This is a genomic window from Azospirillum sp. UENF 312511, assembly GCF_058780635.1.
Map to the genome: position 1 here is coordinate 2,637,651 of NZ_JBSNCG010000003.1, position 57,039 is coordinate 2,694,689.

The following is a 57,039-nucleotide window of genomic DNA, read 5'->3' on the forward strand; positions in this document are numbered from 1 at the left end:
ACCCGCTCGATGGCCGCCATCACCGCGTCCGGGCGGGCGTGCTGCGGCATGTGCCCGGTTTCCGCCAGCAGATGCAGCGTCGATCCGGCCACCGCGTTGTGAAGCTGCACCGCGTGGGCGTGGGGATCGACGATGCGGTCCTCCCGTCCCGCGACGACCGCCATCGGGCAGCGGATCTCGGAATAGCGCGGCGCCATCGCCGCCACGCCGGGGATCAGCGCAGCGAGTTGATCGGCGGCGGCTTCCAACTGCGTCGGGCGCAGCAGAAGGTCGGGAGACAGTTCGTTGTAGCTGGGCGGCACGGGGTTCGGCTCGAAGATGCGGCGCATCAGCGGCGGCAGGATCAGCCGGTCCAGCGGCGGCAGGACGGTGTGGCTGAGCAGCGGACCGGCCGCCGGAATGGCCGGTCCCATGAAGGGAAGGAAGTCGGGGCGCGGGGTCGGATGGGTGAAGGCGGACAGGATGACCAGACCGCCGATCTCCTCCGGGAAATCCAGCGCCCAGGCAAGCGCCACCGCCCCGGCCAGCGAATGGCCGACGACGATGGGACGCTCCAGCCCCAGCTTGCGGGTGGCGGCGCGCAGCAGCGCGGCCTGGGCGGCGGGACCGGCGTCGCGCCGCGGCGTCGCCTCGCTGTAGCCATGGCCGGGCCGGTCGAAGCAGATACAGCGCCGGTGCCGGGCCGCCTCGTCCAGAAGGCTCAGCGCCCAGTCGCCGGCGGTGGTGCCGTTGCCGTGCAGGAACACCACGGGGGGCGCCGTGCCGTCCTTCGACCCGCGCTTCGGCCCATGGTCGAGATAGTGCAGGCGGGTGCCGCCGACGCTCATGAAATGGCCGGTCGGCGGGTGCTCCTGCTCCGCCCGGTTGGTGCGGCGGCGAGTGTCCAGCCACAAGCCGGCCAGCAAACCGGCCGCGAGAGTCAAGCCGCCGCGCATCAGCGGACCCTCCGGCGGCGCGCTTGCGACGTGTCGGGATGACGTGTGGACTGCGGCATGGCCGGTCTCCTCCGGGTTGCAGGGGCGGGTTGCAGGGTCAGGGGAGCAACAGGAGGTGGATGGGGCGGTTCCGGTGCGCAGGGCCGCTATGTCTCAACATTGTTTCTACAAATTAAACTAAAATCTTATCATTCTTGCGACAGAAGGACGGGTAAACCGTCCACCGTTCGGAATTGGATCGACGCCATACCATGATGGTTTTTTCCAAAGCGGGAGTATCGCGATGAGCGCCGCCGCCAAGCAGCAGCCGACCCCAGCCGTGCCGGAGAGAGCCACGCCGGACAGCGCCGCCCCGGTGGGCGCGTCCCTGCCCGCCGTCTACACCGACCTCGGCCGCATCATCGAGAGCATGACCCGGCGTTTCCTGGACGTGCTGCGCATGGAGCTGGCGCGGATCGGGATCGACGACCTCAGCCCCGGCCAAGCCCTGATGCTGATCAACATCGGCGGCGAGGAGCTGTCGGTGCGCGACCTGCTGGAGCGCGGCTACTATCTCGGCTCCAACGCCTCCTACAACCTGAAGCATCTGGTGGAGGCGGGCTATGTCGACCGCTCCGCCTCGCAGCGCGACCGACGCACGGCGCGGCTCCGCCTGTCGGAGCGCGGCCTGAAGCTGTGCGAGGCGCTGCGCGGGCTGGAGGCCGTGCGGGGTGAGGCGCTGATCCGTACCGACGAGGAAGCCGCCGATCTGGAGACGACTTACCGCACGTTGCGCCGATTGGAGCGGGCGTGGAGCGATCTGATCCGCTACGATACGCCGGAGTACTGATCCCGAGCGTCCGTTCCGGAAGACCCAGCGCATGTCACAGCGGTCCCTGAGCCAGAAGGATGTCGAACGCCTGCTGGCCGCACCCGACGCCCAGGCGCGCATCGACACCATGACCCATCTGGTGCGCGACCTGGAGGCGGGGGACCTCGCCGAGGCGGAACGGGCGTTGGCCATGGACATCCTGCAACGCTTCGCCGCCGATGCGGTGACCGCCGTGCGCGAGGCGGTGGCGTGGCAGATCCACAACTCCTCCCTGCTGACGGAGGGGCTGGCGGAGAAGCTGGCCCGCGACGTGGACCGGGTGGCCTTTCCCATCCTGCGCCACGCGGAAAAGCTGAGCGAAGGCTTGCTCCTGGACATCCTGCGCGAACGGCGCCCGGCGAAGGAGCTTGCCATCGCCGGGCGCCGCTCCGTCTCGCCCGCGGTGTCCGACGCGCTGGTGCGCAACGGCAACGTCATCGTCATCACCGAGCTTCTGCGCAACCGGGGCGCCGTCATCCCGGAACCGTCCCTGCACAGCGTGCTCGACCGCTGGGGCGGCGTCGCCACGGTGAACGAGGCCATGGCGGCGCGGCCCGACCTGTCGGCGGCGGTGGTGGAGAAACTGATCCTCTTCGTGTCGGAGGAGATCCGCAACCGACTGATCCGCACCCACCGGCTGAACCCCCGCCTGATCGGCATCCTGGTCGAGCGGGCGCGGGAGGCGGTGACCCTGCTCCTGCTGAAGCCGCTGACCCCGCGCGAGGCGGACGTGGAGCTTCTCGCCCGGCATCTGCTGATCCGCGGGCGGCTGTCGGCGCCGCTGCTCTTCCGCGCGCTGTGCGCCGGGGAGATCGCGCTGTTCGACGCCGGTATGGCGGTGCGCGCCAACCTGCCGCCGGAGAACGCCCGTCAGCTCGCCTGGGACGGCGGGCCGCACGCGCTGAAGGGGCTGTTCGCCAAGGCGGGCCTGTCCTTCACCCTGCTGAAGCCCTTCCGCGTCGCCATCGCGGTGGCGAAGGCGCTGGACTACCGGGGCGGCGACGAGGGGCGCGAGCGTTTCCAGACGGAGGCCATCGCCACCCTGTTCAACGCCTGCGGCAACAGCCAGGACCGCGAGATCGACGACCTGCTGCTGCAACTGTTCGACCAGACCTCGGCGGAGGTGATCGAGAAGGCGCTGGAGCAGGCGGGGATGCCCTTCTCTCCGTTGAGCACCTGAATCACAGGCTGAAAAAGGTCTTCAGGCGGGCCAGCAGGTCATGCTCGGTCGTCGTCTGGGGCACGGCGGCGGTGGCGGTGGCCCGGCGGTGGGCATCGTTGCGGCGCTGGCGCAGGCCCATCAGGTCGGCCAGCCGGGCGGCCAGCTCCGGACGGCGGCGCAGGACGGGGTCGAGCGCCTCCTTGTCCAGCTCGTAGACCACGGCGTCGGTGTTGGCGATCACCGACGCGCTGCGCGGCTGGCCGGTCAGCAGCGACATTTCCCCGAACACATCGCCCGGCCCCATGTGGTCGAGCAGGAGCGTCCGCCCTCCGAAGGCCCCGCGCACGTCCAGCGCGCCCTCGGCCACCAGGAAGAGGGAGGTCCCGGTCTCGTCCTGGCGCACCACCGCCTCCCCGGCGGCGACGTGGCGCAGATGCATGCCGGAGGCCAGCTCGTCGATCTCCTCAGGGCGGAAGGCGGCGAACAGGTCCACATGGGACAGCAGGTCCCGCCCCAGCCCCAGCGCCGAACAGGGCGGCGGGCGGTTGCTGCGGCGGCGCATCTCCTGCTTGGGGCTGGCCGGCTCCAGTCCGGCGCGGGCCAGATGCTCCAGGATGGTGGTCGCCACGGCGTCGCGGGTCGCGGCCAGCCGGGAATAGTCCGCCACCCAGAATCTTGCCTGATAGGTGACGCCGTTCAGCGTGATCAAGTCCACCACCACGTCGGGCCGCGGCTCGGTGGGAACGGCGTCGCAGCAGACGATGGCCGACAGGATGATCCGCTTGGCGCGGGCCACCGGCACCTCGGCGTCGAGGGTCACCGGAACCCCGGCACGGAAGCCGCTGCCGGGCTGGCTGTAGTTGGTGATGCGGTTGCCCGCTGCCAGCCCGTTCGGCACCACCAGCGCCGTGCCGTCCAGCGTGACCAGCCGGGTGGCCCGCCAGTTGATCTCGTCCACCCGCCCGGTGACGCCGGGGGTCAGCTCCACCCAGTCGCCGATGCGGTAGGGATGCTCGACGTTCAGAGCGATGCCGGAGAAGATGTCGGCGATCATGTTGCGCAGCGCGAAGCCCAGCACCGCGATCACCACGCCGGAGGTGGCGATCAGCCCGGTCACCGGCTGCCCCAGCACAAAGGCCAGGATGCCGAGAACTGCCAAGCCGTAGAGCAGGGCGCGCAGCAGATCGGTCAGCAGGCGCGGCATCGGCGTGGCGCGGGCGTTGCGCGCCACCACGAGGTCGATGACCCGCGATCCCAGCCATGCCGCTCCCAGCCACGCCACCGCGGCGAGCAGCGAGACCAGCGCGTCCGCCACCATGACGCCAGCGACCGGGGCGATGTGACCGGACAGCCAGGGGCGCTGGCCCGCCAGGCCGGCCGCCCCGAGGGTCAGCAGCGCCGGGGCCAGAAGGTGGCGGAAACCGAGGCGTGGCGGCGCGCCGGTGGGACCGACGGGAAGCGGGGCGAGGCGGGATGAATCGGGCATGCGGGACCGGCAACCTCCTGCCCCGTGACCTTCGCACCGCGGGCGGAACCGTCAAGCCCAAAATAGGAATAGGCGAAGCGGCCCCGGTCTTCGCGCAAAGTGGGGTGGTCGGGGATCACTTTCGTTCCTTAATATTCGGAGGGTGGGGAGAGAAAGGATGAGGTCCGAAAAACCGCGAACATTGTCCGCCCACCAAGCATAAGATTGAAACTTCCAAAGAGAAGAGCCAGAAGAGCGAGGTGTCCATGCCTCATGCCGCCATGATCGTGGCGGCCGCGCTGCTCCTGTTGCCGGGCGTGGCGTCGGCCCAAAGTGCGAACGCTCAAAGCGCGAATGGACGGGTGAAGGCGCCGGAAGGGGCGCGCGCCTACATCATGTGGCCGTCCAACGGCACCACCATCTCCGGCGGAAAGCTGTGGGTCCGCATGGGCTTGCAGAACATGGGCATCGCCCCGGCCGGCATCCGCAAGGAGGACACCGGGCACCACCACCTGCTGGTGGACTCCGATCTCGCCACCTACGACGAGCCGATCCCGAACACCAAGCAGTCGCTGCATTTCGGCGGCGGCCAGACGGAGGTGCGGCTGGAGCTGCCGCCGGGCCGGCACACGCTCCAGATGATCCTTGGCGACGCGGATCATATCCCGCACGACCCGCCGATCATGTCGCAGAAGGTCACCATCATCGTCCCTTAAGGGCATCGTCCCTCAACGGGAGCGCGACAGGGAGGAAGTCATGATGCGCACCGCCGCCGTCCCGGTCCTTCTGGCCGTCCTGCTCGCCGCCGGGCCGCTGGCCGCGCAATCATCGCCGGAGGCCGACCCGCTCGACAAGCCGCTGTCCGACACCACCAACACGCCGCAGCCGGCCAGCCCGCGGCACGAGCATGAAAGCACGCCCTCCACCCCCGACGCCGCGAAGTCCGGACGGACGGCGGCGCCGAAGGACGCCTATATCTACATCGGCTGGCCCAACGACGGCGAGGCGGTGAGGGGCCGCTTCAAGGTGTGGTTCGGCCTGCGCAACTTCGGCGTGGCGCCGGCGGGCGTGCGAAAGGACAACACCGGCCACCATCACCTGCTGGTGGACACCGACCTGCCGCCGATGGACGAGCCGATCCCCAACAACCGCAACTACATCCATTTCGGCAAGGGCCAGACGGAAACCTACCTGGAGCTGCCGCCGGGGCGGCACACGCTCCAGCTTCTGATGGGCGACGCCGAGCACATCCCGCACGACCCGCCGATCCTGTCCAAGAAGATCACCATCACCGTGCGTCCGGGCGGCGACAGCACGCGCGTGTCAGTGCGTTGATCTGGCCCGCTGATCCAGCCGGGTAAACGTCCAGGGAGTGAGGCTATGGGAATTGTCCGGCGCACCGGTTTCGCGAGGGTGGCGGCTGTCGCGGCGCTCCTGCTTCTCGGAGCCTGCGTGACCTCGGGCGAACAGGCAACCGTGGTCCAGAAGCCGAAGACCCCGCCCGTGCGCACGGTGTCCAACTTCAGCGAGGCGCTGCGCTGCATGGACACGCTGATGTGGAACCATGGCAAGCGCGACATCTTCATCACCTCCAACGGCATTCCCGACGCCACGGGCCGGGTGGCCGGCGGCACCAAGGAGATGCTGATCACCGCCGTGTCGCGCATGTCGGAGCGGTCGAACGCCTTCCGCTTCGTCGATTTCGAACCGACGCTGGACGACGTGAACGCGCTCTACTGGATGATCGGGGTGCAGCCCAACTTCCGTGCGCCGTCCTACTACGTGCGCGGCGCCATCACCCAACTCGACGACAATGTGGTGAGCGAGGCGGCCAGCGCCGGCATCTCGCTGCCGACCTTCGACCTGGGCATCTCCGCCGATCAGGTGATGTCGGTGATCTCGGTCGACCTGAACATCGGGGAACTGGCGACGCGCCAGATCATCCCCGGGCTGTCGGCCAGCAACTCGCTCGCCATCATCTCGTCGGGCAAGGGGGCGGACGCCGGGGCGGTGATCGGCAAGGCCGGCCTGTCCTTCAACGTCTCGCTCAACAAGTCCGAGGGGCTGCATCAGGCGGTGCGCACGTTGATCGAACTCAGCACGATCGAGGTGCTGGGCAAGATGACCCGCACCCCCTACTGGCAGTGTCTCGGCATCGACCAGACCAACCCGGCCTTCGCCGGGCAGGCGCGCGACTGGTTCGACAGCATGGCACCGTCACAGCGCGTCGCCTACGTCCAGCGCGTCCTGCTGGCCGAGGGCTATTACGACGGATCGGACAGCGGCCAGCTCGACGAGCGCACCCGCGACGCGATTTCCCGCTATCAGGCGGACAACGACCTGATCGCCACGGGGCGCATCGACTTCGACCTCTACCAGCGCATGCTCGCCCAGCCCAGCGGCCAGAAGGGGCCTGGGGCGCCGCGCCTGCAATCGGTGTCGAACGCGGGCGGGGAGGGGTTGCCGCGCGCCACCCCGGCGCCCGCCGGGGCGCCGCCCGATCTGGTCCTCAGTTCCGACCGCGGGCCGCAGCCGCGCTACCGCGCCGGGGAGGCGCTGGTGGTCAAGGTGCAGCCGACGGCCAACGGCTTCGTCTACTGCTACTACCAGGACGCCGCAGGGTCGGTGGCCCGCATCTTCCCCAACCGCTTCCAGCCCGACAGCTTCGTCCAGGCCAACCAGCAGGTGGAAGTCCCGCCGGGAGCGCAGAAGCCCTTCAACCTGCGCATGGACCGCCCCGGCGCCTCCGAGACCATCGCCTGCATCGTCTCCCCCGACGAACTCGGGACGCGCATCGCCGACCGCTACAAGACCGAGGACCTTCAACCCATCCCCGGCGCAACGCTGGCCGACGTGGTGGGCGCTTATGGCAGCATCCAGGGGACCAACGTGCGCAGCCGGCAGATGGCCGTGCAGGTTCTGCCCGCCGTGTCGGCTCAACGATAGGGTCGGGGCAGCGGTAAGAGCGGGCAGTTGTGGGCCGGCTCACAGCGCGGGGGCGGGGGATGAGGGTAGAGAAGGGGGCAGCAGAACACCACGCCAGATCATGGCGCCGAATCATGGGAGACCAGCGATGCCGCGACCGACCTCCAAGACCATCGCCCGACGGCTGAACGGCGTGGCGCTTCCCGCTCTGGCCCTGCCGATGATCGCCCTGGCCTGCATGGCCGTCCCGGCGCGGGCACAGACCGTCGAGGGCTCCGGCGGCAATCGGGTCATGATGTTCGAGCGCCCGCCGACCGTGGACGAGCTGCGCGAGGCGGTTAAGCCCGGCCCGGCGCCGACGGACGGCAGCGAGCAGCCGAAGATCCGCACCCGCAGCATCGAGATCATCGGCGGCGGCATGAACAGCGCCAACCGCCCGCGTCCGACCGACAGCGTGAACTACGGCGCGCCCGCTCAACAGCAGGCGACCCCGCAGCCGGGCTACAGCCAGCCGAGCTACAGTCAACCGACCGCGCCCGTGGCGCAGCCGGAGCCGGCGCCTCAGCCCAAGCCCAAGCGCGCGCCCGTGCAGGAGGCCGCGGCCCCGCCCGTCGCCCCGCCGCCGGCCGCGCCGCGCCGCTCCAACGGCGTGCAGCCGGCCACCCTCTCCGCGCCGGAAACCCCGGCGGAGACCCGCCCGACCAACGGCTTCGGCTTCCGCATCAACTTCGCCTTCAACTCCGCCGATGTCCCGAAGGAGTTCTATTCCTACGTCGATGCGGTCGGTGGGCTGATGTCGCAGGACCCGCAGCTCCGCCTCGTCATCGAAGGGCACACCGACGCCGTGGGAAGCGAGCAATACAACCTCGCCCTCTCCGAGCGCCGGGCCGTGTCGGTGGGCGAGTATCTGGTCCGCGTCCACCACATCGAGCCGCAGCGCATCGCCATCGCCGGCCTGGGCAAGAGCCAGCCGCTGACCCCCGACCCGACCGACAGCCGCAACCGGCGCGTCGAGTTCCGGCCCATCCAGTGATCGAGAGGGAAGGGGGACGCGCGCCATGGTCCGAAAACTCCTTCTCCTGGTGGCGATCGCGGCGCTCCCCCTCGTCGGGGGCGCCGCCGACGCGACGGTGGTCCGCAAGAAGAGCAGCGACCCGGGCGTGCAGCCCGGTGGTATCGACGTCGGAGTTCCCAAGGGCCGCGTGCGCATCCAGTGCTGGCAGGACGGCGAGAAGATCATCGACGAGACGGATTTGAACGTGTTGTCGCTCAGCGTCGCCAGCCAGTTGAATTCGTTGCGTTTCCGCCGGGCGGGCGAGCCGGAGAACAGCCTCGCCATCGTGACGCGGAACCGGACGTCGTGTCTGTTGAGCCCGAAGGAATGAGTTGAGTGCCTTGCCCCCTCCCTGACCCTCCCCCGCCTTCGGCGAGGGAGGGAATCGTTGTTGCTGACACGAAAAATCCCTCCCCTGCGAAGCGGGGGAGGGAGGGGACCCACGAAGTGGGGAGGGTGGGGGCAATGCCCCCATCACCTCCGCTCTCAATGCACGCTGACCAGCTCCATCCCATGCTCCTGAAGCGTCGCCCCCGCCGACGCGCGGTCGGTGTCCAGCCACAGGCAGGTGCCGTTCGCGGCGTACACGGCGTAGGCGTGCAGTCCGTCGATCTCCACCGACCGCAGATAGGCGACCTCCAGGATTCCATGACGGGCGAAGCGGTCGTCGAAGCCCTCGGTGGCGTCGGCTTTGGTGCGGCGGTCGGTCATGGTTGGTCTCCTCGGGCGCTGGAGCGGACCAACGGGGCGCCGGTCCTGCCCGGCACTCTAGGGGGCTGGACCGGGCCGCGCTGTGGAGCCCGCCACACTCAGTACGTCGGAGGGGGGCCAACTCCTGCGCAACTTTGTGCCGCGCCTCACAGCGGCCGCCGTCTTCCGCCGTCTAGCCTCGACGGGCCGGCAAATTGGCCGGCGCGCATCATTTCGGAGGTCCGACCATGCCCGTCCGTTCACGGCGTCCGCCCTTCTTTGGGCCGGGTCCGCAGCCCCGTCCTTCCCCCTTCGCCGCCTGGACAGGCGTCCGGGAAACGCCAATGATTCCGCGATCCCCGCCGGTGGAGGCCAGCATGGCGCACAGGACCCTGAGTGGACTCGTGGCGGCGGCCCTGACACTGGCCGCCGTCGGAGCGGTCGGCGTCACCGCCGGCCGCGCGGCGGCGGAGCAGGCGGTGGTCGTCGCCTCCACCGCCCCCGGCTACGCCCAGGGGCAACTGGTCCCCGACGGCGCGGCGGTCACCGTGCCGGACGGCGCCAACGCCATGTTCCTGTTCGCCAACGGACGCATGCTGCGGATCAAGGGGCCGTTTGACGGGTCGCTCGACCGCATGCCCGATGCTTCGGGTTGGGGCGGAGTCGGCAGCCTCGTCGGTGGGGAGCGCTTCTTCCAGACCGACCTGGGTGCTGCCCGCGCGGTCGGAACCCCGATGCAGAAGGGGGAGGAGCAGGTCTTCACCCTCGACCCCGGCCGCCCCGGAACCCAATGCGTGAAGTCCGGCGGCACGGTGCTGCTGCGCAAGCCCGCCGACCCGGCGCTGATCCCGGCCACCCTGCGCGCGGAAAACCGCGGCGCCACCGCCACGCTGCGCTGGGACAAGGGAGCGACGATGCCCTGGCCGCGCGAGCTTCCAATGACGGACGGAACCGCCGTCTCCGTTGCCGGGCCAGATGGGCGGGTGCGCCACAGCGTGACGCTGCGCGTGGTCAGTGCCGAGGTGCAGGGTGCTGAGCTGGCTGTCCGGCTGGCTGGTGCCGGCTGCGCCACCCAGGCAGCGGCTCTGCTCGACCCGGTGCGGGACAGCGTGGCGCCGCTGAATCTCTATCTCGCCACCGACCGCGGCCTCTACCCGACCTACCGGTCCGGGGAGGCGGTGACGCTGGTGCTCCAGACGAACCGGGACGCGCATCTCTACTGCTATCTGCGCAACACGCGCGGCCAGCTGACGCCGATCTACCCGCCGGGGCCGTCGGCCAGTTCGCTGGTGGAGGGGCACCACACATTGACGCTGGCCGGTGACCGCATGCCGGTGCCGCTGCGCGCGGCGGAGCGGTCGGGGAGCCTGTCCGCCGACCAGGAGGTGCGCTGCTTCGCCGCCGGGCGCGATCTCGGCGCCGACCTGCCGGGGCGGCAGGACGCCTTCCGGCCGCTGTCCGACGAGGCGGCGGCCCGGCTGGAGCGGACGCTCGCCTCGCTGAAGCAGACCGAACTGGTGATGGCGCAGGTGATCCTGCGCGTGGAGTGAGGGCGCCGCCGTTGGGGACATCGGGGGGCAGGCCAAGCTGGGCAAAAGCCCCGTGGCTCGCCAAAGGACTGGCCAGAGGGCTGGTGGGCTTGGCCGCAGTGGTCGGCGTGTCGGCGGCGGCGCTGGGGCTGACCCGGCTGGTGCCTCCCCTGCGCTCCGCCGATGAGAGCTTCCGCGACCTTGCCATCGCCTACTTCACGCCGCCCGCACCGCAGCATCCCGGCATCGTGCTGGTCACGCTGGGGGAGGACCTGTTCGCCACGCTGGCCTGCCGGTCACCGGTGGACCGCGGCTTCCTCGCCGATCTGGTGGGGACGCTGGAGGCGGCGGGGGTGCGGGCGATCGGGCTGGACATCCTGTTCGACCAGCCAACCCTGCCGGCGCTCGACGAGCGGCTGCGCCAGCGCATCCAGCGCGCCACGGTGCCGGTGGTCGCCATCACCGCGCTCGGCGACACGCCGCTGACCGAGGAGCAGCGGCGCTACCTCGGGCGGTTCCTCGACGGCATCCCGCACGGCCACGCCAACCTCGCCAAGGACCGGCTCGACGGCACGGTGCGCTGGCACGTGCCGCGCGGGCCGGACGGGCTGCCCAGCTTCCCGGCGCGGATGGCCCAGCTTGCCGGAGGGGCGGCCGGGGGGGAGGTCCCGGCGGAGCCCTTCCGCATCGACTGGCACGCCCGACCGTCGCCGGACGCGCCGCCCTTCCCGACCTATCCGGCGGACATGGTGGGAATGCTGCCGCGCGGCTGGCTGGCCGGGCGGATCGCCGTGGTCGGCACCGTCCTGGTCGGGGTGGACCAGCACCGCACGCCGCTGTCGGTCGCCGGCCTGTCCACGCCGGGGGTGGAGATCCAGGCCCACGCGCTGGCCCAGATCCTCGACGGGCGGACCAGCCGCGACCTGTCCGATGGCTGGATGGTCGCGCTGGTGCTGGCGTTGAGCGCCGCGGGGGTGGCGCTGGCGGCGGCGGGCTGGCCGGTGTGGCTGCTGGTGCCGGCCAGCCTGCTCGGGCTGCTGGCCCTATGGGCGGCGGCGCTGGCGCTGTTCGCCCAGGGCGGGCCGCTGGTGGCGATGATGGCGCCCTCGGCGGCGTGGCTGGGCGGCATCGCCGCGATGACGGCGCATCTGTCGCTGAAGGAGCGCGCCGACCGCCGCAGCCTGATGCAGCTGTTCGCCAACCACGTCTCCCAGCCCGTCGCCGAGGAGATCTGGCGGGAGCGCGCGACCTTCCTGGCCGGCGGGCGCCCCCGCCCGCAGGAGCTGACCGCCACCGTCTTCTTCTCCGACATCGAGGGCTTCACCACCGTCTGCGAGGCGCTGGAGCCGGAACCGCTGATCCTCTGGCTGGAGGGCTATCTCGACGCCATGGTGCGGGTGGTGGCGGCGCATGACGGGATCGTTCTGCGCTTCATCGGCGACGCCATCCTGGCGGTCTTCGGCGCCCCCGTCGCCCGCACCACCCAGGCCGAGATCGACGCCGACGCCGAACGTGCCGTGCGCTGCGCCGTCCAGATGGGGCGGGAGCTTCGGGAGTTGAACAAGCGCTGGCAGGCGGAGGGGTTGCCGGCCATCGGCATCCGCGTCGGCATCCACACCGGTCCGCTGGTGGCGGGCAGCCTGGGCGGCTTGCGGCACATGGAGTATTCGCTGCTCGGCGACACCGCCAACACGGCGGCCCGGCTGGAGGCGCTGGGCAAGACGGTGGACATGCGCTCCTCCCCCCATTGCCGGATCGTAATCGGGGAGCCGACCTGGACGGCGCTGCGGGGCACGGTGGCCGGACTGCCGGTGGGCGAGATGGCACTGAAGGGCAAGCGCAAGGCGGTCCGCGCCTGGCTGGTCCTCGACCGGGAGGGGGAGGAGGCGCGGCCCGCGGCGGAGGCCGGGGAGTGAGCGGGCCTTCTCCGTATTCGGGATTAGGCTGAATGAACGCTTGGTGCGCAGGAATCGAAATATTAACATCGGCTAATTGGCAATTTTATGCCGACAGGTGCCGGGTATGGGGTGCGCAACCGCCTTCCCACCATGGAGCCGGCCGATGTTCGACGGACCCTCGACGCAGCATCGTTTGGGCAGGGACCTCTGGTCGCTCGGCCTCGTCCTGCTGTTGCTTGGCCTCTTTGGGTGGGCGCCGGGCGCGGCCGCCCAATCCGCTCCCCCTCAATCTGCAGCCCAGGCCTCCCAGTCCCCGGAGAAGCGCATCGCGCTGGTCGTCGGCATCGGCAAGTACGAGTTCGCCCCCGAACTCCAGAACCCGGTGAACGACGCCAAGGCCATCGCCGAGGCCCTGCGCAAGCTGCAGTTCGACGTGGACGAGAAGTTCGACATGGACAACCGCGGCTTCGAGCGGGCTCTGCGCGATTTCGGCATCCGCGCCTCGCAGGCCGACGTGGCGGTGATCTTCTACGCCGGGCACGGCATCCAGGTGGGCGGCAACAACTACATCGTCCCGGCGGACGCCAAGCTGGAGCGTGAGCGCGACCTCGTCTACGAGGCGATGCCGCTGAACCTGATGCTGGGCGAGCTGTCGCAGGCGCGCAAGCTGGGCATCCTGATGCTCAACTCCTGCCGCAACAACCCCTTCGTCGACCGGCTGAAGCAGGCCGGGCAGAACCGCATCCAGGTCAATTACGGCTTCGCCCGCGTCGACGACACGCCCAGCGACACGCTGGTCGCCATGGCGACCCGCGCCGACCAACTGGCCGAGGACGGGCAGAGCGACCACAGCCCCTACACAGACGCGCTGCTCCAGCACCTCCAGACGCCGGGGCTGGAGCTGAGCCTGTTCTTCCGCAACGTGCGCGACACCGTGCGGCAGGCGACCAACGGGCGGCAGGAGCCCTACATTTTCGGCTCGCTGGGGGCGGCGCCCTTCTACTTCAACCCGCGCCCGCCGAACCGCCCGCCGGTGCTCGGCGAAATCCGCCCGCTGGAGCTGTCCGACCGCGCCGACGCCGAGCCGCTGCGCATCGGGCGCCCGACCGATCCCGACGACGACCAGCTCTTCGCCCAGATCTCCGGCCTGCCGCGCGGCGGCAGCGTGCGCATCGGCGACCGCACCGTGCTGATCGGCGACTATCTGACCGTGGAGCAACTCGCCGCCACCAGCTTCAAGCCGGACGCGACGGTGGTGGGGGACGCCGGGCGGTTTGACTTCGCGATCATGGACGGGCGGGGCGGCGTGGTGCGGGGCGGGGTGGCGATCGCCATCAAGCCCAGCAACCGCCCGCCGATCGTCGCCGGGGCGCGCACTGTCCGTGCCCTGCCGAATCTCCTGACCATCGAGGCGCCGGTGGACCCCGACGGCGACCCGCTGACCGTCACCGTTACCGCCGTGCCCGACCGCGGCAAGGTGCGGGACGGCGCCACCCTGATCCGCCCCGGCGACCGCCTGCCGGCCGAGGGGTTGACGCGGCTGACCTTCGACCCGGAGCAGGAGCGGGCAGGGGCCGCCGGCGCCTTCACCTATCAGGTGGAGGACGGCAAGGGCGGCAAGGCCATCGGCACGGTGACGCTGGAGATCGCTCCGCCGGGTACCGCTCCGGCCGCGCCGGCGCTTGAGGAATCGCTGTGGCAGATGGTCAAGGGCAGCCGCGAGCCCGCCGACTTCGAAGCCTTCCTGCGCCTGTTCGGCAGTGGCGCCTACGCCAAGCCGGCGCGTGAGAAGCTGGGCGCGCTCACCCCCGCCGCCAAGCCGCCGGAGGTCGCGTCGGCGCCTCAAGCGCCGCCGCCGAAGTCGGTGCCTTCTCCGGTCCCGGCCCCAACCCCGGCCCCAGTCGTCGAGGCGGCGGCACCGCCCCCGCCGGCACCACCGCAGCCGGCGCCAGTGTCAGCGCCAGCGCCCGAGCAGGTGGCGGCAGCACCCCTGGCCACCAACGGCAACAGCGCGGTGCGCAACCACAGCAAGTCGGCCAGCTTCCAGGATTGCCCGGACTGTCCGGTGATGGTGCGCATCGCGCCCGGCAGCTTCTCCATGGGCAGCGACCAGAGCGACCGCTCCGAACGTCCGGTGCACAGGGTGACCATCGCCAAACCCTTCGCGCTCGGTGCCTACGAGGTGACGGTGGCCGAGTGGCGCGCCTGCGTCGAGGGTGGCGGCTGCACCGGCGGCATGCCGCGCATGACCAAGCCCACCGACAGCACCCCGATCCACAACATCTCCTGGCTGGAAGCCCAAGCCTACGCGAAGTGGCTGAGTCAGAAGACCGGCCAGCGCTACCGCCTGCCGTCTGAAGCGGAATGGGAGTACGCGGCGCGCGGCGGTACGACGGGCCGCTATTGGTGGGACGGGCAGACCGGCACGCTCGCCAACTGCAAGGACTGTGGCGGCGCGCAGGAGCGGCTCACCCCGGCCTCGGTTGGCAGCTACAAGCCGAACCCCTTCGGCCTGCACGACATGAACGGCGGCGTGGCGGAGTGGGTTGCCGACTGCTGGCACGCCGACTATGCGGGCGCGCCGACGGACGGCAGCGCCTGGACCTCCACCAACTGTCGTGAGCGCGTGTTGCGCGGCGGGTCGTGGCGGGGCGGCTTGGCTGACATCACCGACACGGCGCGGCTGTTCTACGATCCCGACGTGCGGTATCTGAACAACGGGATGAGGGTGCTGCGGGAGTTAAATTGAGGGGGAGTGGTTGCGTCGGGCCCCCACCCCGACCCTCCCCCGCTGCGCAGGGGAGGGAGATCTCTGCGAAGCGGCGGCAGTTCCCTCCCCTGCGTCAGCGGGGGAGGGTTAGGGTGGGGGCCGGCGCGACACCTCACCCATTCGCCTCGGCAATCTCCTCCAGCGCGTCGCGGTCGAGCAGGGTGATCCGCCCGGATTCCACAGCGATCACGCCGTTGCGCTGCCATTCGCCGAGCAGCTTGTTGATGCTCTCCCGCGAGACGCCCACCAGACAGCCGAGCTGCTGCTGCGACAGCTTGATGTCCAGCTTCAGCCCGCCCGGCGCCGGTTTGCCGAACACATCGGCCAGCCGCATCAGCGCGCGGGCGAAGCGCGACGATGCCTCCAGGAACAGCGTGTCCTCCAGATGCTCGCTGGTCTGGCGCAGGCGCTTGCACAGCACCGTGATGAGCTGGAGCGCCACCGCCGGGCGCTCGTTGAGCAGCGGCACGAACTTCGAGCGGTCGAGCACCAGCAGGTCGGTCTCCTCAAGCGCCACGGCGTCGGCGGTCCGCGGCTCGCCGTCGAGCAGGGCGATCTCGCCGAACAGGCCGCCCTTGTTGATGATGTTCAGCACCAGCTCCTTGCCGTCGGTGGAGTGGGAGCAGATCTTCACCCGCCCGCGGATGACCGCCATCATGCTGTCGCCGGGGTCGCCCTTCTGGAAGATGACCGCGCCGGGCCGGAAATAGGCCAGCCGGGCGCTGGCGGCGAGGCGTTGCAGTTCCGGCTTCTCCAGATGCTTCAGCAGGAAATGCCCGGACAGCACAAGTTCCTTGTCGAACGCGATCCGCACCGTCGTCATGGTCGCCCCCATACGGCTCGATGCCGGACAGTGTAGCGGGCGGACGGCCTGCAACCGCGGCGCCAGAGGCGGTAACGCGCTCGCCCGTCCCTGCCACGTTCTTGCGGGCATAGGGGAAGGGACCGACCAAAGGTGAAACTTGTTCTGCCCAATGGTTCGTGACTACCATCGTCGGCAAGGCGCCCGGTATGAGGCGCCGGCCCTGACTCAGGGACCGCAGAACAGGGAAGGAGACGAGCGTGGACGCCACCACTCCGTCCGTAGACCTATCCAGGCGCACGGCCAACCATGTGCCGCTGACGCCGCTGGACTTCCTGCGCCGCTCCGCGATGGTCTATCCGGACAAGACCGCCGTGGTTTACGGCCCGTTGCGGCGGAGCTGGGCTGAGGTCGAACGCCGCGCCCGCGTGCTGGCCTCCGCGGTGAGCCGGGCCGGCGTCCAGCCGGGGGAGGTGGTGTCGGTCCTGGCCTTCAACACCCCGGCGATGCTGGAGGCGCATTTCGGCATTCCCGGCGCCGGGGCGGTGCTGAACGCCATCAACACGCGGCTCGACCCGCCCGCCGTCGCCTTCATCCTGGAGCACGCCGAGAGCCGCCTGTTCCTGGTCGACCGTGGCCTGTCCGCGGTGGCCCGCGCCGCGCTGGAGCGCATGGCGGCCCCGCCGCGGGTGGTGTGGATCGACGACCCGGCGGCGCAGGACGCCGACCCGGTGGGCGATCTGGAGTATGAGGATTTCCTCAAGACCGGCGACCCCGAGACGCCCTGGCGCACGCCGGAGGACGAGTGGGAGTCCATCGCGCTCAACTACACCTCCGGTACCACCGGGAATCCTAAGGGCGTTCTGTACCATCACCGCGGCGCCCATCTGAACGCGCTCGGCAACGTCATCACCTTCGGGCTGCGGCCTGACAGCGTCTATCTGTGGACGTTGCCCATGTTCCACTGCAACGGCTGGACCTACCCCTGGGCGGTGACGGCGGTCGGGGCGACCCATGTCTGCCTGCGCGCCGTCGACCCGGCGGCGATCTTCCGCCTGATCGCCGAGGAGAAGGTCACCCATCTCTGCGGCGCGCCGGTCGTGCTGACCATGCTGATCCACGCGCCGGACGCGGTGAAGCGCGGCTTCGACCACGACCCGGTGCAGGTGGCGACCGGCGGTGCGGCGCCGCCCAGCGCGGTGATCGCGGGGATGGAGCGGATGGGCTTCCGTCTGACCCACCTCTACGGCATGACGGAATGCTATGGCCCCTCCACCGGCTGCGCGTGGCAGGGGAGTTGGGCGGAGCTGCCGTTGGAAGAACGGGCGGTGAAGATGGCTCGCCAGGGCGTGCCCAACGTCACCATGTCCGAGCAGACCGTGCTCGACCCCGACACCGGCCGCGAGGTGCCCGCCGACGGCGAGACGCTGGGCGAGTTGGCGCTGCGCGGCAACACGGTGATGAAGGGCTATCTGAAGAACCCCACGGCGACCGACGAGGCGCTGCGCGACGGCTGGCTTCACACCGGCGACCTCGCCGTCCTCCACCCCGACCGCTACGTCGAGATCAAGGACCGCGCCAAGGACATCATCATCTCCGGCGGCGAGAACATCGCCTCGCTGGAGGTCGAGGAGGTCCTCTACAAGCACCCCCACGTCATGGAGGCCGCCGTCGTCGCCCGTCCCGATGCGAAATGGGGCGAGACTCCCTGCGCCTTCGTCACGCTGAAGCCAGGATCGGAAGGGCAGGTGAGCGAGGCTGAGGTGATCGGCTGGTGCCGCGACCATCTCGCCCACTTCAAGACGCCCCGGACGGTGGTGTTCGGGGCGCTGCCGAAGACCTCGACCGGGAAGATCCAGAAGTTCGTGTTGCGCGAGCAGGCGAGGGGGTTGTGAGGGGAGTTTTTGCCCCCTCCCTAACCCTCCCCTGCTTCGCAGGGGAGGGGATTTGGCTGCGAAGCAGCGGAGTTCCCTCCCTCGCCGAAGGCGGGGGAGGGTTAGGGAGGGGGCCCGACGCATGAACCCCATCTTTATAAACTCAGGACCCCCATGACCCTCTCCCTCACCAACCGCACCGCCCTGGTCACCGGGGCCTCCGCCGGTCTGGGCCGTCACTTCGCCGGTGTGCTCGCCGCGGCGGGCGCCCGCGTCGCTCTGGCCGCGCGGCGGCGCGAGAGCCTGGACGCCGCCGTCGCCGAGATCGAAGCGGCGGGCGGGCAGGCCATCGCCGTGCCGCTGGACGTCACCGACGCCGCCTCCGTCCGCACCGGTGTCCGCGAGGCGGCGGGTGCGCTCGGCGGGCTGGACATCCTCGTCAACAACGCCGGGGCCACCGTCGCCAAGCCCGCGCTGGATTACGCGGAGGAGGAGTGGGACCGCGTCATCGACACCAACCTGAAGGGCGCCTTCCTCACCGCGCAGGAGACGGCGCGCGTGATGAGGGAGCAGGGGCGGGGCGGGTCGATCGTCAACATCGCCTCCATCCTCGGGCTGCGGGTGGCCGGCCATGTGGTGGCCTACACCGCGTCGAAGGCCGGGCTGGTGCAGATGACCCAGGCGCTGGCCCTGGAATGGGCGCGTTACGGCATCCGCGTCAACGCGCTGGCCCCCGGCTACATGGAAACCGACCTGAACCGCGACTTTCTGGCGACCGACGCCGGGCAGGCGCTGATCCGGCGGGTGCCGCAGCGGCGGCTGGGGCGGCTGGCGGACCTCGACGGGCCGCTGCTGCTGCTCTGCTCCGACGCGTCGGCCTACATGACCGGGGCGGTCGTGCCGGTGGACGGCGGGCACTTGGTCAGCACCTTGTAATCAAGAAAAAACCACGGAGAGGACCCGAACCGATGGATTTCAGCCTGCCCCCGCCGATCGAGGAGTTCCGCCGCCGCGTGCGCGCCTTCGTGGAGGAGCGGATCCTGCCGCTGGAAGCGGACCCGGCCTCCTACGACGCGCACGAGAACATCGCGCCCGCCCTGCTGGAGCGCCTGCGCGGGGAGGTGAAGGCCGCCGGGCTGTGGGCGCCGCAGATGCCGACGGATCGCGGCGGGCAGGGGCTGGGCATCGTCGGCATGGCCGCCGCCTACGAGGAGATGAACCGCTCCATCTTCGGGCCAGTCTGCTTCAACTGCGCCGCCCCCGACGACGGCAACATGCAGCTTCTCAACAAGGTGGCGACCGAGGCGCAGAAGGAGCGCTGGCTCCAGCCCATCGTCAACGGGACGGTGCGCTCCGCCTTCGTGATGACCGAGCCGCATCCTGGCGGCGGCTCCGACCCGTCGATGATGAAGACCAAAGCGGAGCGCAAGGGCGACCGCTGGTTGATCTCCGGCCACAAATGGTTCATCACCGGGGCGGGCGAGGCGCAGCATTTCATCCTGATCGCCCGCACCTCCGACGACGCGCGCAAGGGGCTAACCGCCTTCCTGTTCGACAAGGACCAGCCCGGATGGGAGATCGTCCGCCGCATCCCGATCATGGGGCCGGAGGAGCATGGCGGCCATTGCGAGCTGCGCTTCGACGCGCTGGAGGTCTCCGACGAGAACGTCCTGATGAACATCGGCGACGGGCTCAAGGCGACGCAGATCCGGCTTGGCCCGGCGCGGCTGACCCATTGCATGCGCTGGACCGGTCTGTCGAAGCGGGCCATGGAGATCGCCGCCGCCTATGTGCGCGAGCGCGAGAGCTTCGGCACCACGCTCGCCGGGCACGAGGGCGTGCAGTGGATGATGGGCGACGTCGCCATGCAGATCGAGATCGGGCGGCTGCTGGTCATGAAGGCGGCGTGGCAGCTCGACCGCGGCGATTTCGCCCGCAAGGAGGTGTCGATGGCCAAGGTCCATGTCGCCGACACGCTGCACAAGGCGGTGGACACGGCCATCCAGCTCTGCGGGGCCAGGGGCTATTCGAAGGACACGGCGCTGGAGTGGATGTACCGCTACGCCCGGCAGGCCCGGCTGGTGGACGGGGCGTCGGAGGTCCACAAGATGGTCCTGGCGCGATTCTACATGGACGAGGGCGACGGCTTCTGGGCCTGGGGGTGATGGGATGGGCGCACTGATCGACGGGGAAAGCCGGCCGCGGCTGGAATCGTGGCTGGCCGGGGCGACCGGCGCGACGCGCGTGTCGGTGGCCGACGAAGGCATCCTGGGCGGGGGAGCCATCTCGCTCAACCTCGCGGTGACTCTGGACATCGATGGCGGGCCGCAGGCCGGGCGGCACGCCTGCGTTCTGCGCGCTCAACCGGGCGGAGGCGCGGCGGCGTCCGCCATGAAGGCCAGCATCTCCAAGGCGCAGGAGTTCGCCGTGCTGCGCGCCGCCTTCGGCGCCGGGGTGGCGGCGCCCGAACCCATCGCCGCTTGCGGCGACCCGGCGGTTCTCGGTGCCGATTTCTACATCATGCGCCGCGCCGAGGGCATCGGGGCCGGGCACAAGGTGGTGAAGGCCGACCAGCCGCAGCGCGGGCTCGCCCGCGAGCTTGGCCGGCAACTCGGCCGCCTGCACAAGGCCGGGCCGGACACGCCGGGGCTGGAGGATCTGCCGGTGCCGGCCGCGTCGCCGGCGCTCGACTGCGTCCACGCCTACCGCGACTGGCTGGGCGATCTGGCGCTGCGCGACGCCGTTCTGGCCTGGGGCCTGCGCTGGCTGGAAATCCACGCGCCGCCGCCGGGCGATCTGGTGCTGTGCCACCGCGACTACCGCACTGGGAACTATCTGGTGAAGGACGGCGGCCTGACCGCCATCCTGGATTGGGAGTTCGCGGGATTCAGCGACCCCATGGAGGATCTTGGCTGGTTCTGCGCCCGCTCCTGGCGGTTCGGGCGTAACGACCGCGAGGCAGGCGGGCTGGCCGGTCGGGAGGACTTCTACGCCGGTTACGAGGAGACGTCGGGCCGCCGGGTGGACCCGCAGGCGGTCGCCTATTGGGAAACCGCCGCCTACATGCGCTGGGCGGCCATCGCGGTTCTCCAGGGGCGCCGCCACACCTCCGGCGAGGAGCCGTCGCTGGAGCTGGCTTTGACCGGGCGGATGCTGCCGGAGATCGAGTTGGACTTGCTGCGCCACATCCATGGGCTGGGGCTGACGGCGTCCGCCCCGGTGGCGGTGGGTGCCGAACCGTCCGGCGATGCCGACGAAGAGAGGGTTGCCTGATGCGCACCAGCCCCGACGCCCAGGAATTGCTGAGCATCGTCGCGGAGACCTTCCGCACCGACCTGCTTCCCCACATCCCGCCGGCTCAGCGCTACACGGCGCTGATGATCGCCAACGCGCTCGGCATCGTGCAGCGCGAACTGGCCGGTGCGGACGAGGCCGGCCACGCCATGCTGGCGGCGCTGGCCCTGCTCTACGGCGAGGACGCCGACGACAGCCTGTCCGGCGCCGACCTGCGCCAGCGGGTGGAGGCCCTTCAGCACCGGCTGTGCATCGAGATCGCCGCGGGCGACTTCGACCATGACGGCCAGGACGTGCTGATGGAGTGCCTGGAGGAGATCGTCCAGGCCCGGTTGGGCATCGCCAATCCGAAGCTGTTGGGGGGGTAGGGGCGGAGCTGGGTTTTTTCCCTTCTCGACGCCCTCTGTTGCCATTACCATTTCACAGGCGGAATGCCCTGGATGAAAGCCCATCGTCATGCCCATCGATTTCAGCCACTTGTCCCCCCAGGAACGCCTGGACCTGATCGGAGAGCTTTGGGAATCGCTGGATGAAGGCGATGTGCCGGTCTCGGAGGGGGTGCGGGCCGAACTCGACCGCCGGAACGCTGACTTTCAGGAAGGCCGGGTCAAGGCCGTATCCTGGACTGAACTCCGCGGCGTCCTGCGTCCGGGGAGAGCGTGAGCCGTCCCGTTTACTTTCTTCCTGAAGCGGCGGAGGAGTTGGCCGAGGCGCAGGCATGGTACGATGCGCGCTCCGCAGGTTTGGGCGACCGCTTTTTCGATGCCATTGATGCGCTGTCGTGGCGGATCGGAGACGCCCCACACCGCTTTCCGCATGTGCATGGCAACATTCAACGGGCGTTGCTTGGGCGTTTTCCCTATGCCCTGTTCTTCCGTGACGAGGCCGACGGCGTGTATGTCATCGCTTGCATTCATACCAGCCGCCATCCGGAACGATGGCGCCGCCGGACCTGACGGCGCCATCGCTTGTTACTCCGCGATCGGCTCGTAGAATTCCGGGCCGAAGTCGGCGGCTTGGCGGCTGGTCACGTTGAACGGCTTCTTCAGGCCGCCGCGGAAATACCGCTTCACCAGATCCTGCCACGTCTCCACCGGGTCCACGCCGCGCTTGGCGCAGAGATGGCCGAACCAGCGGCGTCCGGCGGCGACGTGGGTGATCTCCTCGTCGTGGATGACCTGGAGCAGGGCGGCGCTCTCCGCGTCCCCGAACTCGCGCAGGCGGCGGACGGTTTCCGGAGTGACGTCGAGCCCGCGCGCCTCCAGAACCATGGGCACCACGGCCAGCCGGGCGGCGAGGTCGTGGGCGGTGGTGGTCGCCGCCTGCCACAGCCCGTCATGGGCCGGCAACTCGCCATAGCCGGAGCCGAGCTGGTTCAGCCGCTCCTCCAGCATCTGGAAATGCCGGGCCTCGTCGTCGGCGACCTGCACCCAATCGTCGGTGAAGCCCTTGGGCATCCCCTCGCCGACGAAGCGGCACACGATGTCCCAGGCGAGGTCGATGGCGTTCAGCTCGATGTGGGCCAGCGCGTGGAGCAGGGCGAGGCGGTTCTGCGCGCTGCCGCCGCGCCCGCGCTTGGGCATGTCGCGGGGCAGCATCAGCGGCGGACGCTCCGGACGGGCGGGGCGCTCCGGTGGGACCAGCGCGCCGAACTCAGCAATGAGGCCATCGCGCCACGCCGCGGCGTAATTCCGCGTCAGGCGCACCTTCTCCAGCGGCGCCGCGGTGGTCAGAACCGCGACGGCCGCGTCACACAGAGTCGTCACCATCCATACGCAACGAAATGGGGGTTCACGATGTCGGCCTTGCCATAGAGGAAGGGCGAGCCGTCGGGCTGCTCCACCCGCCCGCCAGCGGCGGCGAGGATGGCGTGGCCGGCGGCGGTGTCCCATTCGCTGGTCGGGCCGAAGCGGGGGTAGAGGTCGGCTTTGCCGGACGCCACCGTGCAGAATTTCAGCGAGCTGCCGCAGGTCACCCGGTTTTTCACCGTGTAGCCGGCGAGGAAGCCGTCGAGTTCGCTGCCGCTGCCGTGGGAGCGGCTGGCGACCACGGTCAGGCCGTCGGGCGGCGGCTTGCGTACCTGGATCGGGTAGTCGTGGCGGCCCTCCACCCAATGGACGGCGGTGCCGGCCCCGCAGGCGGCGTAGAGATCGCCGGTGGCCGGCGCGTAGACGACGCCCAGGACCGGACGCCCGCCGTCGATCAGGGCGATGTTGACGGTGAACTCGCCGTTGCGGCTGATGAATTCCTTGGTGCCGTCGAGCGGATCGACCAGCCAGAACCGCCCGCCGGAAATGTCCGGCCGGTGCCCGGCGGCCACGGCCTCCTCCGCGACAACCGGAATGCCGGGGGCGATGTGGTGCAGGGCCGGGGTGATGACGTGCTCGGCGGCCAGATCGGCTTGGGTCACCGGACTGCCGTCGACCTTTGTGGCGGCGTCGATGCCGTCGTTGTAGAAGCGCAGGATCACCTGACCCGCTTCGTGGGCGATGGTCCGCACCTTGGGCAGCAGGCTCGCCGCGGCGGTGTCGGTCATGGGTGGTCCTCCGGTCGGCTGGTGTGCGAACGGTCACCATAGCGCGCCCGGATGGTGGGCTGGAAGGCTGGAAAGGGCGGGGAGGACGGGAGAATGCGGATGAACGCGGGCTGGCGCGCCATGGGGCCGGCGGACTTGGACCGAGTGATGGCCATCGCCGAGGTCGTGCACCCCGATTATCCGGAAGACCGCGCCGTCTTCGCCGAGCGTCTGGCCCTCTACCCGGAGGGCTGCGCGATGGCGGAAGCCTCCGGGGCGGAGGCGGGCGGACCCTGCATCGGCTACATCGTCATGCATCCGGGCCGGCTGGGCGTTCCGCCGCCGCTCAATTCGCCGCTCGGCGCGCTGCCGGAGGTGCCGGACTGTCTCTACCTGCACGACGTCGCCCTGCTGCCCGCGGCGCGGGGGCTGGGGTTGGGCGTGGCGGCGCTGGAGCGCATGAACGCGCTGGCGGCGCGGCAGGGGTTTCGCTGGCTGGCCCTGACCTCCACCCCCGGCGCGCGGGCCTTCTGGGACGCGCAGGGATTCCGGCCCCATGACGGCGGGGCTGGGCTGGCGGTCAAGCTCGCCTCCTACGGCGGCGGCATGACCTACATGACGAAGCCGGTGAAAGGCTGATCCGACGCCTTTGTGATAATTTGCCGAAAATTGTAGCCATCGCGCCGGGCGGAGACTCGATTTGCGGCAAGTTGTCCGACCCCAGCGGGCGGTTTGGGGTGCTATCTTGCGGCGTCCCCCACACCTTCAGCACAGCCGTTCGCCGGCAGGCCCCCCATGCAGCCATCCGCCCGCTTCCCGTGGAAGTCCGAATACACGGTCGGAAACGAGTCCATCGACGAGCAGCACCGGACCCTTCTGGAACTGGCCGGGCTGTTGCACATGGCGGTCGCGGCGGGGCAGGGCTACAAGATCATCCAGAACGCCTTCGCCGCCCTGGTGAAGTACACGGAGGAGCATTTCTCCGACGAGGAACAGTTCTGGATCGACGCCAAGAGCGGCGCTGTCGAGAAGCACAAGCGGCTGCACCGGCAGATCACCGAAGAGCTGCTGGCCCTGCGGTTCGAAGGGCCGTACGGCGTCGTCTTCTGCACGCCCAACGAACTGACCAACTGGGTCGAGCACCGCCTGATCGCCCACTTTATCGAAGAGGATCAGGGCGTCTACCGCAGCCTGACCCCGGGCGCCAAGCGGAAGCGGGCCTCCGCCTGAGTTCGGCACCGCCTCCAATGGTGGTCCGCCATCGCAGGTTTCGCGTCCAACGTTGCCTTTGCCGTGGAACGGACCCAACTCTAACTGGTTTATGATGTGGCGCGGCTGCCGGATGGGCGCGGGATTCCCCGCCCGTGCGGCGGCCCCGCTCCACCAGACCAGCGGAGCGACGGGGCGGTATGAAGAACTCGGACAATGGCCGGATCGATCGGAACGACACGCTCTGGTACAAGGACGCGGTCATCTATCAGCTTCACGTCAAGGCGTTCTTCGACGCCGACAACGACGGCATCGGCGACATCGCCGGCCTGACGCAGAAGCTCGACTACATCCAGGAGCTTGGCGTCACCACGCTGTGGCTGCTGCCCTTCTACCCCTCGCCGCTGCGCGACGACGGCTACGACATCGCCGACTACAAGGCGGTCAACCCGTCCTACGGCAATCTCCAGGACTTCAAGCGGTTCCTGCGCGAATGCCACGACCGCGGCCTGCGCGTCATCACGGAACTCGTCATCAACCACACCTCCGACCAGCACCCGTGGTTCCAGCGCGCCCGTCAGGCCAAGCCGGGTTCCAACCACCGCAATTTCTACGTCTGGTCCGACACCGACCAGAAGTACCAGGGCACCCGCATCATCTTCTGCGACACGGAAAAGTCCAACTGGACCTGGGATTCCGAGGCGCAGGCCTATTTCTGGCACCGCTTCTATTCGCACCAGCCCGACCTGAACTTCGACAACCCGAAGGTTCTTCAGGAGGTGCTGAACGTCATGCGCTTCTGGCTGGACATGGGGGTGGACGGGCTGCGGCTCGACGCCGTGCCCTATCTGAAGGAGCGCGAGGGCACCAACAACGAGAACCTGCCGGAAACCCACGACGTCCTGAAGGCCATCCGCACGGAGATCGACAAGGGCTACGGCGACCGCATGCTGCTGGCCGAGGCGAACCAGTGGCCGGAGGACGTGCTGCCCTATTTCGGCGATCTGGAGAAGGGCGGGGACGAATGCCATATGGCCTTCCACTTCCCGCTGATGCCGCGCATCTACATGGCCGTTGCCATGGAGGACCGGCATCCCATCGCCGACATCATGCGCCAGACCCCGGACATCCCGGACGAGTGCCAGTGGGCCATCTTCCTGCGCAACCATGACGAGCTGACGCTGGAGATGGTCACCGACCGCGAGCGCGATTATCTCTGGGACTTCTACGCCGCCGACCGGCGCATGCGGATCAACCTGGGCATCCGGCGGCGCCTCGCCCCGCTGCTCCAGAACGACCGCCGCAAGATCGAGCTGTTGAAGAGCCTGCTGCTGTCCATGCCGGGCACGCCGGTGCTCTATTACGGCGACGAGATCGGCATGGGTGACAACATCTATCTCGGCGACCGCGACGGCGTGCGCACGCCGATGCAGTGGTCGCCCGACCGCAACGGCGGCTTCTCCCGCGCCGACCCGGCGCGGCTGTATCTGCCGGCGATCCAGGACCCGATCTACGGTTTCCAGGCCATCAACGTCGAGGCGCAGCAGCGCAGCCCGTCGTCTCTCCTGAACTGGATGAAGCGGCTGATCGCCGTGCGCCAGCAGCACAAGGCGTTCGGGCGCGGCCGTTTCCAACTCCTCTATCCGGGCAACCGCAAGGTCCTGGCCTATCTGCGCTGCCATTCGACGGAGGAGGGCGACGAGGTCATCCTCTGCGTGGCGAACCTGTCCCGCTCCGCCCAGGCGGTGGAACTGGACCTCAAGCAGTTCCGTGGTCGCGTGCCGGTGGAGATGCTGGGTCGCACGGTCTTCCCGCCGGTCGGCGATCTGCCCTACCTGCTGACCATTCCGGCCTATGGTTTCTACTGGTTCGCGCTGGCCGCCGAGGCGGCACTGCCCTCCTGGCACGAGACGATGCCGGAGCCGGTGCCCGACCTGCTGACCATTGTCGTGCGCGACGGCTGGCACAGCCTGATCAGCGGCCGCGCCGGCGAGGAACTGGCACGCGACATCCTGCAGGCCTACCTGCCGCAGCAGCGCTGGTTCGCCGCCAAGGACCGCCGGATCGAGAGCGCGCACATCCCGATGTTCGCGCGGCTCAACGGGCCGGGCGACGGCTTCATGATGGTGCGCGCCGACGTGTCCCTGGCCGGGGCCAAGCCGCAGTCCTACTTCCTGCCGCTCGCCATGAGCTGGGAGGAGAACGCCGGCAACACCGGCTGGCCGCTGCTGCCCTTCACGCTGGCCAAGGCCCGGCGCGGTCCGCGGACCGGCGCCATCTACGACGCCATGCAGGCCGACGCCTTCACCCGCAGCCTGCTGACCGCCCTGCGCGAGGGGCGGGAGGTTCCGGCGTCGAGCGGGCACCTGCGCTTCTCGCCCACGGCCTGCATGGCCGACCTGTCGGTGGACGACGACACCGAAATCCGCCGCCTCGGCGTGGAGCAGAGCAACAGCTCCATCCTCGTCGGCAGCCAGGCCGTGCTGAAGGCGTTCCGCCGCCTGACCCCCGGCGCCCATCCGGAACTGGAGGTCGGGCGCTTCCTGACCGAGGTGGCGGGCTTCCAGAACACGCCGCCGCTGCTCGGTTCCGTCGAGCATGTGGCGGAGGACGGCACGCCGACCGCGCTGTTCGTTCTCCAGGGCTATGTCCGCAACCAGGGCGACGGCTGGAGCAGCACCGTCGATTCGCTGGTGCGCGATCTTGACGACATCCGTCTCGGCCTGTCCCACGACCCGGAGGAGCCCACTGAGGGCGAACCCTTCGGCATGCACGCCGCCATGATGGCGACACTCGGCCAGCGCACGGCGGAACTCCATTGCGCGCTGGCGAAGCGGACCGGCGATCCGGCCTTCGATCCGGAGCCGGTCACCGCCGACGACCTGAAGGGCTGGGGCGAGGCCGCCCGCCGTCAGGCCGAGGCCGCCTTCGCCGCGCTGCCCGGCGCCCTGGACCGTCTGGCCCCCGCCGTGCGCGAGCAGGCGGAATCGCTGCTGGCCCGTCGCGCCGACGTGATGAACCGGCTGGCCGAACTCGCCGACACCCCGCCGCAGGGCGACAAGACGCGCATCCACGGCGACTATCACCTGGGGCAGGTGCTGCGCGCCCAGAACGACTGGTACATCATCGACTTCGAGGGCGAGCCGGCGAAGTCCCTGGAGGAGCGCCGGGCCAAGCACAGCCCGCTGCGGGACGTGGCGGGGATGCTGCGCTCCTTCAACTACGCCACCTGGGCGGCGCTGTTCCGGATCGACGAGACGGGCGTGCTGGAGGAGGCTGGTGCGGTAATGGAGGCGGCGCTTGATTGGGAACGGCGCAGCATGCAGAGCTTCCTGGAGGCCTACCGCGCCGCCATGGGGGCCTGCCCGGACGTGCCGGACGGAACCGCCGGTGACCGCCGTCTCCTCGCGCTCTTCCTGATGGAGAAGGCGTTGTACGAGATCGCCTACGAGGCCGCCAACCGGCCCAACTGGATCGGCATTCCGGTGAAGGGCGTGCTGGGGCTTCTGGACGGCGAGTCCTGAGGCAAAACCCGAAACGGGACATAGGACGCCGCGGGCGTGGTGTGACAAACGCCCCGGCGCTATGTTCACACCCCAAGAACGAGCAAGGGTAGGGGAAGGTCAGCTGATGCCGAACGACATCCGAACGGGAAACCGTGCCAAGGCGCAGGAAGCGTCGCCGAAGGCCGCGTCGCCGTTGAGCGGCGGCATCGAGGCCATCGTCCACGCCAACCACGGTGATCCCTTCGCGATCCTGGGCATGCACCAGACCGGCAAGGATCAGCCCGTCGAGGTCCGCGCCTTCATCCCCGGCGCGGAAAAGCTGTGGGTGATCGACAGCGCGTCGGGCGACCCGGTGGGCGAGGCGGACAAGGTCCATGGCGAGGGCTTCTTCGTCGCCGTCCTGACCGACTGCAAGGAGCCCTTCCGCTACCGCCTGCGCGTCCAGTTCCCCCTGGCGACGGTGGAGTTCGAGGACGCCTACCGCTTCTGGTCCGTCCTGGGCGAGTTGGACATCCATCTGTTGGCCGAGGGCACGCACCTCAAGAGCTTCGAGCGGCTGGGCGCCCACCCGCGGGAGATCGACGGCGTGGCCGGCGTGGCCTTCGCCGTCTGGGCGCCCAACGCCCGTCGGGTCAGCGTCGTCGGCGATTTCTGCGACTGGGACGGACGGCGCCTGCCCATGCGCAAGCGGACGGAGGCCGGCGTGTGGGAGATTTTCGTGCCCCACGCCACCGTCGGCCAGCGCTACAAGTTCGAGATCAAGGGGGCGGGCGGCGACCTGCTGCCGCTGAAGTCCGACCCCTACGCCTTCCAGGCCGAGTTCCGCCCCCAGACCGCCTCCGTCGTGCACGGCCTGCCGTCCTACGACTGGCAGGACGCTGAGTGGCAAAGAACCCGCTCCGCCAGCGCCGACCTGACCGCTCCGATCTCCATTTACGAGGTCCATCTCGGCTCCTGGGCGCGGGTGCCGGAAGAGGGCGACCGCTTCCTCACCTACCGCGAACTGGCCGACCGGCTGGTGCCCTACGTGAAGGATCTGGGCTTCACCCACATCGAGTTGCTGCCGATCACCGAGCATCCCTTCGACGGCTCCTGGGGCTACCAGCCGATCGGCATGTACGCGCCGACCAGCCGCCACGGCACGCCGGAGGACTTCAAGTATTTCGTGGACGCCTGCCACGCGGCGGGGATCGGGCTGCTGCTCGACTGGGTGCCCGGCCATTTCCCGACCGACCCGCACGGGCTGGGCTGGTTCGACGGCACGCACCTTTACGAGCACGCCGACCCGCGCCAGGGCTATCACCAGGACTGGAACACGCTGATCTACAATTTCGGCCGGACGGAGGTGCAGAACTTCCTGCTCGGCAACGCGCTGTTCTGGCTGGAGCATTACCGGCTGGACGGGCTGCGGGTCGATGCCGTGGCCTCCATGCTCTACCTCGACTACAGCCGCAAGGCCGGCGAGTGGGTTCCCAACCGCTTCGGCGGGCGCGAGAACCTGGAATCCATCGCCTTCCTCAAGCGGATGAACGAACTGACCTACGGCCACAACCAGGGCATCATGACGGTGGCCGAGGAATCCACGGCGTGGCCGGCGGTGTCGCGACCCGTCTATCTCGGGGGCTTGGGCTTCGGCTACAAGTGGAACATGGGCTGGATGCACGACACGCTGGAGTATATGGCGAAGGACCCCATCCACCGCCGTTACCACCACCACCAGCTCACCTTCGGCCTGATCTACCAGTTCTCGGAAAACTTCGTCCTGCCGCTCAGCCACGACGAGGTGGTGCACGGCAAGGGCTCGCTCATCAACAAGATGCCGGGCGACGACTGGCAGAAGTTCGCCAACCTGCGCGCCTATTACGGCTTCATGTTCGCCCATCCCGGCAAGAAGCTGCTGTTCATGGGCGGCGAGTTCGGCCAGTGGCGCGAGTGGAGCGAGGCGCGCAGCCTGGACTGGCACCTGCTGGAGGAGCCGCTGCACCATGGGCTTCACGCGCTGGTGCGCGACCTGAACGGCATGTACCGCGGCCTGAAGCCGCTGCACCAGACCGATTGCGACCCGGCGGGCTTCGAATGGATCGAGGCAAACGACAGCGACAACTCCGTCCTCGCCTTCCTGCGCAAGAGCGGGGAGGATCCGGAGCACCATGTGGTCGTGGTCTGCAACTTCACCCCGATGCCGCGTGACGGCTACCGCGTTGGCGTCACCCTGCCGGGCCGCTACGAGGAGGTGCTGAACACCGACGCCCCGGAGTATGGCGGCAGCGGCGTCGGCAACGCCGGCGGCGTGGAGAGCGAGGAGACGGAGTGGCATGGCCGTCCGCACTCCATCACCCTGACCCTGCCGCCGCTGGGCACGCTGGTGCTGGAGCGGAAGGCGGGGTAGGGGGCACGCTTCGACCAATGGGAGAAGGGACGAGCGGCGTTCCGCACTTGACGCGACCGGCGCGTCGCTCCTTTATTGCAGCAGGTGGCTATCCGCTTCGGCTAGGTCACCTGCCGCGCCTGGCGCAAGCCGCTTGCGGTTCCGCCCGATGTCCGTGCCCGTGGTGAGTCTGCCCTGATGTCCATCTCCACCGCCACGCGCACCGCCGTCTGGCCCGGCAAGCCCTATCCCCTCGGGGCGAACTGGGACGGGTTCGGTGTCAATTTCGCCCTGTTCTCCGCGCACGCCGAGAAAGTCGAGCTGTGCCTGTTCGACCAGACCGGCCAGCGCGAGGTCGAGCGGGTCGTCCTGCCGGAGCACACCGACGAGGTCTGGCACGGCTACCTTCCGGAGGCCCGGCCCGGCCTGCTCTACGGCTACCGGGTCCACGGCCCCTACGAGCCCGCGGCGGGGCACCGCTTCAACCCGAACAAGCTCCTGCTCGACCCCTACGCCAAGGCGCTGTTCGGGCCGTTCCGCTGGTCGGACGCCCATTACGGATACCGCGTCGGCTCGACGCGCGAGGATCTGTCCTTCGACCGGCGCGACAACGCGCGCGGCATGCCGAAGTGCCGGGTGGTCGACCGCGCCTTCACCTGGGGCCACGACCGGCACCCGGCGGTGCCCTGGTCGGACACGGTGATCTACGAGACGCATGTCGGCGGCTTCACCATGCGCCACCCGGAGGTGCCGGCCCCGCTGCGCGGCACCTTCGCCGGCATGTCCACCCACGCGGTGATCGACTATCTGAAGGCGCTGGGCATCACCTCGGTGGAGTTCCTGCCGGTGCAGTCCTTCGCCGACGACCGGCATCTGGTCGGGCAGGGCCTGCGCAACTACTGGGGCTACAACAGCGTCGGCTTCTTCGCGCCCGAGCCGCGCTACATGACCACCGGCGTGCTGTCGGAGTTCAAGACCATGGTCGCCCGCCTGCACGAGGCGGGGATCGAGGTCATCCTCGATGTGGTCTACAACCACACGGGCGAGGGCAACCATCTCGGCCCTACCCTGTCCTTCAAGGGCATCGACAACCTCAGCTACTACCGGCTGCTGCCCGACAATCCGCGCTTCTACATCAACGACACCGGCACCGGAAACACCCTGAATCTCAGCCACCCGCGCGTGCTCCAGATGGTCATGGACAGCTTGCGCTACTGGGTGACGGAGATGCATGTCGACGGCTTCCGCTTCGACCTCGCCACCGTGCTGGCGCGGGAGCCCTATGGTTTCGACCCCGGGTCGGGCTTCCTCGACGCCGTGCGGCAGGACCCGGCGCTGGCCGACGTCAAGCTGATCGCCGAGCCGTGGGACGTCGGTCCCGGCGGCTATCAGGTCGGCAACTTCCCGCCGGGCTGGGCGGAGTGGAACGACCGCTACCGCGACACCGTGCGCCGCTACTGGCGCGGCGACGACGGCATGCTGCCGGAACTGGCCGGACGCATTGCCGGCTCGTCGGACCTGTTCGAGAAGCGCGGGCGGCGGCCCTGGTCGTCGGTGAATTTCGTCACGGCCCACGACGGCTTCACCCTGCACGACCTCGTCTCCTACAACGACAAGCACAATTGGGCCAACGGCGAGGACAACCGCGACGGCCATTCCGCCAACCATTCCTGGAACCACGGGGTGGAGGGCGAGACCGACGACCCGGCGATCCGCGAGGCCCGCGCCAAGCAGAAGCGCAACCTGCTGGCCACCCTGTTCTTGTCGCAGGGCACGCCGATGATGCTGGCCGGCGACGAGATCGGCCACAGCCAGAAGGGCAACAACAACGCCTATTGCCAGGACAACGAGACCTCCTGGCTCGACTGGGCGCGGCTGAAGGGCGAGGGCGGGCCGATGCTGGCCTTCGTCAAGCGGCTGATCGCCCTGCGCAAGGCCCATCCGGTGCTGCGCCGTCCGGTGTTCCTGCACGGCCGCCGGACCTCCGCGGATGGTTTGAAGGACATCGTCTGGTACACGCCGCAGGGGGTGGAGAAGTCGGCGGAGGATTGGCGCAACGGCCACGCGCGCTGCATCATGCTGCTGCTGAACGGCCATGCCGGAACCTACACCGGGGTGGATGGGGCGCCGCAGGACGACGGGGTGCTGCTGATCGTGCTGAACGCCCACACCGACACGGTCAACGTCACCCTGCCCGAGGTTCCCGACGCGCGCGGCTGGCGTTGCGTGCTCGACACCCGCGTGGCGGACGGGGCCGGCGACGGGCGGATGCAGCTCGCCGGGCGGACGATGCCGGTCGACGGGCGGACGGCGCTGGTGTTCGTGCAGGTCGAATCGCCCGGTCGTTGATGCGGGTCAATAGGCGGTATTTTCCGCCTGTGCTAACGTCCTGGCCTGGGGTGGCCCTTCCACCTCCGGTTTCCGCGGAATCGACGCATGCCCGATTACGACTATTCCCTGGTTGATGCCGCCATCATCGACGCGCAATCCAACACCCAGCGCGTCCTGCGCGAGGTGCTGGCGCGGCTGGGGATGAAGCGGGCGGAGACCTACGGCTCGGTCCGGGACGCGGCGGACATGGCGGCGGCGGCCACCCCCGACCTGATCCTGCTGGACATCGACGGGGAGGAGGCGGAGGCGCTGCGCCTCATTCGCCGCCTGCGCAACGAGCCGGACACCCGCAATCCCTACGCCTGCATCGTCGCCACGACGTGGCAGCCGACGCCCCTTCTGGTCATGCGCGTCACCAACGCCGGGGCCGACGATCTGCTGGTGAAGCCGGTCTCGCCCAAGCAGGTTCAGGAACGGCTGGCCGCCCTGATCGAATCGCGCAAGAAGTTCGTGGTGACTGCCGACTACACCGGCCCCGACCGGCGCAAGTCGCCGCGCGAGGGCGCCCAGGTGCCGCTCCTCGACGCGCCGAACACGCTGCGGCTGAAGGCCACCAACCGCTGGGCGCACATCAACGCCCGGCAGCTCATGGCCGAGGCCAACCATTTCGTCAACGAGCAGAAGCTGCTGCGCATCAGCGTCCAGGTCGCCTTCCTGATCGAGTTCGCCGCCATCGGCCTGACCGCCCGCCCGCCGGAGCGCATGGCGGTGGAGCATGTGGCTCGCGTCCCCGCCTTCCTCGACGACCTGCTGCGCCGCCTCGACGACCTGGGCGAGCCGGGACCGGCGGAGTCCGTCGCCAAGTCCCTGAAGATGATGGCCGAACGGCTGCGGCTCCACGCCGAATCGGGCGCCGTCGCGGCGGAGGAGCTGGAGAGCGCGCGTGCGCTCGCCCGCGACCTGATGCGGGCGGTGGACACGGCCCGCCCGCTCGACGCGATGATGGCGGAGGTCGCCGCCGCCGTGACCGGCTACCGCACCCGCCTGGAGCAGATGGCCCAAGCCAAGGCGGAGGCGGCCAAGGCGGAGGCGGCCAAGGCGGAGGCGGCACGGGTCGCCGTGGCGACGCCCGCGGCGAATGGCGATGCCGCGAAAGAGGCGGTCGGGTCGTGATCCCGCAAATGGTGAGCCGCTGAAGAAGGCCGGATCATCCAGGGTTGCGGCGCGTTGTCACCCTTGCCCCGTCGCCGTGCGCGAAAGCGTTGCGGTCAATATGAAAATTCGAATGTTCGGGGCTGGACGGAATAAGCCCGACGCGCAATGCTCGCGCGCAGGCCGTTGCGGCCAGAATGACGCCACCAAGACGCCACGACCGACAAACGCGGGGACCCCTGAATGAGCGATCTCGACCGGCTTGCCGAACGGCTTGGCATCGAGCCCTTCTACCATGACATCTGGGGCAACCGGCGCGAGACCTCCGACGCGACGAAGCGGGCCTTGTCCGCCGCCATGGGCTATCCCGCCGGCGACGGCGAGGAGTTGGCGGCGAGCCTGCACGCGGTGGAGGACCGGGCGTGGCGGCGCATGCTGCCTCCCGTCCTGGTGATCGACGAGGGCGCGCCGCTCAGCCTCGCCCTGGCCGTCCCGGCCGGGCTGGAGGACGCCGAGCTGACCTGGACGCTGACCGAGGAGGGCGGGCTCGCCCACCGCGCCTCGCTGCGCGTCGGCAACCTGCCGCTGGCCGAGCAGCGGGTGCTCGACGGCGTGGCCTACGAGCGGCGGATGGTGTCCACCCGCCTGCCGCCGACCCTGCCGCTCGGCTATCACCGGCTGTCGGTGGTGATCCGGCCCCAGGGCGTGAGCGGCACGCTGGAGGGCGGCACGGTGCTGATCGTCGCCCCGCAGCGCTGCCTGACGGTGGAGGACGTCGTTCCCGGCGGGCGGACCTGGGGCATCGGTTTGCAGCTCTACGCACTGAAGAGCGGCGACGACTGGGGCATCGGCGACTTCGACGATCTCGGGCGCTTCGCCGAGACGGCGGCGGGGCTCGGCGCCGGGCTGGTCGGGCTCAACCCGCTGCACGCGCTGTTCCCGGCCGACCCCAACCACATCGGCCCCTATTCGCCGAGCAGCCGGACCTTCCTCAACGTCCTCTACATCGACGTGGAGCGGGTGCCGGAGCTGGCGGCCACGCCGCAGGCGCAGGCCCTCATCGCGTCGGAGGACTTCCGGCAGCGGCTGGCCGCCGCGCGGGCGACGGAACTGGTGGACTATCCCGCCGTCTCCGCCCTGAAGATGCCGGTCCTGGAGGCGCTGCACGCGACCTTCCGCGCGCTGGGCGAGAGCGACGCGCGGCGCGAGGCGTTCGAGACGTTCCGACGCGAGATGGGCGAGCCGCTGCGCCGCCACGCCGTGTTCGAGGCGCTGCACGAGTATTTCTATCGCCGCGACCCGTCCCAATGGATGTGGCGGACGTGGCCGCCGGCCTTCCAGCACCCGGACAGCCCGGAGGTGCAGGCCTTCGCCGCCGAGCAGGCCGAGCGGGTGGATTTCTTCGAGTATCTGCAATGGGAGGCCGACCGCCAGCTGGGCACGGCGGCGGAGCGCGGGCGCCGAGCCGGGTTGCCCATCGGCTTCTACCGCGACCTCGCCGTGGCGGCGCATCCCGGCGGGGCGGCGGCCTGGGGTGAGTTGGACATCCTGGTGCAGGGGGCCAACGTCGGCGCGCCGCCGGACCAGTTCAACATGAAGGGGCAGAATTGGGGCCTCGCCCCGCTGTCGCCGGTGGGCTTGCGTGAATCGGCCTATGGCAGCTTCATCGCCATGCTGCGCGCCAACATGCGCCACGCCGGGGCGCTGCGCATCGACCATGTGATGGCTTTGCAGCACCTGTTCTGGATCCCGGCGGACGGCAGCGACGGCGCCTATGTCGAGTACCCGTTCGAGGATCTGCTGCGGATCATCGCGCTGGAAAGCCGACGCAACCGCTGCATCGTCATCGGCGAGGATCTCGGCACCGTGCCGGAGGGCTTCCGCCCGGCGCTGGAGCGGGCCGGCATCCTCAGCTACCGCGTGCTGTATTTCGAGCGCAGCGCCGATGGCGGCTTCAAGGCGCCGGACGAGTATCCCGCCGGGGCCATGGTCACGGTGACCACCCACGACCTCGCCACTTTCAAGGGTTTCTGGACCAACCGCGACCTCGACTGGCGGGCCAAACTGGACCTCTATCCTGACGAGGCGGCGCGGAATAAGGACGTCTGGGACCGCGGCGTGGACCGCTGGTGGATGCTCCAGGCGCTGGAGCGGGAAGGGCTGCGCCCGCACCGTTATCCGAACAACGAGGGCTCGCAACCCTTCTCGCGGGAGTTGATGGAGGCGGTGCACCGCTACCTCGCCCGCTCGCCGGGCCGCATCGCCATGGTGCAGATCGAGGACGCGCTGGGCGAGGTGGAGCAGCCGAACCTGCCGGGCACCGTGGACCAGCACCCCAACTGGCGCCGCCGCCTGGGCGTGCCGGTGGAGGCGATGGCCGGGGACGAGGGGCTGCGCCGGCTGGCCGAGGCGGTGCGCGGCGAGCGGCCCTGAAGCCAGCCGAACCGGAAGCCGATTGCGATCCTGCGCTATTGGCTTACACTTGGCGGCAGTCGTCGGGCAAAAGAACAGCGCGCCGCGCGCGATCCCGCGTGGCCAATCAAGACGGAGGGGTAGATGAAAGGTGATCCGAAGGTTATCCGGCACCTCAACACGATTCTGACGAACGAGCTGACGGCCATCAACCAGTATTTCCTGCACGCCCGCATGTTGAAGAACTGGGGCCTGCACCGGCTGGCGGGCAAGGTCTACGAGGAATCCATCGGCGAGATGAAGCACGCCGACAAGCTAATCGAGCGCATCCTGTTCCTGGAAGGTCTTCCCAACCTTCAGGACCTGCACAAGCTGAAGATCGGCGAGGACCTGCCGGAGATGTTCACCGCCGACCTGGGCATCGAGAGCCACAACCGCGGCAACCTGCTGGAAGCCATCGCCGACTGCGACGCGGTGCGCGACTATCAGAGCCGCGAAATCTTCCGGGAGATCCTGGAGGACACCGAAGAACACATCGACTGGCTGGAGACCCAGCTCGACCTGATCCAGCGCGTGGGCCTGACCGCCTACCAGCAGGAGCAGATCTACGGCGAGGACTCCTCGTCCTAAGCGATGGGGGCCTAACAGGCGATGGGGAGCGGTCCGCCGCCTAGACGGACATCCCCGCCGACGTCCCGGCCGCATAGGCCGCGGCGTCGGCCTTGCGGTAGGCGGTGATGGCGGCGGACCAGGGTTCGATGTGCAGGCCGCTGCCCATGGCGTCCTGATGGATGCTCTGCGCTATAAAACCAGCGTTGGGGGTGGCGCTCAGGCGCGGCGACGCGCCGGTCACTGGTCCGTCGTCACCCTCCGCATCGTCCAGCGCAAATCTGGACGAGGAACCGGCACGGCCGGCGCGATTGCCTTCCGCTCCGCCCAGTTCCGTCCGGTTTCCGCTTTTCAGCGCATCGTCGGTGGCCGAGACATCGTCGGACCGCCGGCGTTCCTGTTCCCCCGGCACGCGCCGGATGGGCTGCACCGCAATGGCTTCGCTGGCCAGCATCTGCCGAAGCCGACTCATCCCGGACAGGGATTGAGCGTTCGACGCCGATGATAGGGACAGGATGCTGGACACGGGGGCGGGGCGGCTTGTGGGTGAACCTGATCCCGTATCGTATCAGCGCAAAGCTTCCCGATGCCTTAAAAAATTCGGGCAGGGGCACGGCGCCGTGGTGGCCGTCCATCCGACGGCGCCGAGGGGTGCGATTCGAAGGGTTTAAGACCCCTTGCGGCCACGGATGTTGCGGCGCACGACCGATTGCGCCTCCACGACCAGATCACTGCCGCCCAGGACGCGGGTGAACAGCGCCTTCACCGTCGCCTGTCCATGCACCGTCAGCACGCCGCTGCGCGTGTCGTCCTCGATCTTCAGCACCGCGGCGTGGGCACCCAGGAAGCTCTTGGTGAAGGCGTTGTCGAAGAAGCTGCGGATATGGCCGTCGCGCTGGTCGTCGAACATCACCCGTCCACCGGCCAGGGCCGCTGCGTCCACCGCCTGCGCCAAACGGGCCTGCACCGCGTAGCCGCGCACCGTCTCCAGGGTGTAGCCGGCGCCCACCGCCAGGGGAAGGCCGAGCGCGACGATCAAGGCCAGCGCAAGCCTGCGCCCGGACCGCCGTTCCCGCCGATGCTGGAGCGCGTAAGGGTGGTAGACCATCACCATCGCCGGACCCAAAAAATGTGAAGGAGAACGCAAGATCAAATCTGCCAAAACTGCCTTAATGAGCGATTAACAGCCTCCAAATAAGTCTTTGAATCTTTAAAGGCGGGATAACGAGAGCGTGTATTTGTTCGCGCTCACTCTCATAATTATTTTGAGTTGCATGGAGCTTTCGAGCGATATGCGGGAAAAATGGTTCGAAATTCGTATTAAATAATTCGATGGGGCTCTTGGGGCGAGGTCGCCCAGCGAACCGCCAGGGAAGATAAGGATTCCGCACCGCACCGGAAGGGGGAAAAAGAAGGATCGGCCATGCGGATGGGCGGAGCGCCGAAAGGATGCGGAATAAAGCCGTTTGGCCCAGCGTCCACAAACCACCATCGTCTGACAACAAGGCAGGGGAGGGCACCCATGGTCCGCACCATCTTTGGGGCTGGCATCGGCGCTGCGCTATCGGCGGCGGTTCTGTCGGCGGCGGCGCCGGCGTCTGCGCAGACGTCCGGAGGCTCCGCGGGCATGAGCTTTTTCATCACCAGCGTCGGATCGGGGAAGGGCGCCGACCTCGGCGGCCTGGAAGGTGCGGATCGCCATTGCCAGCAGTTGGCGCAGGCCGTCGGGGCGGGGAGCCGGAACTGGAAAGCCTATTTGTCCACCCAGGCGGCGGACGGACGGCCCGCGGTGAACGCCCGCGACCGCATCGGCGCCGGTCCCTGGCAGAACGCCAAGGGGCAGGTGATCGCCCGCAGCGTGGAGGATCTGCACACCGCCAATGGCCTGACCAAGCAGACCGGGCTGACCGAAACCGGCGAGACGGTCAAAGGCCGCGGCGACACCCCGAACACCCACGACATCCTGACCGGCAGCCAGCCGGACGGCCGGGCCTTCGACGGCGCGGAGGACCGAACCTGCGGAAACTGGACCCGCAGCGGGACGGAGGGCGCCGCCATGGTCGGCCATCACGACCGCATGGGGCTCGGCGACGACCCGCCGGCCAAATCCTGGAACAGCTCCCACCTGACGCGGGGCGGATGCAGCCAGGATGCCTTGAAGAGCACGGGCGGCGCGGGACTGCTCTACTGCTTCGCGGCGAATTGACAGGACAGAAGCGGGAGGGCTGACCCGCCCGCTCCCTTTCCGCCGGCACCCGGGAGCGTTACAGTCGCGCCATTCGTACGGTGTGTGGAGGCGGCCCGATGCGGGGCGGGGCGTGGCGTTCGGCGGTGCTGGGCTTTGCGGTGGCGGGCATGGCGCTCGCCTTCCTGGGGGTGGAGATCGGGCGGCTGGCCATCGCCGATCCCGAGCGTTCCTTGCTGGACATGGGGGCGGTCGGGATCGGCGTGCTGGCGCTGTGGATGGCCTTTGCCCGGCTGAACCGCCATTTCCGCGATCTGGGCCGGCTGCGCGAAACCCTGTCGACGTGGTGCGGGCGCAGCGCGTCCTCCCTTGCCACCGATGCGAAGGAGGACGAGGCCGGCGACCTCGCGCGGGCGGCGGCGGAGGCGCTTCGCCATGGCCGCCACGGCGAAAGCCGTCCGGGCGAGCGGCTGGCCGGGGTGATCGCCGCGCTGGAGGAGCCGGTGGTGGTGCTCGACGATTTCGGGCGGATCGACACGCTGAATCCGGCGGCCTCCGCCCATCTTGGGCTGGCGGCCGGGGCCGACATCTACGACCACCTGTCGCGCCCCGAGCTGTTCCGCGCCATCGAGCGGGCGCGCGAGGACGGCCAGATGGTCTCCGCCCTGCTGCGCCGCGCCCAGGGGGGCGAGGTGCCGGTCCGCGTCAAGGATCTTGGGCTCCAGTCGGGGATCGCCCTGGTCTTCCCGGCGAGGGCGGGGGAGGCGCAGCCGCTGCTGTCCGGCGAGCGGAGGCTGCTGCGCCCCAACGTCCGTCCCGTCCATCTCGGCGACGAGGATCCGCTGCTGGCCCTGCCGATGGTCAGCCTGTGGGTCGCCACCGCCACCGGGCGGGCGGAGGAGGGGCCGGTCGTCGCGGTGGGGACGGTGCGGATGGTCGGGCCGCGCGTCTTCCGCAGCCTGTCGCTGGAGCTGTTCATCGATCCCGGCGCGCCGATCCCGGCGGAGGGCAGCGCGACCCACGGCGTGACCGCGGTGATGGTGGAAGGCGCGCGCCCCTTCGCCGCGGCTTGGCCGGTGATCGCCGACGCCCTGCGCGGTTGCGCGGTGATCGGCTGGGGGGTGGACGCGGCGCTCGGCACGCTGGCACGCGCCTGCCGCGACGCCGGCCTGCCGGAGCCGGAGGCGCCGCCGACGCTCGACCTCGCCCGGCTCGCCGCGGCGCTCGATCCGGCGCTGGAGGGGGCCTCGCTGGAGCAATTGGCCGCCGCCTTTGGCATCGCCACCGACCGCCGCCTGGGTCCCTTCGCCCCCGCCCTGGTCGAGGCGGAACTGGCCGCGGGTTTGCTGACGCGGCTGGAGCAGCAGGGGATCGCCACGCACGGGCAGGCGCGCGCCTTCGCCGCCGGTCAGGCCGGCGCGCTGCCCGAGTGAATCCTGCCCGAGTGAACTTTGCCCAAGTGAACTTTGCCCGAGTGACGCCTCACCGCCATTTCGGCCGCCGTCCGGCCTTCAGCGCTTGCACCGCCTGATCGAGCGTCTGCAGGAACTTCGACTTGTCCTGCTGGCTCATCGGCTTGTTGCCGCCGCTGACCACGCCCATGTCGCGCAGGTCCTGCATCAGCGCGCGGGTGGCGATGGCCGAGCCGATGCTGTCGTCGGTGAAGGGGCGGCCGGTCGGGCCGATCACCACGGCGCGCTTCTTGACGCAGCGGTCGGCGAGCTGGATGTCGGCGGTGACCACGACGTCGGCCTCGGTCGCGTGCTCGGCGATCCAGTTGTCGGCGGCGTCGAACTCCGACCCGACGACGACCAGCTCCGACAGGCATTCGTTGGGCAGGCGGAGCGGGCCGTTGCTGACGATCCACACCTTGATTCCGTTGCGCCCGGCCACCCGGTAAATTTCCGACTTTACCGGGCAGGCATCGGCATCCACATAAATCTCGACCACCCGGCTTCCCTCCTTCGCCGTTTCATGCCGCGTCCTTATGCGCTAAAACCCTGAACGAGCGAAGTGGCGCCGCGGGTGGCGTCCTGGATTTTTCCTTTTTGTGCAGAAGGGTCGGAGCGGCGCATGGCGTCCTATCAATATGTCTATGTGATGAAGGGCCTGTCCAAGGTCTACCCCGGCGGCAAGAAGGTTCTGGACGACATCTGGCTGTCCTTCCTGCCCGGCGTGAAGATCGGTGTCCTCGGCGTCAACGGCGCCGGCAAGTCGACCCTGATGAAGATCATGGCCGGCCTGGACAAGGACTATTCGGGCGAGGCCTGGGCCGCGCAGGGCGCCAAGGTCGGCTACCTGTCGCAGGAGCCGCAGCTCGACCCGACGAAGACGGTGCAGGAGAACGTCCTGGAGGCACTGGCCGAGACCAAGGGCCTGCTGGACCGCTTCAACGCCGTGTCCGAGGCGATGGGCGACCCGGACGCCGACTTCGACGCGCTGATGGCCGAGCAGGCCGAGCTTCAGGAGAAGATCGACGCCGCCGACGCCTGGGACATCGACCGCACGGTCGAGATCGCCATGGACGCGCTGCGCTGCCCGCCGGGCGATTCCGACGTGACCAAGCTGTCCGGCGGTGAGCGCCGCCGCGTCGCGCTGTGCAAGCTGCTTCTGGAAAAGCCCGACCTGCTGCTGCTCGACGAGCCGACCAACCATCTGGACGCCGAGTCCGTGGCGTGGCTGCAGAAGCACCTGGAGGATTACAAGGGCACTGTGGTCCTGGTCACCCACGACCGCTACTTCCTCGACAACGTGACTGGCTGGATCCTCGAACTCGACCGTGGGTCGGGGATTCCGTGGGAAGGCAACTACTCCTCCTGGCTGGAGCAGAAGCAGAAGCGCCTGGAGCAGGAAGGCCGCGCCGAGGAGGCCCGCCAGAAGCAGCTCGCCACCGAGCTGGAATGGATCCGGCAGTCCCCGCGCGCCCGTCAGGCCAAGAGCAAGGCCCGCATCTCTGCCTACGAGACCTTGCTGGCCGAGAGCGGCAAGGAAGCGACGGGCGAGGCCCGCATCGTCATCCCGACGCCGCCGCGCCTGGGCAACGTCGTCATCGAGGCCGAGAGCATCAACAAGGGCTTCGGCGACCGCCTGCTGATCGACGGCCTGTCCTTCCGCCTGCCGCCGGGCGGCATCGTCGGCGTGATCGGCCCGAACGGCGCCGGCAAGACCACCCTGTTCCGCATGATCACCGAGCAGGACGGGCCGGACGCCGGCACCTTCCGCGTCGGCGAGACGGTGAAACTGGGCTATGTCGACCAGAGCCGCGATTCGCTGAACCCGAACAAGACCGTGTGGGAGGAAATCTCCGACGGGCTGGACATCATCGACCTCGGCAAGAAGTCGATGCCCAGCCGCGCCTACGTCTCGTCCTTCAACTTCCGCGGTCCGGACCAGCAGAAGAAGGTCGGCCAGCTCTCCGGCGGTGAGCGCAACCGCGTCCATCTCGCCAAGATGCTGAAGTCCGGCGCCAACGTCCTGCTGCTCGACGAACCGACCAACGATCTGGACGTCGACACGCTGCGCGCGCTGGAAGAGGCGCTGGAGAACTTCGCCGGCTGCGCCGTGGTCATCAGCCACGATCGCTGGTTCCTCGACCGCCTCGCCACCCACATCCTGGCATTCGAGGGCGACAGCCACGTGGAGTGGTTCGAGGGCAACTTCGAAGCCTACGAAGCCGACAAGAAGCGCCGTCTGGGCGAGGATGCGGTGAACCCGCACCGCATCAAGTACAAGCCGCTGGTCCGTTCCTGAGCGGCGGCTCCGGCGGGCTCCCTCTCCCCATCCGGGAGGGGGAGCCTTCTTCCGTTACCCTTCCAGCTTCTGATGCTCCAGGAAGGCGGTCTTCAAGAGCTGTTTGAGATCGTCGCCATACTGGTGGAAGCGCACGGACACTTGGCCTTTCCCCGCGCCCTTGTGCACGACGACCATCCGCGCGGTGGCCATGATGTCGTTCCGCCCGGCGATGGACAGGCGGCCCTCGATCGTCTCGCCCTCCTCGAACAGATCGTCCGGAGCGTAGAAACTGACGCCGCCGATCGACCAGTTGCGGGAGGAATGGGCGCCACGGTCGGTCTGGACGACCAGACAGGGCTGGGCGTAGCGCTTCTGCGCCCGCCGTTCCTCCGGCACCGGGGGCGGCGGTGGCGCGGTGTCCACCGTCACCATGATTCCCGTACCGTCGAGCTTCGCCCCGCCCAGCTTGGCGGAACGCAGCACCGCGTCCTCCATCCGGGCGTCGCGCAGGTCGGCGCCGGTCAGGTTGGCGCCGTCGAAATTGGCGGGCCAGGGACGGTCGCCGGACAGGCGGGCGGGGCGGGCGTCGGCGCGGGCCAGGACGGCGCGGGACAGCCCGGCCCGGCGCAGGTTGGTGCCGTTCAGGCAGGCCTCCGTCAGGTCGGCCCCGATCATCTCGGTGTAGGAGAGGTCGGCCATCTCCAGGCTGGCCTTGCGCAGCCGCACACCCATCAGGCGGCAACGGCGCAGCCGTGCGGCGGCGAGCACGCGGCCGGTCAGGTCGGCCCCGATCACCGAGACGAGATCGAGATCGAGATGGCGGCCCTCCGCCCCCTGGCTGTTCACCCACCGCTCATGCTCGGCGACGGCCTCCAGGAACGCGCCCAAGGGCATCGGCTTGTAGGCCGGCTTGACGATGGCGTTCTCCGGGAGGGAGGCGGGCAGGTAGTTGCGGTCGAGCGTCGCCTCGTCGATGGTGGTGCCGTCGAAGGTCACGCCGTCCAGGGTGGCGCCCCAGAAATCGGCGCCGACCAGGACGGCCGCGGTCATGTCGGCGCCCGTCAGATCGGCGTCGTTCAGGTCGGCGCCGCTGAGGTCGCACCCGGTGAAGTTCGCGCCGGCCAGGATGGAGCGCTCCATCTTCGCCTCGGTCAGGCGGGTGACGCCGTCGCTGCGCGGCTTGTCGCCCGTTCCGTTCATCAGGGACCCGGCCCGGAAGTCGGCGCCGCGCAGGTTGGCGTCGGTCAGGATGGCGCGGTGCAGGTTGGCGCCGCGCAGATCCGCCCCGATCAGCGTCGAGGCGGTCAGGTTCGCCCCTTCCATGTCGGCGCCGAACAGGTCGGCCTGCGAGAGGTCGGCCCGGACGAGGCGGGCGCCGACCAGATTGGTTCCGGCCAGCTTCGCCCCGTTCAGGTTCACCCGGTCGAGGTTGAGATTCGAAAGATCGCGGAAGCTGAGGTCGGCCCGCCGCCCGCCGCGGCGCGTCAGCCACGTCTGGTGGGCGAGGATGATCGCCTTGATCTCTTCGATCTCGTTCTGAGTCCGGTCGGCCATCGGATGGGGCGCCCGCTGCTGCAACACACAAGAGAGGCTTCGGGCGGGACCATACCCCTTCCGGCGGTGTTCGTCACGGAATCGCCGTTTGGGCCCATCATGAAAAAGGGCCATGAAAAAGCAGCCATGAAAAAGGGCCGCCTGAAGGCAGCCCTTGAGATGGTCCGGTCTTTCCGGGACGCGCGGAGCGAAGGATCAGCCGGCGCTACCGACCTTCTGGCGCAGCGCCTGGAGCAACCCTTCGACCCGACCGCCGTTCTGGCCGATGACGGAAGCGAATTCCTGGCGCTGGGTCACGCCCATGCTCACGCCCTCGACCACCACGTCGATGATCTTGTAGGCGGTGTCGCGCTTGCGCACGCGCCAATCCACATTCACCGGCGGGCCGTTGGGGCGGACGATCTGGGTGGAGACCATGGTGTCCGCTTCGCCTTCCACGCGGGACCCGGAGATGCGGAAGGTCTCGCCCGAATACTCGACGAAGCGGTCGGCGTAGGTGTTGACGATCAGCCGTTCGAACAGCTTCTGGTACTCGTCGTGCTGCTGCGGCGTGGCGGAGTTCCAGTAGCGGCCCAGCACCCAGCGCCCGATGTAGGCCACGTCGAAGCCCTGGTAGAGCAGGGTGCGGAAGCGCTGCACCGCCTGTTCGCGCGACAGGCTCTTGTTCGAGAAGGTGGCGACGGCCTCGTTCCCCAGCGATTGGATGAACGCGGTCGCGCCCGGATCGGCCGATTGCGCGGCGGCGGGACGGGCGGCCCAGCTGCTCACCGCGAGCAGGGCCGCGCACACGAGAAACAGGCGACGTGTCAGCATGGCAAGGCAAAAGTGGCTGCCGCGGAGGCTTTGTCAACACTCAATCGGTTAAAGGATCGAGCGCGGACGGTCGCGCCGCGGCAGGCCTCCTCCTTATTTCTTGGCGGGTTCGTCGAAATCGGGGAACTCCGGCGTCGCCGGCGCGATGTCGTTGGCGATCGCGGCGCGGCGCTGCTGCGCGTACAGGCTGCGGGCCGTCGCGTAGAAGTCCAGCGAGTTCTTGCGCAGGTCGTCGATCTCGCGCAGGAGCTGCGAGCGGCGGTCCAGGCCCGCGGCGGCGGTCCGTCCGTACATCGCGTTGTCCGCCCCGGCGGCGTTGGTGCCGATGCGGAACGGGTCGGCCAGCGTGTCGACGCCGTAGCCCAGCGTGTCGCGGACGTTCGACGGGCCGAGGAACGGCAGCACCACGTAGGGGCCGGGGCCGACGCCCCAGACACCCAGCGTCTGGCCGAAGTCCTCCGGACGGTCGCCGATTCCGGCTTCCGTCGCCACGTCGGCGAGGCCGCCGAGGCCGAGGATGGTGTTGGTCATGAACCGGCCGGTGGCGACCTGGGCGCCCTCGAAATCACCCTGCAACAGGTTGTTGGCGATGTAGAGCGGGCCGAGCAGGTTCTGGACGAAGTTGTGCACCGCCTGACGCAGCGGGTCGGGGACGACGCCCACATACACTTCCGTCGCCGGGCGGATCAGCAGGATGTCCGCGGTCTCGTTGACGGCGAAGACGAATCGGTTGGGAATCTCCAGGGGATCGCTGACCGTGACATCGGCTTCGTTGCTGCCGGGCGCGGTCGCGCAGCCCGCCATGCCGAGGGCGACGACGGCCACGGCGGCCGAGCGAAGAAGGGAGCGGGAGAGGTTGGCCAGCTTCATCGGCGACGGCTCTTTCTGGGGACACGACTTTGGGCGGGGCATCCGATTCCGCGGCCCCGTCGCGCCACGTCCGAAGGGTTCGACCCCCCGCCGGGCGGCAACGGACGCTGCCGGACAGGACATCGCCCGGAAAATCCGTGCGATCCCTTTGTTCCGTGCCTAACACAGGCGCCGCCTTTTGACCAGCGTGCCACGCGAGGTCACCATACGCATACCTCCCCATGTGGTAGGATTGCCGCGCCCTTCGCGTGCCGTCCGGGCGTTCCGTCAGCCGGCTCCCCCCGATTGGAAGGGGTGCGGTGAAAACGTGTTTACGCTGCATAAAGATATCTTTATATCTGTATCCCGCATGGCGGGCCGTGGTGGTCCGCCGGCCCTTCGGGGCATTTCGGGACGGTGCCGGCGGTCATGGACGAACTGCTTGCGACATTGAAGGCGGCGGCGGAAACCACGCGGCTTCGGCTGTTGGCGTTGTGCGCGCATGGCGAGCTGACGGTGACCGAACTGACCCAGATCCTGGGGCAGAGCCAGCCGCGGGTGTCGCGCCATCTGAAGCTCCTGTGCGACGCCGGGTTGCTCGACCGCTTCCGGGAGGGCACCTTCGCCTTTTACCGGCTGACGGAACGCGGCGCCTCGGGCGAGCTGGCGCGGGTGCTGGTGGAGGCCATCCCGTCCGACGACCCGACGCTGACGCTGGACCTGGAGCGGCTGGACGCGATCAAGCGCGCCCGCTCGGAGGCGGCGGCCAGCTACTTCCGGGAGAACGCCGCCCGCTGGCATGAGATCCGCTCCCTCCACGTCCCGGAACGCGAGGTGGAGGAGGCGTTGCTGCGCCTGATCCCCGCCGACGGGATCGGCGACCTTCTGGACATCGGCACCGGCACGGGCCGCATGCTGGAGGTGCTGGGGCCGCGCGCCCGGCGCGCCGTGGGCGTCGACCAGTCGCGCGAGATGCTGTCGATTGCCCGCACCAAGCTGGAGGATACGGCGCTTCGCCATTGCCACGTGCGGCAGGCGGACATGTACCAGCTTCCCTTTCCGTCCGGGTCCTTCGACGCGGCGGTCGTCCACCAGGTGCTGCACTTCGCGGAGGCGCCGGCCGATCTTCTGGCCGAGGCGGCGCGGGTGCTGCGGCCCGGCGGCCTGCTGCTGGTGGTCGATTTCGCCCCCCATGTCCTGGAGACCCTGCGCGCGGAGCATGCGCACCGCCGGCTGGGCTTCTCCGACGCCGAGGTCGCCGCCTGGTGCCGCCAATCCGGCCTGGAGTGCGGCGCGGTGGTGCATCTGCCGGGCGAACCGCTTACCGTAACCATCTGGCCGGCGGTGCGCGCCGCGAAGGGCGCATCCCCTGCCGTGTCTTCCATCCTCTCCATCAGCGGAGCCCAGTCATGACGTCCGGCACCCCGTCGGTCAGCTTCGAATTCTTCCCGCCCAAGACGGAGAAGATGGAACAGAGCCTGTGGCAGGCGATCCAGCGCCTGGCCCCGCTCGGCCCGTCTTTCGTCTCGGTGACCTACGGGGCCGGCGGCTCGACCCGCGAGCGCACGCACAACACGGTGACGCGCATCCAGAAGGAGACGGGCATCCCCGCCGCCGCCCACTTCACCTGCGTGGGTGCGACACGCGAGGAGATCGACGCCATCGCCCGCACCTATTGGGACGCCGGCATCCGCCATCTCGTGGCCCTGCGCGGCGATCCGCCGGAGACCGAGGGCGGGGTCGGCGGGCGCTACGTGCCGCATCCCGGCGGTTACGCCTACGCCGCCGATCTGGTGGCGGGGATGAGGAAGGTCGCCGATTTCGAGATCTCCGTCGCCGCCTATCCGGAGTCCCATCCGGAAGCGCCGAGCGCCCAGTTCGACCTGGACAACCTGAAGCGCAAGGTGGACGCCGGGGCGACCCGGGCGATCACCCAGTTCTTCTTCGACAACGACGCCTATTTCCGGTTCCTCGACCGCTGCGCTGCCGCCGGCATCACCGTGCCGATCGTGCCCGGCATCCTGCCGATCACCAACTTCGCCCGCGCGGTGGAGTTCGCCGGCAAGTGCGGGGCGGCGATGCCCAAGCGCTTCGCCGAGACCTTTGAGGGGCTGGACGCCGATCCGGAGACCCGTCAGCTCGTCGCCGCGACCATGGCGGCGGAGCAGTGCCAGGCACTCCAGGCCCAGGGCATCAAGGACTTCCATTTCTACACGCTGAACCGCTCCGATCTGACGGTGGCCATCTGCCGGATGCTGGGCGTCAAGGCAAAGCAGCCGGCGGTGTCCTGACCGCCCCCCTGTGCTAGGGTGTTGCGGATCATCGCGGTCGCGGAGGAAGGGCCATGGACAACCGGATCGGCTACGACGACGACTTCTACGCCTGGACCCAGGAACAGGCCCGCCTTCTCCGCGAAGTCGCCCGCGAACGCCTCGATACGCCCATCGATTGGGAGCATGTGGCGGGGGAGATCGAGGACATGGGGCGTTCGGATGCCAAGGCGCTTGGCAGCGCACTGAAGCGGGTGATCGAGCATCTTCTGAAGCTCGAACATTCGCCCGCGCCCGACCCCCGGCTGGGGTGGCGGGAGTCGGTGGTCAATCACCGCATCGCCGCCTGGGACGAGATCGACGCCAGCCCCAGCCTGCGCAAGAAAATTGACCTCGCGCGTGCCCACCGGGATGCCCGCCGCTTGGCCGTCCTTGGTCTCGCCCAGGATGGAATGTCCGAAGACGCCGTCCCACAGGATTGCCCCTACACGCTGGAGCAGGTGCTTGATCACGACTGGTGGCCCACGAACCGCCATGGCCTTGAGTGAACCGCTGACAACCTCTTGACCCTTTCCGCCCGACCTTCCTTCCGAAACGGACCCGATCTTCCCATGCCGCACATTCTCGACACTCTCCGCGACCGCGTCCTGCTCTGCGACGGCGGGTTCGGCAGCCGCATCCAGGCGCTCGATCTCGACGTGGAGAAGGACTACTGGGGGCACGAGAACTGCACCGACATCCTGCCGCTCTCGCGTCCGGACATCGTGCGGGAGATCCACCGCGGCTATTTCGAGGCCGGCGCGGACATGGTGGAGACGGACACCTTCGGCGCCTCCCCGGTGACGCTGGGCGAGTTCGGCATCTCCGAGAAGGCGTTCGAGATCAACCAGCGCGCGGTCGAACTGGCGCGCGAGGCGGCGGAGACCTTCACGGACGGGCAGCCGCGCTTCGTCATCGGCTCGGTCGGGCCGGGCACCAAGCTGCCCAGCCTGGGCCACATCCCTTATCAGGACCTTGAGGACAGCTTCTTCGTCCAGGCGGCCGGCCTGATCGCCGGCGGTGCCGACGCCATCCTGGTCGAGACCTGCCAGGACCCGCTGCAGATCAAGGCCGCCGTCAACGGCATCAAGCGCGCTCGCACCGAGGCCGGAAGCGACACGCCGGTCTTCGTCCAGGTGACGGTGGAGACCACGGGCACGCTGCTGGTCGGCACCGACATCGCCGCGGCGGCCACGGTGATCCAGGCGCTCGACGTGCCGCTGATGGGCCTGAACTGCGCCACCGGCCCGCTGGAGATGAGCGAGCATGTGAAGTGGCTGACCCAGAACTGGCCGGGCCTCGTCTCCGTGCAGCCGAACGCCGGCCTGCCGGAACTGGTCGACGGCAAGACGCACTACCCGCTGCGCGCCGACGACTTCGCCCATTGGCTGGAGCGCTTCGTGACCGAGGACGGGGTGAATCTCGTCGGCGGCTGCTGCGGCACCAACGTCCCGCACATCGCGGCGGCCAACCAGATGCTGCGCAAGCTGGCTCCGGCCGGCTCGCACCGCCCGAACCCGAAGGGCCGCACGGTCCATTGGGTGCCCGCGGTCGCCTCGCTCTACTCCCAGGTCACGCTGCGCCAGGAGAACGCCTTCTTCGCCATCGGCGAGCGCTGCAACGCCAACGGCTCCAAGAAGTGGCGCGAGCTTCAGGAGAGGAACGACTGGGACGGCTGCGTCGAGATGGCGCGCGAGCAGGTGAAGGAGGGCTCGCACACGCTCGACGTCTGCACCGCCTTCGTCGGACGCGACGAGGTGGCGGAGATGAAGGCCGTCGTGCAGCGCTTCGCCGGCTCGGTCACCGCGCCGCTGGTCATCGACTCCACCGAATACATCGTGCTGGAGAAGGCGCTGGCGCTTTACGGCGGCAAGGCCATCCTCAACTCCATCAACTTCGAGGACGGCGAGGAGCCGGCCCGCAAGCGCCTCGCGCTCGCCAAGAAGTTCGGTGCGGCGGTGATCGCGCTGACCATCGACGAGGAGGGCATGGCGAAGACGCCGGAGCGCAAGCTCGCCATCGCCAAGCGCCTCTATGACCTCGCGGTCAACGAGTTCGGCCTGCCGGCCCACGACCTGCTGTTCGACCCGCTGACCTTCACCATCGCCACCGGCAACGAGGACGACCGCAAGCTGGCCATCTGGACGCTGGAGGGCATCGAGGCGATCAGCCGCGAGATGCCCGGCTGCCAGATCATCCTGGGCCTGTCCAACGTCTCCTTCGGCCTCAACGCGGCGGCCCGCCACGTCCTGAACTCGGTCTTCCTCGACCATGCGGTGAAGCGCGGCATGACCGGCGCCATCGTGCATGTGTCGAAGATCATGCCGCTGCACCTGATCCCCGAGAAGGAGGTCAAGACCGCCGAGGACCTGATCTTCGACCGCCGTGCGGAGGGGTATGACCCGCTCCAGGCCTTCATCGCGCTGTTCGAGGGCCGCAAGGCCGCGGACGCCAAGAAGAAGGCCCGCGCCGAGACGGTCGAGGAGCGGCTGAAGGAGCGCATCGTCGACGGCGACCGCACCGGGCTGGAGGACGATCTCGCCGAGGCGATGAAGACCCACCCGCCGCTGGAGATCATCAACACCTACCTGCTCGACGGCATGAAGGTGGTGGGCGAGCTGTTCGGCGCCGGCAAGATGCAGCTTCCCTTCGTGCTCCAGTCCGCGGAGACGATGAAGGCCGCCGTGGCGTGGCTGGAGCCGCACATGGAGAAGCTGGACGGCCAGCAGAAGGGCACCATGGTGCTGGCCACCGTGAAGGGCGACGTCCACGACATCGGCAAGAACCTCGTGGACATCATCCTGACCAACAACGGCTACAAGGTCGTCAATCTGGGCATCAAGCAGCCGGTCGGCGCGATCATCCAGGCGGCGAAGGAGCACAAGGCCGACGCCGTCGGCATGTCCGGCCTGCTGGTGAAGTCCACCGTCGTCATGCGCGAGAATCTGGAGGAGATGACCCGCGAGGGGCTGGAGGTTCCGGTCCTGCTCGGCGGCGCCGCGCTGACCCGCGCCTATGTGGAGACGGACTGCGTGGCCTCCTACGGCTCGGGTCGCGTGGCCTACGCGGGCGACGCCTTCGACGGGTTGACCCTGATGGATCAGGTGGTGGGCGGCAGCTTCGACCAGCAGCTCGCCATCCAGCAGGCCAAGCGGGCGGGCCGGGCGGTCAACCGCCGCCGCGTGCTCGGGCAGGCGACGAGCGCCACCATCGGTCCGGTGGACAAGGACGCCGCCCGCGCCCGCCGCGCCCGTCTGGCCGAGGGCGTGCCGGTGCCGACGCCGCCCTTCTGGGGGCCGAAGGTCATCGAGCATGTCCCGCTGAAGACGCTGGTGACCTACCTGAACGAGCGCATGCTCTACCAGCTCCAGTGGGGCTACCGGAAGGACGGCAAGTCCTTCGAGGAGTTCAAGGAGTGGGCGAAGAAGGAGCTTCGCCCGGTGCTCGACCGCATTCTTCAGATCGCCGCGAAGGAAGAGATCCTGCGGCCCCAGGCAGTCTACGGCTACTGGAAGGCGGCGGCCGATGGCGACGACGTCATCCTGTTCGCCGAGGACGGGACCAGCGAGGTTGCCCGCTTCACCCTGCCGCGTCAGGCCAAGGAGGACGGCGAGTGCATCGCTGACTTCCTGCGCGACGTGAACGACGGCGAGCGCGACGTGCTGGGCCTGCAGATCGTCACCATGGGCCAGCATTGCGCCGAGGTGGCGCGGGAGTGGTTCGCCGAGAACCGCTACCAGGACTACCTCTACCTGCACGGCCTGTCGGTGGAGATGACCGAGGCCATGGCGGAGTACGTCCACGCCCGCATCCGCGCCGAGCTGGGCTACGGCGCCGAGGACAGCCGCGATAAGGAGAAGCTGCTCCAGCAGGCCTACCGCGGCAGCCGCTACAGCTTCGGCTACCCGGCCTGCCCGAACCTCGCTGACCAGGAGCAGCTTCTGACGCTCCTCGACGCCGGGCGGATCGGCGTGGAGATGTCCGACGAGCACCAGCTCCACCCGGAGCAGAGCACGTCCGCCATCGTCCTGCACCACCCGCGGGCGAAGTACTTCAGCGTGTGACGCGGGGCGCCTGAACCGGGGCATCGCCCCCTTTCCCGCGTCGCGATGAGGAAAGAGGCGTTCCAGGATCGCCGGAACTGGCTTGGCTGACCGTCCAAGCCGGTTCCCAAAGCGTGGCGGCATCGCTTATCCTTGAGGGCATGAACCATTCGCCCACCCCGCTTCGCCTGCACCGGGAAACCGTCCGCCCGGAATGGATCGACTACAACGGCCACATGAATGTGGCCTATTACCTGCTCGCCTTCGATCACGCGACCGACGCCGTGCTCGACCATTTCGGTATCGGCAAGGCTTACGCGGAAGGCGAGGGGCGGTCGATGTTCGCGGTGGAGGCGCACTTGACCTACGCCCGCGAGGTGACGGAGGGCGATGGGCTGACCTTCACCTCCCTGGTCCTGGGTGCGGACGCCAAGCGGCTGCATCTGTTCCACGAAATGCGCCATGAGGAGGACGGCTTCCTCGCCGCCACGGCGGAATTCGTTCTGCTCCATGTCGATCTGGCGGAGCGCCGTTCGGTGCCGCTGGCTCCGGAAACCGCGGAGCGGCTGACACGCACCGTGGCGGAACACGCCGCTCTGCCCGTGCCGCCGCAGGCCGGTCGTTCGGTCGGGTTGCGGACGCCGAAGGGGGCGTGACGGTAAGTCGCTGCCCACCACCGCCTTTTGTTGCGCCGGACCCTTTGTTATTCGGCCCCTGCGACACTATCTGTTGGCGCATGAAGACGACAATTTTCGCCGCCTTCGCGGTACTTTCCACCTTCCTGGGCACAGCCCTGGTCCCATCCGCCGCATTGGCCGAATGCACCGACCCGGCGCAGCCGAAGGTGAACTGGCGCCGCTGCTATTTCGACGGGCGCGATCTGTCGTCGGCGAAACTGGCCGGGGCGATGCTGCGCGACGCCACCTTCCAGCGGGCCACGCTGAAGGACGCCGACCTGTCGGAGACCGACAGCTACCGCGCGAAATTCTTCAGCGCCACCATGCCGGGGGTGAAGCTGGATGGCGCCCGCCTGATCGAGGCCGATTTCACGCGGGCCGATCTGACCGGGGCGTCCCTGAAGGAAACCGACCTGCGCAACGCGAAGCTGGTGAACGCCATTCTGCACAACGCCAACTTCACCGGGGCGCGTCTCGGCGGGGCGGACCTGCGGCACGCCGATTTGTCGGGCGCCACCTGGATCGACGGCACGACGGTGTGCGCCGAGAAATCCGTAGGTCAGTGCAACTGAGGAATTCGTAAGTAAATTTCCTCGCAATTGTAATATAGTGACCAATTTGGAAAGTCGCTTGCCCGTCTCTTTCCCGCTGCGGTAGCTTTTTTCAAAACGCAGTGGAAAGGCGGGCACGATGGCGGGCGATCAGGATTTCGAGACGGCGCGGATTCTCGCGAGCCGCGCCATGGATCGGATCACCGTCCATGGGCTTCTGCCGAATCCGGAAAACTTCACCCTCTGGTACGCTTATTTCGGTGGGCAGAACCCGGACCTGACGCGGGCCATCGAACTGGCCCAGCGCGACGGCGCCACGCTGTCGCAAGGTCATTGCGACGAGCTGTACAAACGCTTCTTCACGCTCGATGCCGAGGCCCAGGCCATCCGCGAAACGTCGGAACGCGCGCGCGTCGCTCTGGGGCGCATCCTCGACCAATTGGGCAGCGTCGGGTCGGAGACTGACCGCTACGGGCAGGCGCTGGCCGGTTTCCGGGGGGAACTGGACCAGCCGATGAGCCTGGCCGAGCTGCGCGCCATGGTGGCGGCCATCGCGGCGGAGACGACCGCCATCGTGGATCGCCAGACCCGTCTGCAGAGCCAGCTCCTCGAATCCAGCCAGCAGCTGGCCGAGTTGCGCGTCGTTCTGGATTCCGCGCGTCGCGAGGCGATGACCGACGGGTTGACCGGCATTGTCAACCGGCGCGGCTTCGATCTGGCGCTGGCCTCCGCCGCGGAGGAGGCGATGCAGACCGGCATGCCGATGACCCTGCTGATGGTGGACATCGATCATTTCAAGCGCTTCAACGACGTCCATGGCCATCTCGTCGGCGACCATGTGCTGAAGCTGGTCGCCAAGGTGCTGACCGAGGGGGTGAAGGGGCGCGACACCGTCGCCCGCTACGGCGGGGAGGAGTTCAGCGTCATCCTGCCCCACACCGCGCTTGCCAACGCCATCAAGGTGGCCGAGCAGCTTCGCGCCTCGGTGGGGTCGCGGCAGATCATCAACCGGACGCGCAACGCCAACTATGGATCGGTGTCCTTGTCGGTCGGCGCGGCGGAATACCGGCCCGGCGAGGATCTGCTGGCCCTGCTGCGCCGCGCCGACGAGGCGCTCTACACCGCCAAGCGCGGCGGGCGCAACCGCGTCTGCGCGGAGGCCACGGTGGCCGGCTGACCGCCGCCCATACGATGGCTTCCGTCAGATGATCCCCGTCAGGCGCCGGACCGTGGCATCGGTTTCGTCCACCAGCCGCGCCATCAGCTCCGCCGCCGTCTGCCGCCGCGCAAGGCGGACGCCTTGTCCGGCCCACAGCGACAGGAACTCGGCGCGCCCCTGCTGCGCCGCGGCGGTGCGCATCGGGCGGGTCAGCGCGTTCTGAAGGGGGAAGGGCAGGGCCTCGCCGTCCGCGATGTCCTCCATGACCCGGTTCACGATCCCGCGCGCCGGGCGGCCCGAGAAGGCGCGGGTCACCCGCGTCTGGGTCTCGCGGGCGTCGAGGATCGCCCGCTTGTGCGCCTCGGGGATGCCGGCCTCGGCGCAGGTCAGGAAGGCGGTGCCCATCTGCACGCCGGCGGCGCCCAGAGCCAGCGCCGCCGCGATGCCGCGCCCGTCCATGATCCCGCCGGAGGCCAGCACCGGCAGCTTCACCGCGTCCACCACCTGCGGAACCAGCGCCATGGTGCCGACCAAACTGGCGGCAAAATCCACCTCTTCCGCACCGATGGCGAAGCTGCCGCGGTGCCCGCCGGCCTCAGCCCCCTGGGCGATCACGGCGTCCATGCCCGCCCGCTCCAGCGCAATGGCTTCTTCGACGCCGGTCGCCGTGCCGATCAGGAGCATGCCCCGCGCCTTGATGGCGGCCAATGCGTCGGCGGGCGGGATGCCGAAGGTGAAGCTGAACGCCGACGCCCCGCAGTCCAGCGCCGCTGCCAGTTGGGCGGCGAATCCGTCGGCTCCCAGGACCGGCGTTCCGGGAGAGGACAGGCCGAGGTCGGCGTGGTAGTGCGCGATGGCGGCGACCGCCGCGTCCATCCTCCCGGCGCCCGGTGCCTCGGGCGCGGGCAGGGGAGCGAACAGGTTGATCCCGAAGGGGCGGGAAGTCCGGGTGCGGATCGCCCGCGCCCGTTCGGCGATCTGGTCCGGGGACAGATAGGCCGCCCCGACGAAGCCGATGCCGCCGGCCTCGCCCACCGCGGCGACGAGGTCCGCCGTGTCGGCGCCCCCGGCCATCGGGGCCTGGACGATGGGGTTGGACAGGCCCAGGCGCTGGGTCAGACTGGTGTGAACCGGCATCGCGCCGCCCTCCGCTTTCGGTGATCCGCGGAGGGAGGCTAGGACAGTCCGGCCATCGTGAAAAATGATTTGTTCAGATGGGATGGATCATGTCCGGTGATGGGAGGCCGTGGCCACGTCACGCCGCGCGCAGCCACACCGCCGTGTCATGGAAGGCCGCACCGCCCGCCGGCGGGATCGGCTCGGGCGAGGTCAGGGTGTTGATCCCGATCCCCTCCAGGAAGGCGCTGTTCGGCCAGATGCCTTCCACGATCACCACCCCGCGCGGCACCCCGGCGAAGGGCTTGGCGTGGACGACGACGCTGCCCAGCCCGTTGCCGAGGCGCACGGCGTCGCCGTCGGCCAGGGCGAGGTCCGCCGCGTCCTCCGGATGGATCAGGACGGTGGGGCGGCCTTCGCGGCGCTGGGCGGTCACCGTCTCGGTGAAGCTGGAATTGAGGAACTGCCGCGCCGGGGCGGTGACGAGGCGGAAGGGATGCTCCGCGTCGGCCGGGCGGCCCGGCGCCATGTGGTCCGGCAGTTCCGGCAACTGGCCAGCGCCGTAGGGGCCGAGCGCCGCCCAGTCCGGCGCGAAGCGGAAGCGCCCGTCCGGGAAGGCGAAGCCGTTCAGGAAATGCGAGGTCTCGAAATCCGGCTGGGCGTCGATCCAGCGCTGCTCCGTCAGGGTGGCGGCGTCGGTC

49 protein-coding genes (2 of these 49 running past the window's edge) are annotated in these 57,039 nt (G+C 69.1%); 35 read left to right on the forward strand and 14 right to left on the reverse strand.

The window, feature by feature from the left end:
• Positions 1-935, reverse strand: the 5' portion of a protein-coding gene (locus ACWPN7_RS23945; RefSeq protein ID WP_051657803.1) for an alpha/beta fold hydrolase. Its footprint begins 43 nt before the window's first position; 935 of the gene's 978 nt are visible here — the first part of the coding sequence; its start codon is at positions 933-935; the stop codon falls past the left edge of the window.
• Positions 936-1,218: 283 nt separating this feature from the next.
• Here ACWPN7_RS23945 and ACWPN7_RS23950 point away from each other — a divergent pair, with 283 nt between their 5' ends.
• Both ACWPN7_RS23950 and ACWPN7_RS23955 read left to right on the forward strand, forming a co-directional pair.
• Positions 1,219-1,764: a MarR family winged helix-turn-helix transcriptional regulator gene (locus ACWPN7_RS23950; protein ID WP_103038916.1), complete on the forward strand. Its 546-nt coding sequence runs from the start codon at positions 1,219-1,221 to the stop codon at positions 1,762-1,764.
• 31 nt (positions 1,765-1,795) lie between these two features.
• A complete protein-coding gene (locus ACWPN7_RS23955; protein ID WP_456529792.1) occupies positions 1,796-2,965 on the forward strand; it encodes a DUF2336 domain-containing protein in 1,170 nt (389 codons plus the stop codon).
• A gap of 1 nt (position 2,966) precedes the next feature.
• Here ACWPN7_RS23955 and ACWPN7_RS23960 read toward each other — a convergent pair whose 3' ends face one another.
• Positions 2,967-4,433, reverse strand: a complete 1,467-nt coding sequence (locus tag ACWPN7_RS23960) for a cyclic nucleotide-binding domain-containing protein (protein WP_492273463.1) — start codon at positions 4,431-4,433, stop codon at positions 2,967-2,969.
• A 245-nt stretch (positions 4,434-4,678) separates the two neighbouring features.
• Between ACWPN7_RS23960 and ACWPN7_RS23965 the strand changes: the two genes are divergently transcribed.
• The 5 genes from ACWPN7_RS23965 to ACWPN7_RS23985 all read left to right on the forward strand — a co-directional run bounded on the left by ACWPN7_RS23965 (position 4,679) and on the right by ACWPN7_RS23985 (position 8,722).
• Positions 4,679-5,128 (forward strand): DUF4399 domain-containing protein, encoded by a 450-nt coding sequence (locus ACWPN7_RS23965; protein WP_103038918.1) that lies wholly within the window; start codon positions 4,679-4,681, stop codon positions 5,126-5,128.
• 40 nt (positions 5,129-5,168) lie between these two features.
• Positions 5,169-5,747 (forward strand): DUF4399 domain-containing protein, encoded by a 579-nt coding sequence (locus ACWPN7_RS23970; protein ID WP_459196503.1) that lies wholly within the window; start codon positions 5,169-5,171, stop codon positions 5,745-5,747.
• 117 nt (positions 5,748-5,864) lie between these two features.
• Positions 5,865-7,358 carry a DUF4384 domain-containing protein gene (locus tag ACWPN7_RS23975; RefSeq protein WP_459196504.1) on the forward strand — a complete coding sequence of 498 codons (1,494 nt, stop codon included), beginning with the start codon at positions 5,865-5,867 and terminating at the stop codon, positions 7,356-7,358.
• Positions 7,359-7,485: 127 nt separating this feature from the next.
• Entirely contained in the window at positions 7,486-8,370 is an 885-nt protein-coding gene (locus tag ACWPN7_RS23980; protein WP_459196505.1) for an OmpA family protein, read from the forward strand.
• 25 nt (positions 8,371-8,395) lie between these two features.
• Entirely contained in the window at positions 8,396-8,722 is a 327-nt protein-coding gene (locus ACWPN7_RS23985) for a hypothetical protein (protein WP_038527347.1), read from the forward strand.
• A gap of 155 nt (positions 8,723-8,877) precedes the next feature.
• Here ACWPN7_RS23985 and ACWPN7_RS23990 read toward each other — a convergent pair whose 3' ends face one another.
• The gene (locus ACWPN7_RS23990) at positions 8,878-9,102 is read right to left on the reverse strand and encodes a DUF1150 family protein (RefSeq protein WP_103038921.1); all 225 of its coding nucleotides are present in this window, start codon (positions 9,100-9,102) and stop codon (positions 8,878-8,880) included.
• Between the two features lie 356 nt (positions 9,103-9,458).
• Here ACWPN7_RS23990 and ACWPN7_RS23995 point away from each other — a divergent pair, with 356 nt between their 5' ends.
• The 3 genes from ACWPN7_RS23995 to ACWPN7_RS24005 all read left to right on the forward strand — a co-directional run bounded on the left by ACWPN7_RS23995 (position 9,459) and on the right by ACWPN7_RS24005 (position 15,257).
• A complete protein-coding gene (locus ACWPN7_RS23995; RefSeq protein WP_144243460.1) occupies positions 9,459-10,631 on the forward strand; it encodes a DUF4384 domain-containing protein in 1,173 nt (390 codons plus the stop codon).
• Positions 10,632-10,714: 83 nt separating this feature from the next.
• Positions 10,715-12,526: a CHASE2 domain-containing protein gene (locus ACWPN7_RS24000; protein ID WP_459196506.1), complete on the forward strand. Its 1,812-nt coding sequence runs from the start codon at positions 10,715-10,717 to the stop codon at positions 12,524-12,526.
• A 145-nt stretch (positions 12,527-12,671) separates the two neighbouring features.
• Positions 12,672-15,257 (forward strand): SUMF1/EgtB/PvdO family nonheme iron enzyme, encoded by a 2,586-nt coding sequence (locus ACWPN7_RS24005; protein ID WP_492273464.1) that lies wholly within the window; start codon positions 12,672-12,674, stop codon positions 15,255-15,257.
• 133 nt (positions 15,258-15,390) lie between these two features.
• Here the strand turns inward: ACWPN7_RS24005 and ACWPN7_RS24010 are convergent, their stop codons facing one another.
• A complete protein-coding gene (locus ACWPN7_RS24010) occupies positions 15,391-16,101 on the reverse strand; it encodes a Crp/Fnr family transcriptional regulator (protein WP_014240588.1) in 711 nt (236 codons plus the stop codon).
• 239 nt (positions 16,102-16,340) lie between these two features.
• On the opposite strand from ACWPN7_RS24010, the gene ACWPN7_RS24015 reads away from it, so the two are divergent.
• From ACWPN7_RS24015 to ACWPN7_RS24045, 7 genes are all read left to right on the forward strand, one after another.
• Complete coding sequence (locus ACWPN7_RS24015) at positions 16,341-17,975, forward strand: acyl-CoA synthetase (RefSeq protein WP_459196507.1); 1,635 nt, start codon at positions 16,341-16,343, stop codon at positions 17,973-17,975.
• A gap of 153 nt (positions 17,976-18,128) precedes the next feature.
• Positions 18,129-18,890, forward strand: a complete 762-nt coding sequence (locus ACWPN7_RS24020; RefSeq protein WP_103038926.1) for an SDR family NAD(P)-dependent oxidoreductase — start codon at positions 18,129-18,131, stop codon at positions 18,888-18,890.
• Positions 18,891-18,922: 32 nt separating this feature from the next.
• Positions 18,923-20,119: an acyl-CoA dehydrogenase family protein gene (locus ACWPN7_RS24025; protein WP_459196508.1), complete on the forward strand. Its 1,197-nt coding sequence runs from the start codon at positions 18,923-18,925 to the stop codon at positions 20,117-20,119.
• Positions 20,120-20,123: 4 nt separating this feature from the next.
• Entirely contained in the window at positions 20,124-21,227 is a 1,104-nt protein-coding gene (locus tag ACWPN7_RS24030; RefSeq protein ID WP_459196509.1) for a phosphotransferase family protein, read from the forward strand.
• Positions 21,227-21,616, forward strand: a complete 390-nt coding sequence (locus ACWPN7_RS24035) for a DUF6285 domain-containing protein (protein ID WP_137103117.1) — start codon at positions 21,227-21,229, stop codon at positions 21,614-21,616. Before ACWPN7_RS24030 ends, ACWPN7_RS24035 begins: the two co-directional genes overlap by 1 nt.
• An 88-nt stretch (positions 21,617-21,704) precedes the next feature.
• Positions 21,705-21,911, forward strand: coding sequence for an addiction module protein (locus ACWPN7_RS24040; RefSeq protein ID WP_038527370.1), 207 nt, complete (start codon positions 21,705-21,707; stop codon positions 21,909-21,911).
• Entirely contained in the window at positions 21,908-22,204 is a 297-nt protein-coding gene (locus ACWPN7_RS24045) for a hypothetical protein (RefSeq protein ID WP_103038931.1), read from the forward strand. The genes ACWPN7_RS24040 and ACWPN7_RS24045 overlap by 4 nt, the downstream gene beginning before the upstream one ends.
• A gap of 15 nt (positions 22,205-22,219) precedes the next feature.
• Here the strand turns inward: ACWPN7_RS24045 and ACWPN7_RS24050 are convergent, their stop codons facing one another.
• Positions 22,220-23,017 carry a ferritin-like domain-containing protein gene (locus ACWPN7_RS24050; protein WP_149648606.1) on the reverse strand — a complete coding sequence of 266 codons (798 nt, stop codon included), beginning with the start codon at positions 23,015-23,017 and terminating at the stop codon, positions 22,220-22,222.
• Entirely contained in the window at positions 23,011-23,784 is a 774-nt protein-coding gene (gene cysQ / locus ACWPN7_RS24055; RefSeq protein WP_014240596.1) for a 3'(2'),5'-bisphosphate nucleotidase CysQ, read from the reverse strand. Before cysQ ends, ACWPN7_RS24050 begins: the two co-directional genes overlap by 7 nt.
• Positions 23,785-23,877: 93 nt before the next feature.
• On the opposite strand from cysQ, the gene ACWPN7_RS24060 reads away from it, so the two are divergent.
• The 8 genes from ACWPN7_RS24060 to bfr all read left to right on the forward strand — a co-directional run bounded on the left by ACWPN7_RS24060 (position 23,878) and on the right by bfr (position 37,371).
• Complete coding sequence (locus ACWPN7_RS24060) at positions 23,878-24,402, forward strand: GNAT family N-acetyltransferase (protein WP_492273465.1); 525 nt, start codon at positions 23,878-23,880, stop codon at positions 24,400-24,402.
• A gap of 156 nt (positions 24,403-24,558) precedes the next feature.
• Positions 24,559-24,993 carry a bacteriohemerythrin gene (locus ACWPN7_RS24065; protein ID WP_459196510.1) on the forward strand — a complete coding sequence of 145 codons (435 nt, stop codon included), beginning with the start codon at positions 24,559-24,561 and terminating at the stop codon, positions 24,991-24,993.
• Between the two features lie 179 nt (positions 24,994-25,172).
• A complete protein-coding gene (gene treS / locus ACWPN7_RS24070) occupies positions 25,173-28,496 on the forward strand; it encodes a maltose alpha-D-glucosyltransferase (RefSeq protein WP_349620008.1) in 3,324 nt (1,107 codons plus the stop codon).
• 106 nt (positions 28,497-28,602) lie between these two features.
• On the forward strand, positions 28,603-30,867 hold the full coding sequence (gene glgB, locus ACWPN7_RS24075) for a 1,4-alpha-glucan branching protein GlgB (RefSeq protein ID WP_459196511.1): 2,265 nt from the start codon (positions 28,603-28,605) through the stop codon (positions 30,865-30,867).
• Positions 30,868-31,044: 177 nt separating this feature from the next.
• Positions 31,045-33,195 (forward strand): glycogen debranching protein GlgX, encoded by a 2,151-nt coding sequence (gene glgX / locus ACWPN7_RS24080; RefSeq protein WP_038527393.1) that lies wholly within the window; start codon positions 31,045-31,047, stop codon positions 33,193-33,195.
• A gap of 87 nt (positions 33,196-33,282) precedes the next feature.
• Complete coding sequence (locus tag ACWPN7_RS24085) at positions 33,283-34,350, forward strand: response regulator (protein WP_459196512.1); 1,068 nt, start codon at positions 33,283-33,285, stop codon at positions 34,348-34,350.
• A gap of 222 nt (positions 34,351-34,572) precedes the next feature.
• Positions 34,573-36,762: a 4-alpha-glucanotransferase gene (malQ, locus tag ACWPN7_RS24090; protein WP_492273466.1), complete on the forward strand. Its 2,190-nt coding sequence runs from the start codon at positions 34,573-34,575 to the stop codon at positions 36,760-36,762.
• 123 nt (positions 36,763-36,885) lie between these two features.
• Positions 36,886-37,371, forward strand: coding sequence for a bacterioferritin (gene bfr / locus ACWPN7_RS24095; RefSeq protein WP_014240606.1), 486 nt, complete (start codon positions 36,886-36,888; stop codon positions 37,369-37,371).
• A 40-nt stretch (positions 37,372-37,411) separates the two neighbouring features.
• On the opposite strand, the gene ACWPN7_RS24100 is transcribed toward bfr, so the two are convergent.
• Complete coding sequence (locus ACWPN7_RS24100; RefSeq protein WP_247887574.1) at positions 37,412-37,876, reverse strand: hypothetical protein; 465 nt, start codon at positions 37,874-37,876, stop codon at positions 37,412-37,414.
• 141 nt (positions 37,877-38,017) lie between these two features.
• A complete protein-coding gene (locus ACWPN7_RS24105; protein ID WP_247874829.1) occupies positions 38,018-38,458 on the reverse strand; it encodes a hypothetical protein in 441 nt (146 codons plus the stop codon).
• 519 nt (positions 38,459-38,977) lie between these two features.
• Between ACWPN7_RS24105 and ACWPN7_RS24110 the strand changes: the two genes are divergently transcribed.
• A complete protein-coding gene (locus tag ACWPN7_RS24110) occupies positions 38,978-39,556 on the forward strand; it encodes a hypothetical protein (RefSeq protein WP_247892869.1) in 579 nt (192 codons plus the stop codon).
• A 98-nt stretch (positions 39,557-39,654) separates the two neighbouring features.
• Complete coding sequence (locus ACWPN7_RS24115) at positions 39,655-40,968, forward strand: 3'-5' exonuclease (protein ID WP_459196515.1); 1,314 nt, start codon at positions 39,655-39,657, stop codon at positions 40,966-40,968.
• A 49-nt stretch (positions 40,969-41,017) separates the two neighbouring features.
• Here the strand turns inward: ACWPN7_RS24115 and ACWPN7_RS24120 are convergent, their stop codons facing one another.
• On the reverse strand, positions 41,018-41,485 hold the full coding sequence (locus tag ACWPN7_RS24120; RefSeq protein WP_149648616.1) for a YaiI/YqxD family protein: 468 nt from the start codon (positions 41,483-41,485) through the stop codon (positions 41,018-41,020).
• A 123-nt stretch (positions 41,486-41,608) separates the two neighbouring features.
• Between ACWPN7_RS24120 and ettA the strand changes: the two genes are divergently transcribed.
• Entirely contained in the window at positions 41,609-43,285 is a 1,677-nt protein-coding gene (ettA, locus tag ACWPN7_RS24125; RefSeq protein WP_145676799.1) for an energy-dependent translational throttle protein EttA, read from the forward strand.
• Between the two features lie 54 nt (positions 43,286-43,339).
• On the opposite strand, the gene ACWPN7_RS24130 is transcribed toward ettA, so the two are convergent.
• The 3 genes from ACWPN7_RS24130 to ACWPN7_RS24140 all read right to left on the reverse strand — a co-directional run bounded on the left by ACWPN7_RS24130 (position 43,340) and on the right by ACWPN7_RS24140 (position 46,504).
• On the reverse strand, positions 43,340-44,821 hold the full coding sequence (locus tag ACWPN7_RS24130; RefSeq protein ID WP_459196516.1) for a pentapeptide repeat-containing protein: 1,482 nt from the start codon (positions 44,819-44,821) through the stop codon (positions 43,340-43,342).
• A gap of 195 nt (positions 44,822-45,016) precedes the next feature.
• Positions 45,017-45,634: an MlaC/ttg2D family ABC transporter substrate-binding protein gene (locus tag ACWPN7_RS24135; protein WP_038527421.1), complete on the reverse strand. Its 618-nt coding sequence runs from the start codon at positions 45,632-45,634 to the stop codon at positions 45,017-45,019.
• A 93-nt stretch (positions 45,635-45,727) separates the two neighbouring features.
• On the reverse strand, positions 45,728-46,504 hold the full coding sequence (locus ACWPN7_RS24140; RefSeq protein ID WP_137138785.1) for an MlaA family lipoprotein: 777 nt from the start codon (positions 46,502-46,504) through the stop codon (positions 45,728-45,730).
• A gap of 408 nt (positions 46,505-46,912) precedes the next feature.
• Between ACWPN7_RS24140 and ACWPN7_RS24145 the strand changes: the two genes are divergently transcribed.
• From ACWPN7_RS24145 to ACWPN7_RS24175, 7 genes are all read left to right on the forward strand, one after another.
• Complete coding sequence (locus ACWPN7_RS24145) at positions 46,913-47,896, forward strand: ArsR/SmtB family transcription factor (RefSeq protein ID WP_459196517.1); 984 nt, start codon at positions 46,913-46,915, stop codon at positions 47,894-47,896.
• Positions 47,893-48,774 carry a methylenetetrahydrofolate reductase [NAD(P)H] gene (gene metF, locus ACWPN7_RS24150; protein WP_038527430.1) on the forward strand — a complete coding sequence of 294 codons (882 nt, stop codon included), beginning with the start codon at positions 47,893-47,895 and terminating at the stop codon, positions 48,772-48,774. The genes ACWPN7_RS24145 and metF overlap by 4 nt, the downstream gene beginning before the upstream one ends.
• Before the next feature lie 53 nt (positions 48,775-48,827).
• Positions 48,828-49,301: a DUF29 domain-containing protein gene (locus ACWPN7_RS24155; protein WP_492273467.1), complete on the forward strand. Its 474-nt coding sequence runs from the start codon at positions 48,828-48,830 to the stop codon at positions 49,299-49,301.
• 63 nt (positions 49,302-49,364) lie between these two features.
• Entirely contained in the window at positions 49,365-52,856 is a 3,492-nt protein-coding gene (metH, locus tag ACWPN7_RS24160; RefSeq protein ID WP_459196519.1) for a methionine synthase, read from the forward strand.
• Positions 52,857-52,996: 140 nt separating this feature from the next.
• Positions 52,997-53,491, forward strand: a complete 495-nt coding sequence (locus tag ACWPN7_RS24165) for a thioesterase family protein (protein ID WP_349620002.1) — start codon at positions 52,997-52,999, stop codon at positions 53,489-53,491.
• Between the two features lie 80 nt (positions 53,492-53,571).
• Positions 53,572-54,084: a pentapeptide repeat-containing protein gene (locus ACWPN7_RS24170; RefSeq protein WP_051657810.1), complete on the forward strand. Its 513-nt coding sequence runs from the start codon at positions 53,572-53,574 to the stop codon at positions 54,082-54,084.
• 118 nt (positions 54,085-54,202) lie between these two features.
• On the forward strand, positions 54,203-55,240 hold the full coding sequence (locus tag ACWPN7_RS24175; RefSeq protein WP_459196520.1) for a GGDEF domain-containing protein: 1,038 nt from the start codon (positions 54,203-54,205) through the stop codon (positions 55,238-55,240).
• 24 nt (positions 55,241-55,264) lie between these two features.
• Here the strand turns inward: ACWPN7_RS24175 and ACWPN7_RS24180 are convergent, their stop codons facing one another.
• Both ACWPN7_RS24180 and ACWPN7_RS24185 read right to left on the reverse strand, forming a co-directional pair.
• Positions 55,265-56,359, reverse strand: a complete 1,095-nt coding sequence (locus ACWPN7_RS24180) for an NAD(P)H-dependent flavin oxidoreductase (RefSeq protein ID WP_459196521.1) — start codon at positions 56,357-56,359, stop codon at positions 55,265-55,267.
• Positions 56,360-56,477: 118 nt separating this feature from the next.
• Positions 56,478-57,039, reverse strand: the 3' portion of a protein-coding gene (locus ACWPN7_RS24185) for a molybdopterin oxidoreductase family protein (RefSeq protein WP_459196522.1). 1,490 nt of this gene lie beyond the right edge of the window; only the last 562 of its 2,052 coding nucleotides appear in the window; the start codon falls outside the window, past its right edge; the stop codon is at positions 56,478-56,480.

Bases quoted from the DNA above. Each gene is read 5' to 3' on its own strand.
- ACWPN7_RS24035 (WP_137103117.1), top strand. From the start codon at position 21,227: ATGCGCACCAGCCCCGACGCCCAGGAATTGCTGAGCATCGTCGCGGAG.
- ACWPN7_RS23955 (WP_456529792.1), top strand. From the start codon at position 1,796: ATGTCACAGCGGTCCCTGAGCCAGAAGGATGTCGAACGCCTGCTGGCC.
- ACWPN7_RS24025 (WP_459196508.1), top strand. From the start codon at position 18,923: ATGGATTTCAGCCTGCCCCCGCCGATCGAGGAGTTCCGCCGCCGCGTG.
- treS (WP_349620008.1), top strand. From the start codon at position 25,173: ATGAAGAACTCGGACAATGGCCGGATCGATCGGAACGACACGCTCTGG.
- ACWPN7_RS23960 (WP_492273463.1), bottom strand. From the start codon at position 4,433: ATGCCCGATTCATCCCGCCTCGCCCCGCTTCCCGTCGGTCCCACCGGC.
- ACWPN7_RS24180 (WP_459196521.1), bottom strand. From the start codon at position 56,359: ATGCCGGTTCACACCAGTCTGACCCAGCGCCTGGGCCTGTCCAACCCC.
- ACWPN7_RS24145 (WP_459196517.1), top strand. From the start codon at position 46,913: ATGGACGAACTGCTTGCGACATTGAAGGCGGCGGCGGAAACCACGCGG.
- ACWPN7_RS23950 (WP_103038916.1), top strand. From the start codon at position 1,219: ATGAGCGCCGCCGCCAAGCAGCAGCCGACCCCAGCCGTGCCGGAGAGA.
- ACWPN7_RS24175 (WP_459196520.1), top strand. From the start codon at position 54,203: ATGGCGGGCGATCAGGATTTCGAGACGGCGCGGATTCTCGCGAGCCGC.
- metF (WP_038527430.1), top strand. From the start codon at position 47,893: ATGACGTCCGGCACCCCGTCGGTCAGCTTCGAATTCTTCCCGCCCAAG.
- ACWPN7_RS23995 (WP_144243460.1), top strand. From the start codon at position 9,459: ATGGCGCACAGGACCCTGAGTGGACTCGTGGCGGCGGCCCTGACACTG.
- ACWPN7_RS23965 (WP_103038918.1), top strand. From the start codon at position 4,679: ATGCCTCATGCCGCCATGATCGTGGCGGCCGCGCTGCTCCTGTTGCCG.
- ACWPN7_RS24105 (WP_247874829.1), bottom strand. From the start codon at position 38,458: ATGGTCTACCACCCTTACGCGCTCCAGCATCGGCGGGAACGGCGGTCC.
- ACWPN7_RS24130 (WP_459196516.1), bottom strand. From the start codon at position 44,821: ATGGCCGACCGGACTCAGAACGAGATCGAAGAGATCAAGGCGATCATC.
- ACWPN7_RS24050 (WP_149648606.1), bottom strand. From the start codon at position 23,017: ATGGTGACGACTCTGTGTGACGCGGCCGTCGCGGTTCTGACCACCGCG.
- ACWPN7_RS24010 (WP_014240588.1), bottom strand. From the start codon at position 16,101: ATGACGACGGTGCGGATCGCGTTCGACAAGGAACTTGTGCTGTCCGGG.
- metH (WP_459196519.1), top strand. From the start codon at position 49,365: ATGCCGCACATTCTCGACACTCTCCGCGACCGCGTCCTGCTCTGCGAC.
- malQ (WP_492273466.1), top strand. From the start codon at position 34,573: ATGAGCGATCTCGACCGGCTTGCCGAACGGCTTGGCATCGAGCCCTTC.
- ACWPN7_RS24060 (WP_492273465.1), top strand. From the start codon at position 23,878: ATGCGGATGAACGCGGGCTGGCGCGCCATGGGGCCGGCGGACTTGGAC.
- ACWPN7_RS24110 (WP_247892869.1), top strand. From the start codon at position 38,978: ATGAGCTTTTTCATCACCAGCGTCGGATCGGGGAAGGGCGCCGACCTC.
- ACWPN7_RS23990 (WP_103038921.1), bottom strand. From the start codon at position 9,102: ATGACCGACCGCCGCACCAAAGCCGACGCCACCGAGGGCTTCGACGAC.
- ACWPN7_RS24155 (WP_492273467.1), top strand. From the start codon at position 48,828: ATGGACAACCGGATCGGCTACGACGACGACTTCTACGCCTGGACCCAG.
- ACWPN7_RS24065 (WP_459196510.1), top strand. From the start codon at position 24,559: ATGCAGCCATCCGCCCGCTTCCCGTGGAAGTCCGAATACACGGTCGGA.
- ACWPN7_RS24040 (WP_038527370.1), top strand. From the start codon at position 21,705: ATGCCCATCGATTTCAGCCACTTGTCCCCCCAGGAACGCCTGGACCTG.
- ACWPN7_RS23970 (WP_459196503.1), top strand. From the start codon at position 5,169: ATGATGCGCACCGCCGCCGTCCCGGTCCTTCTGGCCGTCCTGCTCGCC.
- ACWPN7_RS24135 (WP_038527421.1), bottom strand. From the start codon at position 45,634: ATGCTGACACGTCGCCTGTTTCTCGTGTGCGCGGCCCTGCTCGCGGTG.
- ettA (WP_145676799.1), top strand. From the start codon at position 41,609: ATGGCGTCCTATCAATATGTCTATGTGATGAAGGGCCTGTCCAAGGTC.
- ACWPN7_RS24165 (WP_349620002.1), top strand. From the start codon at position 52,997: ATGAACCATTCGCCCACCCCGCTTCGCCTGCACCGGGAAACCGTCCGC.
- glgX (WP_038527393.1), top strand. From the start codon at position 31,045: ATGTCCATCTCCACCGCCACGCGCACCGCCGTCTGGCCCGGCAAGCCC.
- ACWPN7_RS24030 (WP_459196509.1), top strand. From the start codon at position 20,124: ATGGGCGCACTGATCGACGGGGAAAGCCGGCCGCGGCTGGAATCGTGG.
- ACWPN7_RS23985 (WP_038527347.1), top strand. From the start codon at position 8,396: ATGGTCCGAAAACTCCTTCTCCTGGTGGCGATCGCGGCGCTCCCCCTC.
- ACWPN7_RS24085 (WP_459196512.1), top strand. From the start codon at position 33,283: ATGCCCGATTACGACTATTCCCTGGTTGATGCCGCCATCATCGACGCG.
- ACWPN7_RS24115 (WP_459196515.1), top strand. From the start codon at position 39,655: ATGCGGGGCGGGGCGTGGCGTTCGGCGGTGCTGGGCTTTGCGGTGGCG.
- bfr (WP_014240606.1), top strand. From the start codon at position 36,886: ATGAAAGGTGATCCGAAGGTTATCCGGCACCTCAACACGATTCTGACG.
- ACWPN7_RS24140 (WP_137138785.1), bottom strand. From the start codon at position 46,504: ATGAAGCTGGCCAACCTCTCCCGCTCCCTTCTTCGCTCGGCCGCCGTG.
- ACWPN7_RS24020 (WP_103038926.1), top strand. From the start codon at position 18,129: ATGACCCTCTCCCTCACCAACCGCACCGCCCTGGTCACCGGGGCCTCC.
- glgB (WP_459196511.1), top strand. From the start codon at position 28,603: ATGCCGAACGACATCCGAACGGGAAACCGTGCCAAGGCGCAGGAAGCG.
- ACWPN7_RS24005 (WP_492273464.1), top strand. From the start codon at position 12,672: ATGTTCGACGGACCCTCGACGCAGCATCGTTTGGGCAGGGACCTCTGG.
- cysQ (WP_014240596.1), bottom strand. From the start codon at position 23,784: ATGACCGACACCGCCGCGGCGAGCCTGCTGCCCAAGGTGCGGACCATC.
- ACWPN7_RS24170 (WP_051657810.1), top strand. From the start codon at position 53,572: ATGAAGACGACAATTTTCGCCGCCTTCGCGGTACTTTCCACCTTCCTG.
- ACWPN7_RS23980 (WP_459196505.1), top strand. From the start codon at position 7,486: ATGCCGCGACCGACCTCCAAGACCATCGCCCGACGGCTGAACGGCGTG.